This window comes from Shewanella sp. MF08487, assembly GCF_050848685.1.
Classification (GTDB): Bacteria; Pseudomonadota; Gammaproteobacteria; order Enterobacterales; family Shewanellaceae; genus Shewanella; species Shewanella glacialipiscicola.
Genome location: NZ_JBOZPB010000002.1, coordinates 173,014 through 230,684, shown reverse-complemented (window position 1 = coordinate 230,684; position 57,671 = coordinate 173,014). Strand labels below are relative to the sequence as shown.

At 41.7% G+C, this 57,671-nt stretch carries 46 protein-coding genes, 1 pseudogene and 1 riboswitch (2 of these 48 only partly in view); of the genes and pseudogenes, 16 read left to right on the top strand and 31 right to left on the bottom strand.

Going from position 1 to position 57,671, the window contains the following annotated elements; translation table 11 throughout:
- Both ACRN9H_RS02400 and ACRN9H_RS02395 read right to left on the bottom strand, forming a co-directional pair.
- On the bottom strand, nucleotides 1-1,079 hold the beginning of the coding sequence (locus ACRN9H_RS02400) for a transglycosylase domain-containing protein (RefSeq protein ID WP_432312304.1). It extends 1,999 nt beyond the left edge of the window; only the first 1,079 of its 3,078 coding nucleotides appear in the window; its start codon is at nucleotides 1,077-1,079; the stop codon falls past the left edge of the window.
- A gap of 255 nt (nucleotides 1,080-1,334) precedes the next feature.
- Nucleotides 1,335-1,913, bottom strand: coding sequence for a thymidine kinase (locus tag ACRN9H_RS02395; protein ID WP_220774437.1), 579 nt, complete (start codon nucleotides 1,911-1,913; stop codon nucleotides 1,335-1,337).
- Between the two features lie 540 nt (nucleotides 1,914-2,453).
- Between ACRN9H_RS02395 and ACRN9H_RS02390 the strand changes: the two genes are divergently transcribed.
- Nucleotides 2,454-4,535, top strand: coding sequence for a multiheme c-type cytochrome (locus ACRN9H_RS02390; protein ID WP_432312303.1), 2,082 nt, complete (start codon nucleotides 2,454-2,456; stop codon nucleotides 4,533-4,535).
- A gap of 206 nt (nucleotides 4,536-4,741) precedes the next feature.
- Nucleotides 4,742-6,895, top strand: a complete 2,154-nt coding sequence (locus tag ACRN9H_RS02385; RefSeq protein WP_432312302.1) for a M3 family metallopeptidase — start codon at nucleotides 4,742-4,744, stop codon at nucleotides 6,893-6,895.
- A 115-nt stretch (nucleotides 6,896-7,010) separates the two neighbouring features.
- Here the strand turns inward: ACRN9H_RS02385 and ACRN9H_RS02380 are convergent, their stop codons facing one another.
- The 3 genes from ACRN9H_RS02380 to ACRN9H_RS02370 all read right to left on the bottom strand — a co-directional run bounded on the left by ACRN9H_RS02380 (nucleotide 7,011) and on the right by ACRN9H_RS02370 (nucleotide 10,626).
- Nucleotides 7,011-8,579, bottom strand: coding sequence for a Na+/H+ antiporter NhaC family protein (locus ACRN9H_RS02380; RefSeq protein ID WP_432312301.1), 1,569 nt, complete (start codon nucleotides 8,577-8,579; stop codon nucleotides 7,011-7,013).
- Nucleotides 8,580-8,657: 78 nt separating this feature from the next.
- A riboswitch (Lysine riboswitch) is annotated at nucleotides 8,658-8,854 on the bottom strand.
- Between the two features lie 95 nt (nucleotides 8,855-8,949).
- The gene (locus tag ACRN9H_RS02375) at nucleotides 8,950-9,876 is read right to left on the bottom strand and encodes an electron transfer flavoprotein subunit alpha/FixB family protein (RefSeq protein WP_432312300.1); all 927 of its coding nucleotides are present in this window, start codon (nucleotides 9,874-9,876) and stop codon (nucleotides 8,950-8,952) included.
- Complete coding sequence (locus tag ACRN9H_RS02370) at nucleotides 9,877-10,626, bottom strand: electron transfer flavoprotein subunit beta/FixA family protein (protein WP_432312299.1); 750 nt, start codon at nucleotides 10,624-10,626, stop codon at nucleotides 9,877-9,879.
- 308 nt (nucleotides 10,627-10,934) lie between these two features.
- On the opposite strand from ACRN9H_RS02370, the gene ACRN9H_RS02365 reads away from it, so the two are divergent.
- The 12 genes from ACRN9H_RS02365 to ACRN9H_RS02310 all read left to right on the top strand — a co-directional run bounded on the left by ACRN9H_RS02365 (nucleotide 10,935) and on the right by ACRN9H_RS02310 (nucleotide 25,706).
- Nucleotides 10,935-11,327 (top strand): H-NS family nucleoid-associated regulatory protein, encoded by a 393-nt coding sequence (locus ACRN9H_RS02365; protein ID WP_432312298.1) that lies wholly within the window; start codon nucleotides 10,935-10,937, stop codon nucleotides 11,325-11,327.
- A gap of 202 nt (nucleotides 11,328-11,529) precedes the next feature.
- Entirely contained in the window at nucleotides 11,530-14,637 is a 3,108-nt protein-coding gene (locus tag ACRN9H_RS02360; protein ID WP_432312297.1) for an amidohydrolase family protein, read from the top strand.
- A complete protein-coding gene (locus ACRN9H_RS02355; protein ID WP_432312296.1) occupies nucleotides 14,637-15,977 on the top strand; it encodes an amidohydrolase family protein in 1,341 nt (446 codons plus the stop codon). Before ACRN9H_RS02360 ends, ACRN9H_RS02355 begins: the two co-directional genes overlap by 1 nt.
- A 78-nt stretch (nucleotides 15,978-16,055) precedes the next feature.
- Nucleotides 16,056-16,436, top strand: a complete 381-nt coding sequence (gene rcsF / locus ACRN9H_RS02350; RefSeq protein WP_263188526.1) for an Rcs stress response system protein RcsF — start codon at nucleotides 16,056-16,058, stop codon at nucleotides 16,434-16,436.
- A 123-nt stretch (nucleotides 16,437-16,559) separates the two neighbouring features.
- A complete protein-coding gene (tsaA, locus tag ACRN9H_RS02345; RefSeq protein ID WP_432312295.1) occupies nucleotides 16,560-17,294 on the top strand; it encodes a tRNA (N6-threonylcarbamoyladenosine(37)-N6)-methyltransferase TrmO in 735 nt (244 codons plus the stop codon).
- On the top strand, nucleotides 17,295-17,936 hold the full coding sequence (locus ACRN9H_RS02340) for an acyltransferase (protein WP_432312294.1): 642 nt from the start codon (nucleotides 17,295-17,297) through the stop codon (nucleotides 17,934-17,936).
- Between the two features lie 272 nt (nucleotides 17,937-18,208).
- Nucleotides 18,209-19,924, top strand: a complete 1,716-nt coding sequence (locus ACRN9H_RS02335; RefSeq protein ID WP_432312293.1) for a proline--tRNA ligase — start codon at nucleotides 18,209-18,211, stop codon at nucleotides 19,922-19,924.
- A 239-nt stretch (nucleotides 19,925-20,163) separates the two neighbouring features.
- Complete coding sequence (locus ACRN9H_RS02330) at nucleotides 20,164-21,303, top strand: patatin-like phospholipase family protein (protein ID WP_432312292.1); 1,140 nt, start codon at nucleotides 20,164-20,166, stop codon at nucleotides 21,301-21,303.
- Between the two features lie 146 nt (nucleotides 21,304-21,449).
- Nucleotides 21,450-21,692 carry a hypothetical protein gene (locus ACRN9H_RS02325; RefSeq protein WP_220775145.1) on the top strand — a complete coding sequence of 81 codons (243 nt, stop codon included), beginning with the start codon at nucleotides 21,450-21,452 and terminating at the stop codon, nucleotides 21,690-21,692.
- Between the two features lie 141 nt (nucleotides 21,693-21,833).
- On the top strand, nucleotides 21,834-22,541 hold the full coding sequence (locus tag ACRN9H_RS02320; RefSeq protein ID WP_432312291.1) for a YjbF family lipoprotein: 708 nt from the start codon (nucleotides 21,834-21,836) through the stop codon (nucleotides 22,539-22,541).
- Nucleotides 22,542-22,551: 10 nt separating this feature from the next.
- Entirely contained in the window at nucleotides 22,552-23,328 is a 777-nt protein-coding gene (locus ACRN9H_RS02315) for a capsule biosynthesis GfcC family protein (protein WP_432312290.1), read from the top strand.
- Complete coding sequence (locus ACRN9H_RS02310) at nucleotides 23,328-25,706, top strand: YjbH domain-containing protein (protein WP_432312289.1); 2,379 nt, start codon at nucleotides 23,328-23,330, stop codon at nucleotides 25,704-25,706. Before ACRN9H_RS02315 ends, ACRN9H_RS02310 begins: the two co-directional genes overlap by 1 nt.
- A 109-nt stretch (nucleotides 25,707-25,815) precedes the next feature.
- Here ACRN9H_RS02310 and ACRN9H_RS02305 read toward each other — a convergent pair whose 3' ends face one another.
- The 24 genes and pseudogenes from ACRN9H_RS02305 to rfaH all read right to left on the bottom strand — a co-directional run bounded on the left by ACRN9H_RS02305 (nucleotide 25,816) and on the right by rfaH (nucleotide 52,436).
- Nucleotides 25,816-26,910 (bottom strand): NADH:flavin oxidoreductase/NADH oxidase, encoded by a 1,095-nt coding sequence (locus tag ACRN9H_RS02305; protein WP_432312288.1) that lies wholly within the window; start codon nucleotides 26,908-26,910, stop codon nucleotides 25,816-25,818.
- 33 nt (nucleotides 26,911-26,943) lie between these two features.
- Nucleotides 26,944-27,483 carry a dTDP-4-dehydrorhamnose 3,5-epimerase gene (gene rfbC / locus ACRN9H_RS02300; protein WP_432312287.1) on the bottom strand — a complete coding sequence of 180 codons (540 nt, stop codon included), beginning with the start codon at nucleotides 27,481-27,483 and terminating at the stop codon, nucleotides 26,944-26,946.
- Nucleotides 27,484-27,839: 356 nt separating this feature from the next.
- Nucleotides 27,840-29,780, bottom strand: a complete 1,941-nt coding sequence (locus ACRN9H_RS02295; protein WP_432312286.1) for a polysaccharide biosynthesis protein — start codon at nucleotides 29,778-29,780, stop codon at nucleotides 27,840-27,842.
- Between the two features lie 360 nt (nucleotides 29,781-30,140).
- On the bottom strand, nucleotides 30,141-30,689 hold the full coding sequence (locus tag ACRN9H_RS02290) for a sugar transferase (protein WP_432312285.1): 549 nt from the start codon (nucleotides 30,687-30,689) through the stop codon (nucleotides 30,141-30,143).
- A complete protein-coding gene (locus ACRN9H_RS02285; protein ID WP_432312284.1) occupies nucleotides 30,686-31,612 on the bottom strand; it encodes an NAD-dependent epimerase/dehydratase family protein in 927 nt (308 codons plus the stop codon). Before ACRN9H_RS02285 ends, ACRN9H_RS02290 begins: the two co-directional genes overlap by 4 nt.
- 3 nt (nucleotides 31,613-31,615) lie before the next feature.
- Nucleotides 31,616-32,404, bottom strand: a complete 789-nt coding sequence (locus tag ACRN9H_RS02280) for a glycosyltransferase (protein WP_432312350.1) — start codon at nucleotides 32,402-32,404, stop codon at nucleotides 31,616-31,618.
- Nucleotides 32,405-32,486: 82 nt separating this feature from the next.
- Nucleotides 32,487-33,323, bottom strand: coding sequence for a glycosyltransferase family 2 protein (locus ACRN9H_RS02275; RefSeq protein WP_432312283.1), 837 nt, complete (start codon nucleotides 33,321-33,323; stop codon nucleotides 32,487-32,489).
- A gap of 422 nt (nucleotides 33,324-33,745) precedes the next feature.
- The gene (locus ACRN9H_RS02270; protein ID WP_432312282.1) at nucleotides 33,746-34,969 is read right to left on the bottom strand and encodes an O-antigen polymerase; all 1,224 of its coding nucleotides are present in this window, start codon (nucleotides 34,967-34,969) and stop codon (nucleotides 33,746-33,748) included.
- 614 nt (nucleotides 34,970-35,583) lie between these two features.
- A pseudogene (locus tag ACRN9H_RS02265) lies at nucleotides 35,584-35,961 on the bottom strand (transposase); the annotation flags it as partial.
- Between the two features lie 854 nt (nucleotides 35,962-36,815).
- Entirely contained in the window at nucleotides 36,816-37,682 is an 867-nt protein-coding gene (locus ACRN9H_RS02260) for a glycosyltransferase (RefSeq protein WP_432312281.1), read from the bottom strand.
- Nucleotides 37,679-38,929: an O-antigen translocase gene (locus ACRN9H_RS02255; RefSeq protein ID WP_432312280.1), complete on the bottom strand. Its 1,251-nt coding sequence runs from the start codon at nucleotides 38,927-38,929 to the stop codon at nucleotides 37,679-37,681. The genes ACRN9H_RS02260 and ACRN9H_RS02255 overlap by 4 nt, the downstream gene beginning before the upstream one ends.
- A complete protein-coding gene (locus tag ACRN9H_RS02250; RefSeq protein WP_432312279.1) occupies nucleotides 38,926-40,092 on the bottom strand; it encodes a DegT/DnrJ/EryC1/StrS family aminotransferase in 1,167 nt (388 codons plus the stop codon). The genes ACRN9H_RS02255 and ACRN9H_RS02250 overlap by 4 nt, the downstream gene beginning before the upstream one ends.
- 1 nt (nucleotide 40,093) lies before the next feature.
- A complete protein-coding gene (locus ACRN9H_RS02245; protein WP_432312278.1) occupies nucleotides 40,094-40,852 on the bottom strand; it encodes an acyltransferase in 759 nt (252 codons plus the stop codon).
- Nucleotides 40,849-41,568 carry an SDR family NAD(P)-dependent oxidoreductase gene (locus ACRN9H_RS02240; protein WP_432312277.1) on the bottom strand — a complete coding sequence of 240 codons (720 nt, stop codon included), beginning with the start codon at nucleotides 41,566-41,568 and terminating at the stop codon, nucleotides 40,849-40,851. Before ACRN9H_RS02240 ends, ACRN9H_RS02245 begins: the two co-directional genes overlap by 4 nt.
- Complete coding sequence (locus tag ACRN9H_RS02235) at nucleotides 41,565-42,920, bottom strand: AMP-binding enzyme (protein WP_432312276.1); 1,356 nt, start codon at nucleotides 42,918-42,920, stop codon at nucleotides 41,565-41,567. Before ACRN9H_RS02235 ends, ACRN9H_RS02240 begins: the two co-directional genes overlap by 4 nt.
- Complete coding sequence (locus ACRN9H_RS02230; RefSeq protein ID WP_432312275.1) at nucleotides 42,901-43,149, bottom strand: acyl carrier protein; 249 nt, start codon at nucleotides 43,147-43,149, stop codon at nucleotides 42,901-42,903. The genes ACRN9H_RS02235 and ACRN9H_RS02230 overlap by 20 nt, the downstream gene beginning before the upstream one ends.
- Nucleotides 43,150-43,151: 2 nt before the next feature.
- Nucleotides 43,152-43,544: a sugar 3,4-ketoisomerase gene (locus ACRN9H_RS02225; protein WP_432312274.1), complete on the bottom strand. Its 393-nt coding sequence runs from the start codon at nucleotides 43,542-43,544 to the stop codon at nucleotides 43,152-43,154.
- On the bottom strand, nucleotides 43,534-44,091 hold the full coding sequence (gene rfbC / locus ACRN9H_RS02220) for a dTDP-4-dehydrorhamnose 3,5-epimerase (protein ID WP_432312273.1): 558 nt from the start codon (nucleotides 44,089-44,091) through the stop codon (nucleotides 43,534-43,536). Before rfbC (ACRN9H_RS02220) ends, ACRN9H_RS02225 begins: the two co-directional genes overlap by 11 nt.
- Nucleotides 44,092-44,119: 28 nt before the next feature.
- Complete coding sequence (gene rfbD, locus ACRN9H_RS02215; RefSeq protein WP_432312272.1) at nucleotides 44,120-44,995, bottom strand: dTDP-4-dehydrorhamnose reductase; 876 nt, start codon at nucleotides 44,993-44,995, stop codon at nucleotides 44,120-44,122.
- A 114-nt stretch (nucleotides 44,996-45,109) separates the two neighbouring features.
- Nucleotides 45,110-45,976 carry a glucose-1-phosphate thymidylyltransferase RfbA gene (gene rfbA, locus ACRN9H_RS02210; RefSeq protein WP_432312271.1) on the bottom strand — a complete coding sequence of 289 codons (867 nt, stop codon included), beginning with the start codon at nucleotides 45,974-45,976 and terminating at the stop codon, nucleotides 45,110-45,112.
- 68 nt (nucleotides 45,977-46,044) lie between these two features.
- On the bottom strand, nucleotides 46,045-47,109 hold the full coding sequence (rfbB, locus tag ACRN9H_RS02205) for a dTDP-glucose 4,6-dehydratase (RefSeq protein ID WP_432312270.1): 1,065 nt from the start codon (nucleotides 47,107-47,109) through the stop codon (nucleotides 46,045-46,047).
- 211 nt (nucleotides 47,110-47,320) lie between these two features.
- Complete coding sequence (locus ACRN9H_RS02200; protein ID WP_432312269.1) at nucleotides 47,321-48,286, bottom strand: Wzz/FepE/Etk N-terminal domain-containing protein; 966 nt, start codon at nucleotides 48,284-48,286, stop codon at nucleotides 47,321-47,323.
- A gap of 191 nt (nucleotides 48,287-48,477) precedes the next feature.
- Nucleotides 48,478-51,237: an SLBB domain-containing protein gene (locus tag ACRN9H_RS02195; RefSeq protein ID WP_432312268.1), complete on the bottom strand. Its 2,760-nt coding sequence runs from the start codon at nucleotides 51,235-51,237 to the stop codon at nucleotides 48,478-48,480.
- Between the two features lie 692 nt (nucleotides 51,238-51,929).
- Entirely contained in the window at nucleotides 51,930-52,436 is a 507-nt protein-coding gene (gene rfaH / locus ACRN9H_RS02190) for a transcription/translation regulatory transformer protein RfaH (protein WP_432312267.1), read from the bottom strand.
- A gap of 483 nt (nucleotides 52,437-52,919) precedes the next feature.
- Between rfaH and ACRN9H_RS02185 the strand changes: the two genes are divergently transcribed.
- Nucleotides 52,920-54,428 (top strand): peptide MFS transporter, encoded by a 1,509-nt coding sequence (locus ACRN9H_RS02185; protein ID WP_432312266.1) that lies wholly within the window; start codon nucleotides 52,920-52,922, stop codon nucleotides 54,426-54,428.
- 116 nt (nucleotides 54,429-54,544) lie between these two features.
- Here ACRN9H_RS02185 and ACRN9H_RS02180 read toward each other — a convergent pair whose 3' ends face one another.
- Nucleotides 54,545-55,648 (bottom strand): response regulator, encoded by a 1,104-nt coding sequence (locus ACRN9H_RS02180; RefSeq protein WP_432312265.1) that lies wholly within the window; start codon nucleotides 55,646-55,648, stop codon nucleotides 54,545-54,547.
- A gap of 124 nt (nucleotides 55,649-55,772) precedes the next feature.
- Nucleotides 55,773-56,555 carry an MlaA family lipoprotein gene (locus ACRN9H_RS02175; protein ID WP_432312264.1) on the bottom strand — a complete coding sequence of 261 codons (783 nt, stop codon included), beginning with the start codon at nucleotides 56,553-56,555 and terminating at the stop codon, nucleotides 55,773-55,775.
- A 216-nt stretch (nucleotides 56,556-56,771) separates the two neighbouring features.
- Here ACRN9H_RS02175 and ACRN9H_RS02170 point away from each other — a divergent pair, with 216 nt between their 5' ends.
- A protein-coding gene (locus ACRN9H_RS02170; protein ID WP_432312263.1) for a hypothetical protein crosses the window boundary here: on the top strand, nucleotides 56,772-57,671 show its 5' portion. The gene runs 795 nt beyond the window's last position; the window shows 900 of its 1,695 coding nt (coding positions 1-900); the start codon lies at nucleotides 56,772-56,774; the stop codon falls past the right edge of the window.

The window sequence follows — 57,671 nt, the reverse complement described above, 5'->3', positions numbered from 1 at the left end:
ACTAAATTCTCAAGATCTTCATGGCCTTGCAATAAATAATACGACGGACGACGCTGGGCGATCATCAAAGCAACCACTTGACGAAATACCTGACCACGTTTAGCCGCATTGCCCTTGATCTGTGGTGAGGATAACAATTGGTTGGCTGTATCGAAATCGGTGCCAAACCAAGCCCATAAGCCATCGCCAATACCATGAACTTCACCATGATTGGGCGCCGAAGAGAGCGGCACTGTATTTAGATAATCTTGCACAATGCGCTTACGTGCAGGCTCAGTATTTTCACTGTGCTGGTAAACGCGCACACTGGCTGAGCCAATTTGCAGTAACTTATCCTTAATACTTAAGGTTAAACCTTGGGAAGAATGACGGAATTTCTCAATCTGCGTTGCTAGCGTACTACCACCAGCAGTAGAAACATTCATACCAACCATTTCAGCAATTTGGCTCATCCCTGCTACTACAAAACGTGGCCAATCAATCACAGGGTTAAGTTTAGCTTCCGTAGTCCACAGCTCACGGTTTTCAATAAACAATAAGGTATTGACGATTTCATTGGGGATTTTATCACTGTCCTGATAAACCCGTTTGGGATAAGCAAACTCGTACAAATCAGTATTACGACAATCGAGTAGCGTGAGCCCTGATTGCGCTTTTTCATGATATGGAGGGAAAAAACCTAATTTGGCATATTGCTGCAACGCAGGCGAAAACGCCACCTGTTGCGTTACCTGAAAATTACGCTGCAATAACCTGTCGATATAAAACGGTAATTTACTATAACCATGGCGTTCATCAAAAGGCCCATAACTAGGATAAATAACCGCTTGGCTTGGCGCATTATCTAAATCGTAGGTGAGCGTTTTGGCATATTGATTAATGTATTTTGCTTGATAATAGGAGGTTTTAACTTCAAGCCCAATCAGCAGCGCAGCGCAGCAAATAAGAATAAAAAATAAGAACCACACTCGCCCCTTTGATCTGGCTTTACGCGCTGGTTTTTCTTTAACCTTGGGCTCTGGTTCGGGTGGACGAGGACGATAATTTTCGAACTTCATCTCTGACGTGGAATTAGGCAAAACAGCTCCAAAAAAATACTAAAATAAACATCTTTCATGCAACTCAGCAAATCCGTTGCCACTCAATAAGGCAATATATCAAACTCATTTAGCCTTATATCAAACTCATTTAGCCTTCATGATCCATTTTGTATCGACGGTTTTGTATTCACGACATCTATTGAGCGGTAAAAAGCGATGTCTATTGCTTAAAACAACCAATAACGCATGCCCATATTAAGCTAACAGCACATTCGTAAAAATAACTGATGAATACTAATCCCAAATAAACTCGCGAAAGTGTTTACGACACACTGACTCATAACTTTCATTGCCGCCAATAGCGACTTGCTCACCTTCGCGCATCACTTTACCTTCACCATCAAGACGCACCACCATGTTAGCCTTACGGCCACAATGGCATATGGTTTTTAATTCAACCAATTTATCAGCCCAAGCTAATAAATAATGACTGCCGGTAAAAAGCTCGCCTTGGAAATCTGTTCTTAAACCATAACAGAGCACAGGAATGTCAATATTATCGACTACATGTGTGAGTTGTTTAACTTGTTCTTTACTCAGAAATTGGCACTCGTCAACCAACACACAGCTTAAAGGCGTGGCTTGATGCACATCGGTAATCATCTGCGTTAAATCATCTTTACTACTAAAAACCTGTGCTTCGGTTTCAATGCCGATACGCGACGCGACTTTACCTTTACCGTATCGGTCGTCTATCGAGGCTGTCATCACCAAAGTATTCATGCCGCGTTCGCGGTAATTATAGGACGACTGCAATAAAGAAGTGGATTTTCCCGCGTTCATTGCCGAATAATAAAAATACAATTGAGCCAAGACTTATACCCTTTTTAAAACGTTACCCATAGGCCTCTGTTACCAGAGCGAAATTGGTTGCTAGTCTAACATTGCGTTTCACATCAGAACACTAGCTAACACTAAGCATTTTTAATGAATTTGAGCAACTACGCCAAGTTATTCAGCATTTTATTCCACAATCATCTATGAGAGCACTTCCAATCAAGCTGGCTCAATCTTCATATTAACAAATGTAACCAAAAAACTCAGTTACCAAGTAGTTGTTACAACAACCTTAACTGAAACTTAATTGTTGTTTTATAGATAAAAAAGTGATGAAGACTAAATCACAAAACTGAGACCTACCCCCAAAGTAATAGATGAAAATGGGCTTTCGCTCAAAAAACAAACATGCCATTAACACTATTATCCTATTCGAGACAAATCGTGCTCAATAAAAAAAAGAAAGTATTCGATAACGAGCGAATGAAAATCAACGGTTAATGTACTGATCTCCCCTGCAGACTTTAGTGCCTCTCTCCGTCCCTTATTCGCATATTGGATCATATGGAGATAATAATGAAAATTTTCACTTCAAAAAAACTGGCATATTTAGTTGCCTTAGCGCTAACCGGAGCCCTTGTTGGTTGCGGTAGCGATGGTGACGATGGAGCCCCTGGTGCTCCTGGAATACCAGGCACCCCCGGAATTCCAGGCACTCCCGGAGTTCCAGGCACACCGCCACCTGTTACTAACTCAACGATGACTAACGTCAAAGTGATCAACTACAGCTTTGAAGAAGGCAGTATTAGTTACGAGTTTGAAGTTACAGATGAAAACAACAATCCAATCAAAGGATTGCTTAACGCTCAGGCTAAAGTTGCAGCATTAACAGATAAAGGCTTTATTACTAACCGTACCGAAGCAGATAAAAACGGTATTGTTGATAACGTTTACATTGGCGGTGAAGGAACTCAAGCAACAACCGGCGCAGAATTAACAGCATTAGCCGATGGGCATTATCAATTTAAAGTCCCCATGAAAGGCGTAAATCCAAGCACCGAAGGTATCGTTTGGTTACGTGTCGGTGGTAACGATGGTATTGCCACATCTAAACCGTTAGTCGTTAACAAACCTGAAGGCACCCATTCAACGACAACAGACAGTTGTTACTCATGTCACGTCGATTACGCTACCAGCCCGCGTCGTCATGCAAGCTACGTTGCAACAGGCATGGACAGTGAAGTCACCTTCGTAGAGGGTTGTTTAGTGTGTCACGGCTCAGTCAGCCGCGCTGTAGTGAACGCTGAAGGCTTCTCTACTGGTAGTTATGCGACCAACACCCTATCTAAAATTGGTCATATCAATCACCAAGATTTTACTAAAGACTTCTCAGTACAAAACTGTACATCTTGCCACGTTGAAGCGCCTAAAAACATCAACGTAGCTGGACCCGGTTGTATTGATTGCCATGATAGTGGTGGCGTACCAGGGGCAATTATCCCAAGTAATGGTGCGGATCTGCGCATTATGCACGAAAGCAAAGCGGGTATAACCGAACGCCAAGCCATTCGCGCTAAGTACAAACTTGAATTATCTACACCGGTAAAAGTAGCTGATATTTCAGTTAAAACTGACCACTTTATCGATGGCACTGCAGCAGCGAAAACCGAACCAGGTTGGTGTACTACGCTGACGGTCAAAGATGTTGATGGTAATATTTTCAGCATCAAAGACAACTTCAACTACACCACAGTATTTAATCCCGCTAAACCCATTGTTTATGCGGGTGCCTATTTGCACGCCTATGACAATGGTAGCTTAGTCGGTCGTCCTGGCGAACGTGCTAAGTACTACTATGGTTACAACACAGACGGCACTAAGAATATCTGTCATTTGTTGACTGATATCAGCGCAGTGAATGCTAACTATGCTTATTCAGCCCGCGTCACATTTAGTACCGCAGGTTGGATGGAATATGATGGCAATCAACGTTATCAAAGCAATGGTAGCCTAAGAGCTAACGGATATGACGGCTCCATGGGCGTATCCTTTACTGCCTACTCAGATGTTGTTAACCCAACAACAGAACTCAAAGTGTCAGGCTTTGAACGCCGTGAAATAGTTAGCGCGACCAGCTGTACAACGTGCCATAACGATGCCACTGCGTTCCACAAGAATGGTGCCTTTGATGACGGCGGTAATAGCTGTATTGCTTGCCATGATAACGGCATGGCGCGTACTTCAGCAGCTTTAGGTGCAGGTTTTGGCCCTATGGTCCACAGCTGGCACTGGGGCAACGGTGCTAACGTGGGTGAAATGAAAGCGGATGGAACCCAAGCAAAAACTGCTAATGGTGCAGGAGCCATCAACCCGGTGACCAGTTGTGTTGCTTGCCATGCTAAAGCAATTGATTTAGATAACATTCCAAATCAATACATTTTAGAACCCGGCAATAAAATGACCAGCCCAGTCACCGCTAACTGTTATGCCTGCCACACAAGCGATTCAGCTAAGGCACATATGGCAAGCAATGGTGGTGAAATCAGCGTACCAAGTGTGGCTGATTGGTTTAAACAACCCACCTCTGAATCTTGTGCTGTATGCCATGACACAGGTAAAAGCTCTGGTATTGATAAATATCACAACTTCACTCGTTAATTCATCATCACCTGATTTAGATGCGAGCAAATAGTTAGTAAAAAGTGATATCAATTTTCCCTGCAAGGAAATAGCCAAAGGAGTCCCACCAACATGGGGCTCCTTTTTTATTTAGATACATTTCCACAACAAGCCATTTTCAGTCCCATTTAAGTTAATAACGTTACAGTCCTAAAAAACAACAATTAAAAGGAAGTCACTTAATTATGCGTAAACATTTTATTGCCATCGCCATCGGCGCCACGCTCACCGCCGGATTTATGGCAGGTTGTAGCAACACAGAAACTAAAGCCCCTAACGCCATGTCAGTACAAACCCAGAACCCCTTGCTCCAAGTCAGTAGTCTGCAATATCAAGCGCCCGACTTTAGCATCATTAAAGATGAGCACTTTACGCCAGCCCTAGAACAAGGCATGGCCGAGCACTATCAAGAAATTCTCGCAATAGCCAATAATCCCGCAGCCGCCAGCTTCGATAACACCATTGTGGCTATGGAAAAAAGTGGTGCCCTGCTCAACCGAGCATCGAGTGTGTTTTATAATTTAGCGGGCTCGAACAGCAATCCTGAGCTGCGTAAAATTCAAGGTGACATGGCGCCTAAAATGGCGGCACATTCTGACAACATCAATTTAAATCCTGCACTATTTGCCCGTATCGAAGCCATCTATGACAATCGCACCAACTTAGGGTTAACCCCAGAAGCCGTGCGTTTGGTTGAGGTATATCACCAACGCTTTATCATGGCTGGCGCTAAACTGACCGATGAACAAAAAGTTAAAATCCGCGCGTTAAATGAAGAACAATCAACACTAACGAATGAGTTCTCTCAGCGTTTATTGCGCTTAACTAAAGAAATTGCGGTGGTAGTGGATTCGAAAAATGAGCTTGCAGGATTAACCGAAAGCGAAATCACGTCGGCCGCAAACGATGCCAAAGTAGCGGGTCACGATGGCAAGTATCTGATTAACATCACCAACACCACTCGCCAACCTGTGTTGGCATCACTGGAAAACCGTGAGCTACGCCAGCGTATTTGGGAAGCCTCCGCAAACCGTGGCTTGAGCGGTGAAAACGAAACTGCGTCGCTGGTATCTCGTTTAGCGAAACTCAGAGCCGAGCGCGCAACACTATTAGGCTATGAAAACTGGGCAAGTTATCGATTAGCACCGCAAATGGCAAAAACACCCGAAGCGGTTTACAGCATGTTTGGCTCAATGGTGCCTGCGGTCGTTGCTAACACAGAGAAAGAAGCCGCCGACATTCAAGCCATGATCACTAAAACCGGTGGAAAATTTGAACTCGCGCCATGGGACTGGGAGTTCTACGCCGAAAAAGTCCGCCAAGAAAAATATGCACTGGATGGTGATAGTGTTCGCCCATACTTTGAGTTTAACCGCGTCCTCGAAGATGGCGTGTTCTACACACTCAAAGAACTCTATGGCGTCACTCTAAAACCACGCCCAGATTTACCGGTTTACCATCCCGATGTGAAAGCCTACGAAATGTTTGATGCCGATGGCTCAAGCATGGCCATTTTCTACGCCGACTATTTTGCCCGTGAAGGTAAACGTGGTGGCGCATGGATGAGTTCGTTCGTCGGTCAATCCTTCCTCGAAGGCACTAAACCTGTGGTCGTCAACGTGATGAACATAAAGAAAGCGCCCGAAGGTCAACCCACATTCGTCAGCTATAACGAAGTCACCACTATGTTCCATGAAATGGGTCACGGCACCCACGGCATGTTCTCCAAAGTGACTTATCCAAGTCTGGCGGGCACCTCGGTTTCACGCGACTTTGTCGAATTTCCATCGACGTTTGAAGAAGATTGGGCCGCCCATCCAAAAGTGTTAGCGAACTACGCTAAGCACTATGAAACAGGCAAACCCATTCCCGATGAACTGCTGCAAAAACTGCTGAAATCTGGCGGCTTCAACCAGGGGTTCGACACACTAGAATATATGGCTGCGGCATTAGTAGATATGGAGTGGCATTCATTAAGCCCTGATGCGCCGCTGCAAGATGTGCCAACCTTTGAAGCCAATGCGTTGAAAAAGCACGGCTTAAACATCAGCGCAGTACCGCCACGCTATAAATCGACCTACTTTGCTCACGCCTTCCCCGGTGGTTACTCGGCAAGTTATTACGCGTATATGTGGAGTGAAATTTTAGCGGCGGATGCCTTTGCCTATGTGCAAACACAAGGTGGATTAAACCGTGAAATCGGCATGAAATACCGTAAAACAATCCGAGAAGTAGGTAATAGTGTCGCCCCTATGGAAGCCTACAAAAACTTCCGCGGACAAGAGCCAACGACAGAGGGTTTACTTAACCGCCGTGGTTTAAATACTGCAAATAAGTAAAGCAGACGTATTAATACTATCCATAACAAATCAGCCAGCATAATGCTGGCTGATTTTTTTATCTTTTATTATTTTTGCGCAATAACGTTTTACAGTAACAGGCTCAATTAACGGTTTAGTTAATCGCCCCTTTAGATTTGATTTTGAGCACAATAATACTGAGCACAAATACCACACTACAAGCCACTAAACCAGCGGTCACTGACTCGGTAAAACCAAGCACCACATAACCCGCCAAGCTAATAAATGCCGCGATAAGCGCATAGGGAAGCTGAGTGACCACATGGTCGATATGGTGGCAACTGGCCCCTGTTGACGACAAAATAGTGGTATCTGAAATGGGCGAGCAATGATCGCCAAATACCGCGCCCGCCAGCACAGAAGCAAGCATAGGTAACATCATGCTAGTGTGACTTCCCATCGCCATATCGGCCGCAATCGGCAACATGATCCCGAACGTTCCCCAGCTAGTTCCGGTAGAAAACGCAGTAATACCCGCTAACACGAACATTAACGCAGGCAAAAAAGCGAACGGAATATTGCCTGTCGCTAAGCTCGCCATAAACTTACCGGTTTCGAGTTGACCAATTACACCTGCAATCGTCCAAGCAAACAACAGAATATAAATCGCCGGCAGCATAGAGCGAGCGCCCTGCACAACACCTTTGACTATCATCGACTTTTCAACGCCCTGTATTAAATTCAACAGTAACGAAATAGCTAAGCCAATTAACGCACCAAAGAACAGTGATGAACTAACATCGGTTTTCTCAAAAGCGGAAATGATATTAAATTCAATTCCTTCAGCGGCTAATACTTGAGCCCCGCTGCTGACCATAAAATATAAGGTGGCAAACACTAACGCGATAATAGGCAGAAATAATCCTAAGATCTTACCGGTTTCCGCTTCGGGTAAATCGGCATTCGCCCCAGGCGGTAATCCTTTTGACTCATCGTATAAATGACCCCGTTGGGCATTAAGCTCATGCTCGCGCATTGGCCCAACATCTAATCCCATAAAAACTACAAAAAGTAATAATAATAAGGAGAAGATGGCATAAAAATTCATGGGGATCATTTGAATAAAAATACTCAAATGGCCTGTATCGGCAAAACCATGGGCGGTTAATATTCCGCCGATGAGGGCAATAATATAAGCGCCCCAGCTCGAAACTGGAGAAATAACGCACACAGGCGCCGCAGTAGAATCTAATAAATAAGCTAACTTAGCGCGGGAAATATAATAACGGTCAGTAACAGGTCTTGCGACCGACCCAACAACTAAGCTATTGAAATAATCATCAATAAACACTACGCAACCTAGAAACATGGTTAATAGTTTAGCGTCACGCTTATTACGAATATGTAAACGAGCCCAATCGGCAAAAGCCCGAGCGCTGCCACTTACCGTAATTAACGCGGTGATCATTCCCAGTACAATTAAGAAACCGAGAATATATAAGTTCCACGAATTAAGGCCTTCCCCCGTCCAAAAAAGTCCTTTAACGCCATTAAATACAAATTCACCTGTGGCTAAGGGTGAAAATTGATTGAGCAATAAAGCACCAATCAAGATACCTAGCCCCAAGGAGAGTAGTACGCGGCGAGTTAAAATCGCCAATACAATCGCCACCGCAGGCGGCAATAAGGAAAGTGCCGAATCGGCATAATTCATAACAGTCATTGATTATTATCTTCGTTAAATACGAATGGAGGGCGACTGAACTGGTGGGGAAGGCAATAGATACCCAAGGTCACCTGTCCTATCAGTAGCGCTCCATAGTAACTATTTCCAATATCCGTATCGGAAAATACTATGGCAGTGTTGTACCTATTAGGCACAACCCCAGCAGTTGATTGTGATAAATCGAACTACTTCGGCACCAAATCCTTTCGTAATCGATCAACGGAATCACCCTACTGATCACTACTGATATTTGGCGCACCTCTACTTCTAAGAACGCTCGTACTCGAGCGCGTGGCACATAAAAACATAAGCGGCTGAGCAGATGCTAGCGCAAAGCCACTTAATGTGATCTAGATCACAGATAAAATCAACCGAGACTGGAAATAAGCTCAGGAACTGCCTCAAATAGGTCAGCAACTAATCCATAGTCCGCCACTTGAAAAATCGGTGCTTCAGGATCTTTGTTGATAGCAACGATGACTTTAGCATCTTTCATGCCGGCTAAATGTTGAATCGCTCCCGAGATACCTACGGCAATATACAAGTTAGGCGCAACGATTTTACCGGTTTGACCCACTTGTAAATCGTTAGGCACAAAGCCAGCATCAACAGCAGCACGCGATGCACCCACTGCTGCACCAAGCTTGTCAGCTAGCTGCTCTAACATGCCAAAGTTTTCGCCACTGCCCATACCACGGCCGCCAGAAACGATAATGCCCGCATTACCGAGTTCTGGTCGTTCAGAAACCGTCAGTGATTGAGATACAAACTGTGTTTTCGCTTCAAACACTTTATCGAGTGTCGTCACAGCTGCGTTGTTGCCTTCTGATGCTGCATCAAAGGCACTGGCGCGCACTGTCATCACTTTAATGGCATCAAGGCTTTGCAGTGTTTCTAAGGCATTACCCGCGTAGATTGGACGCACAAAGGTGTCAGCACTCACTACCGCTATCACTTCCGAGATTTGCGCCACGTCGAGCAATGCCGCCACGCGTGGCAGTGTATCTTTGCCTAGACTCGAAGCCGAGGCCAAAATATGGCCATAACTTGGCGCTAAATCCACCAGCAACTTAGCAAAATTTTCGGCTAAGTGCGCTTGGTACGCGCTGGCATCGGCCACGAGCACTTGGCTAACGCCTTGTAGCGCCTGCGCGGCTTTGACAACAGCGCCACACTGATGACCAGCAACTAAGACGTGCACTTCATCACCAATAGCGCGAGCAGCGGTAACTATTTTCGCGGTATCAAGTTTCAGCGCGCTATTATCATGTTCAGCTAATACTAAAATGGCCATTTAGATCACCTTCGCTTCATTTTTTAACTTTTCAACTAGCTCAGTTACCGACGCTACCATGATGCCCGCTTTACGTTCAGCTGGCGGAGTGACCTTAACAATCGTTTGGTGACTCTTTAACGTCACCCCTAAATCCGCCACAGTGAATACGTCTAATGGCTTACGCTTAGCTTTCATGATGTTAGGCAGTGAGGCATAACGCGGTTCGTTTAAGCGTAAATCCGCCGTGACAACCGCAGGTAAAGATAATTGTAGCGTTTGCATACCACCGTCAATTTCACGGGTGACTTGCAATCCATTCGCTTCTAATTTGATTTCTGAGGCAAAAGTCGCCTGCGGCATATCCATCAGTGCAGCAAACATTTGGCCGGTTTGGTTGTTGTCACCGTCAATCGACTGCTTACCAAAAATCACCAGATCAGCCTGCTCTTTGTCTTGTACTGCTTTAAGCAATTTAGCGATAGATAATGGCACTAGACTTTCGTCAGTCTCAATATGGATCGCGCGATCTGCGCCTAATGCCAGCGCGGTACGCAGTTGTTCTTGCACCGCTTTACCGCCAATACTCACCACCACCACTTCAGTAGCGCTACCCGCTTCTTTTAAACGAACCGCTTCTTCAACTGCGATTTCACAAAAAGGGTTTAACGCCATTTTTAGGTTTGCAGTGTCGACACTGGTATTGTCAGCTTTGACCCTGACCTTTACATTGGCATCAACAACGCGCTTAACGGGCACCAATACTTTCATAGGGTTTCCTTTCTACACTTTCATGTACATGGACAAAACATTGGTTAATACCAATGCAAGATACGGCAACTTTACGTCCTGTTGACGTTAACGTCAATCAAAGTAAAACGCTTGTTTGCATTTTTAATAAGCTTGAACGACCATTTTTAACGCACTTAATTAGCTCAATTTAAAAAGTTCAAAAATTAAATAATATTTAATTTTGATTAAATGCATAATTTTATTTGATTCGAGCTATATTAGTTTCTATCATTCAGGGGTTGTTCACCATTATCCTGTATTAAAAATTGAGTGGGACTAAAATAGATATGAACGAATTTTTAGAAATATTAACTCACGGTCGTCGTTTTAAAGCGGCAGTAAAAGAACTTAGCGTTGAAGAGCTACGTGATTTAGCCGAAAAATTGAATAAGATTTTAGTAGAACGCGAGTCTATGGCCGAGGAAGAAGAACAAGCCATGGCAGCTCGTAATGCTAAAATTGAAGAAATCCGTCAGCAAATGGAAGCCGTGGGTTTATCCATTGATGATTTAGGTGGCACAGCTGTTAAAGCAACAGCAAAGAAACGTGCTCCTCGCCCAGCGAAATACCAAATTGAAGTTAATGGTGAAATGGTTCAGTGGACTGGTCAAGGCCGTATGCCAACAGTCTTTAAGAACGAGATCAATAAAGGTCGTTCTATGGACGACTTTTTAATCTAATCGAGTAATAGATTAGGCCCAGCACCCACCATATGTTGCATAAAAACCCGCATTATTGCGGGTTTTTTTATATCTACACTTTATTTTAATCTTAAGCTACAGCCAGTAAATTTTATGCTTTAAATTACGTTACAATTCAATCTTAGTATTTACATCCGCTTTAAGTTAACCTTTATTCACTCTAACTAAATTGAATAAAATAATGCAGATAAACAATAAGATAATTATAAGCTGCAGCATAATAGCGAGCTTAGTATCACAGGCAACATTTGCTAAAAACAATACTGAAACACCCCCAAATAAACTGACTGCACTTACCCATGCTGAATTAATTATTGCTCCAGGTAAACACTTAACTAATGCGACTTTATTAGTTGAAAATAATCGTATTAAGGCGATTATTGAACACGGTGAAATTCCCGCCGGCGCATTTGAAATCGACTTAAGTGGTTATACTATTTATCCGGGGTTTATCGATCCCTTCACCGACTATGCCATTGAGTTCGAATATCCGAAGCTTGGGCTCACGCGTCCTGTCTATGATATTAAACGTATTGGCGGCAATGCAGAAAATGGTGCAATTCATTTTGAAAAAGAATGGTTTAATTACGTTTACCCCAATAAAGAACGAGCAAAAGAGTGGATTCATAATGGTTTTACCAGTGTGCAAAGTAGCAAACTCGACGGTATCTTCCGCGGCACAGGTGTTAGTCTTTCACTCGCCGACAAAACGGCCAATGAAGTGATTTATCGCGCCCGCAGTCAACCTTTTATGGCATTCGATAAAGGCTCGTCTGAACAAGATTATCCAGAATCATTAATGGGCAGCATTGCACTTATTAGGCAAACCTTTGCCGATGCGAGTTGGTATAACCAAAATAAAAGTAAACTCGCCAATGGGGCAATAAATAATCAAATAGAATTTAATATTGCCTTTGAACGTTTAGATAATTTGGCTAGTAAACAAATCATCTTTGAAACCAAAAATCTCAACGACCAATTACGCGCGGCCCATTTACTCAAAGAACATAAACTGCCAGCAAACCTGCTTGGTAATGGTCAAGAATACTCGCGTATCAATGAGTTAAAGGCGTTGAACTATCCGTTAATTTTGCCGCTCAATTATCCACAGGCACCCGATGTTGGCACAGATGATACTGAGCGCGAAGTGTCACTAGCAGATTTAAGACAATGGGAGCGTGCACCAACCAACCCCGCAGTAGTTGCCAAAGCAGGTATCCCCTTCGCGCTGACACAATTTGGCATTAAGACTGAAGATTTTTGGCCGCGCCTGCGCCAAGCGATTGCTCAAGGTTTAAGTGAAGATCAAGCTTTAGCGGCACTCACTACCCAAGCCGCGAAGATGACAGGTACTGATGATTTTACCGGCAAACTCGCGCCTGGTTATATGGCTGACTTTGTTATCACTAAAGGCAATATCTTTAAAGATGGGCAAATTTATAGCGTCTGGCTTCAGGGGCAAGCACAAACGGTTCGGTCCCTCGCGCAGGCTAAATTACTGGGCGATTATCAATTAAGCCTCGACAACCTCACGCTGGATTTATCGCTGCAAAATGCCAGTAAAGGCAATAAGCCTAAAATCGAAGGTAACTTAAGCAGTGGCGATCACAGTATTACTCTTAGCCAACTTCAGTTAGATGACGATGGCAGAGTGAGCTTTACGGCTGATTTAAGCTCTGCAGGTATCAATGGCCTGAGCCGCTTTACGCTGTGGATGGCAAAGGACGGCATCCAAGGCCGCATGACTGATGCCAATAGTCGCACCATAAATGTTGCGGGTATCGCAATAGCTAAAACGACAACAGTGACTAAAACAGCAACGATTGATAGTGCTGACCAAGCAAGCAACCAGCTACCCAAAAATGAAGTTAATACAAATCTAGTGAGTCACCTCACCTTCCCTAATGTCGCTTACGGACTGAGTGAAACACCTAAGGTTGAAAAACTGCACATAAAGAATGCCACCTTGTGGACATCGGATAAGCAAGGCATTCTCGAACATGCTGATCTCTTGATGGCCAATGGCCGCATCGAAAAAATTGGCCAGCAATTAAATACGCCATCAGGTTATCAAGTCCTCGATGCAACAGGTAAACACCTCACTGCGGGCATAGTCGATGAACACTCGCATATCGCCATTAATGGCGGTACTAACGAAGGAACAGACGCAGTAACCTCTGAAGTACGCATTGGCGATGTGATTAATCCCGATGACATTTCACTCTATCGTGCTTTAGCAGGCGGTGTCACCAGTGCACAATTGCTCCACGGCAGCGCCAATCCTATTGGCGGCCAATCGCAACTGATCAAAATGAAATGGGGCGAATCAGCCGAGCAACTTAAATTTGCTAACGCGCCCGCCAGTATCAAATTTGCTTTAGGTGAAAACGTCAAACAGAGTAATTGGGGCGAGAAATTTGTTCAGCGCTTCCCCCAGACTCGCATGGGAGTCAAAGCGTTATTTGAAGAGACCTTCGACGCTGCCATCGCCTATGAGAATGCGTTAAAAGCCTATGATGAACTGCGCTCCAGCGATAAAAAGAAAACCGTCGCCCCGCGCCCAAGTTATCGCCTTCAGGCGGTGGCCGAAGTATTAAATCAGCAACGTGATGTGCACATTCATTCTTACGTGCAGTCAGAAATTCTGATGTTTATCCGCCTAGCCGAGGCCTATCACTTTAAAGTGCAGACCTTTACCCATGTGCTCGAAGGTTACAAAGTAGCAAGTGAACTGGCCGCCCATGGCGCTGGCGCATCGACCTTTGCCGATTGGTGGGCCTATAAGTTTGAGGTGTATGATGCGATTCCGCAAAATGCTTGTCTGATGCAAAACAAAGGCGTGACCACCAGCATTAACTCAGACGATTATGAAATGCAGCGCAGACTCAACCAAGAAGCAGCTAAGTCTATGATGTATTGCAATATGTCGAAGGAAGATGCTTGGAACATGGTCACCATCAATCCAGCCAAGCAATTAAGAGTCGATGAATTTGTGGGTTCACTCACTACAGGGAAAATGGCCGATATTGTGCTGTGGAACGCAGAGCCATTGTCGATTTACGCCAAAGTGACGCAGGCATGGGTTGAAGGGAAACGCTATTTTGACCGCGACCAAGACCAAGTCGCCCAGCAAGCCGTAGTCAACGAGCGCGCCGCACTTATCCAAAAAATTCTTAGTAGTGATGAGCAAGCCAAAGCGGGTGAAAAAGTCACGCCACTTAACGAGCCACAGTGGCACTGCGACACCCACTATCAGGCATGGGGCCACACTCATGAGGGAGCCAAATAATGCATTATTCAGCTAAAACCTTTTTATTTACGCTGCTACTGGCCACTCTTTGTACCGCGCCGGTAATGGCTAATAATATCGTGCCTACACCTAAACAAAGCCGCAGCGTACTGATTAAAAATGCTACGGTGCACACAGTCAGTCAAGGCGTACTTAACAACACAGACGTCCTGATTGAAAATGGCAAGATCACGGCCGTTGGATCTCAACTCTCCAGCCAAATCAACAATGCAACCGCAGAAACCAGTGACACTCAAATCATCGATGCCAGCGGTAAACACTTGTATCCGGGCTTAATTGCCCTAGATACCAGCTTAGGCTTAGTCGAAATTGAAATGAGCCGCCCCACGGTTGATAACGCCGAAGTGGGTTATATCAATCCGCAGATCAGCACAGCCACAGCTTACAATCCAGATTCTGAGCTCATTCCGACCATACGTTTCAACGGTATTACCCATGCACAAATCGTCCCAAGCGGCGATGGTTTAGCAGGACAATCGGTATTGGTCAATCTCGATGCTTGGACGATTGAAGATGCACTGACGCCCAGTGCTGGGCAGTTCCATGTCTATTGGCCGCAAATCAAACGCATACCAGAAGATAAAAAAGAGAAAGCCAAGGCCATCGAGAAAAATCAGCAGGCAATCGACAAACTTAATATCGCCTTTGAAGATGGCTATCGCTATTTCTTAAGTAATAAAGCCAAAAACAAAGATACAAACAAGCATGAAACGCCACTGTCGGCGGCAAATAACCTGCGCTGGCAGGCCATGTTGCCGCTATACCAAGGCAAAGCGACACTGTTTGCCCATGCCGACAGTGTTGGCCAAATTGAGCAAGTGATCGCCTTGACGAAAAAATACCAATTCAAATTGGTGATTGTCGGCGGATACGATGCATGGCGTTTAACTTCAAGCCTGAAGGACGTTAACGCTGGGGTCATTTATCCACATACCTTGAGTCTGCCAAGGCGTAAAGATGAGCCAGTGGATTTACCCTTTAAAATCCCCTCCTTGCTCGCTAATGCGGGCATCCCCTTCGCCCTTGGGTTTTCATCGGACTGGAATAGCCGTAACCTCCCCTACGCCGCAGGCTACAGCGCCGCCTATGATTTAACGCCTGAACAAGCACTTAAGTCCATCACCTTAGATGCCGCAAAACTGTTAGGTGTGGAGGATTTAGGTGCGATAGCGGTGGGGTATCAAGGCAGTGTTGTGCTGTCCGAGGGTGACATTCTCGACCCTATGACCAATAGAATTGACGCTATCTGGATTGAAGGCCGGCAGATAGATCTGAATAATCGCCATCGGCAGCTTTATCAAAAGTACCTTAAGCGGTAGAATTTACTCAGATAATAATATCGCATCGGCGCAGCCTACTTATGCTGCGCAGTTTCCACATAAACCTCAGGTCAAACCATGAAAATTATCCTCTCAAGTGCGTTAGTGCTCCTGCTCAGTGCCTGTGCAAGCGACTACAGTTTTAACAGTAATTTGGATGGTGAGGCGATCAATGACTATTTCAAGGCATCCGATGTCGTCCTCTACGAAGGCGATGCCTTGCCTAAAGGTCATTATGAGTTAAAAGGGTTAGTCCAAGGTGAATCCTGTCAGGCCGATCTCAACGGTGCTCCGGCATCCTTAGCTGATGCGAGAACCGAAGCCCGTCGTAACGCCGCAGATAAAGGTGCTAACGGTATTGTCATTAAACAGTGCGTCATATTTGAAGAAGCTGCCCAAGGTTGTATCAGCCGCGCCTTATGCGTTGGCCAAGCAATCAAAACAGCGACAATTAAATAAGCTTCACGTATATCAAGCGTACTGTAAGCCACTTGATGCAATAATTTGCTGATAGTGACCATAGTCATCACTTAATAATGAGCTTAGGTGATGACACACTTGCCCTTTTAGGTAATTTTTTGCATGACATTTACCAACCAAATTGTTGCAGTAGCGACATGCCGCACGCCCTATAAACAAAAATTTGGCATTCCAAGACAACCCGGACTCGTTGAAGCGCGCGGTTATGTTGAACTTGAACCCCATGTGAATCATATCGACGCAGTGCGTGGCATAGAGCAGTATTCCCATCTTTGGTTGCTGTTTTGCTTCCATGAAAATCTTGCCCAAGGTTGGAAAACCACAGTGCGGCCGCCGCGATTAGGCGGCAATGAAAAACTCGGCGTGTTCGCCACTCGCTCCACTTTTCGCCCCAATGGCATAGGCCAGTCTGTGGTGAAACTGCACGGCGTAGTACAACGCAAGGGCAAAGTGTGTCTCGAAATTTCCGGTATGGATCTGCTCGATGGCACGCCGATTATCGATATTAAGCCTTACATCCCTTTCTCAGATTCGATTATGGGTGCCATAGGCGGTATTGCTCAAGACGCCCCTAAACTGATTTCAGTGGTGTATTCCGATAATGCCAAGGCACAGATTGAACGTTACGCCGAGCAGGAAACTTACACAGATTTAGCCGTACTTATCCGCGGAGTCTTGGGGCAAGATCCGCGCCCCGCCTACAAGAAAGCCAAGGACGATCCTAAGTTATATCAAGTCGCCCTCTATGATTTAGATGTGTTTTGGCACATGGCAGTCGATGATCATGACCAAGAATACATCTTGGTACTGGAACTCAAACCGGGGAAATGTGGCTAAATGTCTGCGCCAACGCCTAGATCAGAGCCGGCATCTTTGCCTGATTATCAAAGCCAGCATAAAAAGCGTCTCTCTTGGATGCCGTGGCTGTATTTTTCTTTAAAAGAGAAACATTTAGTCTGGGCAAAACCTTGGCAGGATGAGATCCAAGCAAGACTTTGCGCCCTCGAAACAGTCAACATCGGCGAGCACTGTTTTATCGCCCCCGAAGCGCAGTTATTTGCCGAACCCAATCGCGATATCAGCATAGGTAATCGCTGCATGATCGCCGCCGACTGTTTTTTACACGGGCCTATCACGCTAGGGGACGAAGTCGCAATTAATCATGGTTGCTCCTTCGATGGCGGCAGGGTCGGTATTCAAATTGGCAGCCAGACCCGCATTGCCAATAATGTCACCCTTTACGCCTTCAACCATGGCATGGCGCCAGATACCCCCATATATCAACAAGCTGCTAACTCCAAAGGCATTGTTATAGGCAAAGATGTGTGGATTGGCGCTCAGGCTGGCATAGTCGATGGTGTGACAATTGGCGATCACGCTGTGGTTGGCATGGGCAGTATAGTGACAAAAGATGTACCCGACTGGGCGATAGTGGCAGGTAACCCTGCCAAAGTGATTGGTGATAGACGAGATAAGTAAGCTGAATCTAGATTCTAGAGCGCTACGCTGCTATAGAGCAAATGCCTGATATCTGTCACCCTTAAAACCAATCAGAAAATCAAATCGTTTTTTTATAGATACTAGCAGTGACGAAGTCACGCTCTAGTAGCACAGCGCTCTTCCTTGCGTTATCCAGCATCAAAAAATGCCATTTATCTCCCAGCTAGTTGAATTTAACCTAAATCCCTAGGTGACATCACCAAAGCAGGTGATAAAATGGCTACCATTCAACTCAAATTTGGACATCGGTAATGCGCGTCAGCAAGTACCTGCTATCAACACAGAAAGAAACTCCTGCCAACGCAGAGGTCATTAGTCATCAATTAATGTTACGTGCGGGCATGATCCGTCGTAATGCGTCGGGCCTTTATAGCTACCTCCCCACGGGCTTACGCGTACTGCGTAAAGTCGAAGCCATTGTTCGTGAAGAAATGAACAAAGCCGGTGCAATTGAAATTCTAATGCCTATGGTGCAACCGGCAGACTTGTGGGTAGAAACAGGTCGTTGGGAAAAGTTTGGTCCCGAGCTGCTGCGCTTTAAAGATCGTCACAATCGCGACTTCGTACTGGGGCCAACCCATGAAGAAGTGATCACCGATCTCATTCGTAAAGAAGTCAGTTCATACAAGCAATTACCGCTGAATCTTTACCAAATTCAAACCAAATTCCGTGACGAAGTTCGCCCACGTTTTGGCATGATGCGCTCACGCGAATTCTTGATGAAAGACGCCTACTCTTTCCACCTTGACGTCGATACCATGAATGAAACCTATGAGGCTATGTACACAGCCTATAGCAACATTCTATCGCGCATGGGCTTAGCTTTCCGCCCAGTTTTAGCTGACACAGGTTCAATCGGTGGCAGCATGTCACACGAATTCCACGTTCTGGCGCAAAGCGGTGAAGATTTAATTGCTTACTCAACGGGTAGCGATTACGCGGCTAACATTGAGAAAGCTGAATCACCAGTGCCCACTGAGCCTCGCGGCGCAGCCACTGAAGAATTGCGTTTAGTCGATACCCCAAATGCGAAGACCATTGCTGAATTGGTTGAGCAGTTTGATCTGGATATCACTAAAACCGTCAAAACCTTGATCGTCGTCGGCGCATCAGAAGCGACGCCGTTAGTGGCACTGATTGTTCGTGGTGACCATGAACTCAATGAAGTCAAAGCCGACAAGTTAGACTTAGTGGCATCACCAGTAGAAATGGCGCCAGAAGCGCTGATCCGTGACGCCATTGGCGCAGGTCCTGGTTCACTTGGCCCTATCGGTCTTAACATCCCTATCGTTATCGACCACAGCGTTAGCGTAATGAGCGATTTTGCTGCTGGTGCGAATGTGGATGACAAACATTATTTTGGTATCAACTGGGAACGCGATCTGCCGACAGCACAAGTTGCCGATATCCGTAACGTAGTCGAAGGCGAGCCAACACCAGATGGTTCAGGCACTTATGCTATGGCACGCGGTATCGAAGTGGGTCATATTTTCCAACTGGGTACTAACTACTCTAAATCGATGAACGCGACTGTACTTGACGAAAACGGCAAGTCACAGGTGCTATTGATGGGTTGTTACGGCGTCGGCGTAAGCCGTATTGTGGCCGCAGCCATCGAGCAAAACTTCGATGACCGTGGCATCATTTGGCCAGAAGCGATTGCACCATTTAGCGTGGGCATTCTGCCAATGAACATGCACAAGTCGCACCGCGTAACCGATATCGCCGAGCAGTTATACAAAGACTTAAACGAAGCGGGTATCGAAGTGTTATTGGATGATCGTAAAGAGCGTCCAGGCGTGATGTTCGCCGATATGGAACTGATTGGTATCCCACATACAGTGGTGATTGGCGATCGCAACATCGATGCGGGCGTTTTTGAATACAAAAACCGCCGCACCGGTGAAAAACAAGATATTCCATTCGATCAACTGCTCGATTTCCTGAAAAATGCCGTTAAAGGCTAAGCCTAAACGCTAGGTTTGATTTAGCGCAATATCGACATACAAACGCACTTAGGCTCAGCTTAAGTGCGTTTTTTATCAATTGCTGACAATTGAGATTTAAAGGTGCTTGAAGTTATCTGGTTATCACACATCAATAAATCATTTAAATAAAAAATACACTTATCTAGAATACAAACTTGCTTTTTATACCACGGCATTGCTTTAATCAGGTGATTACAATAATACATTGAGTCTGAATATTGCCAACATCAACTGCATTAGTTTTAGGTGGCGGCGGCGCCAGAGCTGCCTATCAAGTCGGCGTGCTCAAAGCACTGGTTCAACTTTATCCACGCAATCACGGCATTCCCTTTAAAATTATTTGTGGAACGTCGGCAGGCGCCATCAATGGTACGTCCATTGCTACCCATGCCTCTTGTTTTCATCTTGGCGTTAAAAAACTCGAATGGGTATGGCGTCATTTTGAAACCCGCAAAGTCTACCGCGCATCGATTACTGGTGTAGTTAGCCATCTTAGTAAAATGGCGCTCAAAGGCATGCAGGATGATAAAGTTAATACCGATGCTGGCAGCCTGCTGGATAACGAACCTCTCAGAAAATTACTCAATAAATTAATCGATTTTAAACGCATTGATCGAAATATTCGCAGTGGTGCACTTAACGCTCTGAGTGTCGATACCTCTTGTTATAACAATTCTCGCTCGGTGACTTTTTTCCAAGCCACACGCGATCTTGAGAACTGGACTCGTGCAAGGCGCAGCGGCGAACGTATGATGCTCAACACTGAGCACCTACTCGCCAGCTCAGCAATACCGATGGTTTTCCCCTCCATTAAACTTAACCAAGGCTATTATGGCGATGGTTCAGTCCACCAACTCGCGCCGCTTTCAAGCCCTATCCATTTGGGTGCCAACAAACTCTTTGTGATAAATTTAGACAATCCACATAAATACTCTGCGATGAAAGCAGAATACCATCCTAAAACAGCGACGATTGCAGGCCACCTGCTGGATACTATATTTTCCGATACCTTGAATAGCGATCTTGAGCGACTTGAAAGGATTAATCACACCTTAAGCCAGATCCCTGAATCTGGTCGTGTTAAAATTGCCCTGCAACCGATTAAAACGTTAGTGATAAAGCCCAGTGAAGATCTCAGTAAAATTGCAGCCCGCTTTTACGATGACATGCCATGGGCAGTAAAAACCTTACTCAGATTTATTGGTATAGATAGACAATCGGATTCGAGTATCGTTTCCTATTTATTATTTGAAAAAAACTATACCAGTGCACTTATAGACTTAGGTTATAAAGATGCCATGGAACAGATAGATTCAATTAAAGCGTTTTTTGGTTTAGAGAACATTAGAGACATATGAGACACAGTTTGAATTTTAACGCTAATAATTCAAACTTTAGTATGAGCCTGCTAATCGATTTAACATTGATAATTTTATTTACATCACTTATTATGTTTTACTAGATTATCTTAGCATTACGTAATTTTTTCAAAAAGGGAATCACCATGAAAAAAACTTCACTAGCACTTATCGTTGCAATGACTGCATTTGGTTCAATGACTGCAACTGCAGCTGAAGGCGAAGCCGCAGGTACAAGTGCTGGCGCAAGCACTGGCGCTATCGCTGCTGGTAGCATTGCTGCTGCTGCTGCCATTGCTGGCGCAGTTGTTGCATCTAATAGCTCAGATGGCAACCCAATTACCAACACAGGTACTGGCACTGGTACAACTACTGGTACTGGCAACTAAGCCATTATTAGCAAACTCCTAAACAGCCGCCTTATTGGCGGTTGTTTTTTTTAAAGCATTTACACAGCTAAACTCATCACTTAAAACTGTCAGTTTCCTTTTAAATTCGATATTTAATCCTATTGAGAATAAGCAACTCGGATGCGTATACATAAAAAAATACTATCATTCCTTACAATCTCGATTGTATTAATTAATACAACAGCTTGTAGCCAAAGGTTTAGTGCCCTTAATGATACCTTAAAACTGGCATTTATAGGTGACAATGATACTGTACTGTCAACACAGCAAGTTAATGACATTCCCTATGCCAGTATTTATGCCAAAATTGACGATGTACCACAGGCTTTCATTGTACTTGCCCTCGCAGAAGCTCCATTTACCTTAAATCAGCAACCGACACATGCAGTTAAAGAGCTAAAATGGCTCTCAGCCGATAAAGCCATGCTAGTCACAGTCGATGGCCGTTTGGTGAAGACGCATAATCTGTTAACGGGTAATTTAGTCGCTGTAGAAAGTCAACAAGACGACCCACTACTGTTAGGGCTACATTTAGACACTACGCCTAAAACGTGGACTCGCACCATTGATTGGCAGCCTGGTTACCACTTTGGCTATAAGGTCAGCTCACATTTCGATTTTATTGCTACAGAAACCATTCTTATCAATGAGACTCCGACTCAAGCGCTGCATTACCTTGAATCCGTTGTCGTCGATAATCTGAATATTCAGTATCAAAATGAATTTTGGCTCGCGCCAGAGACAGGACATGTGATTAAGAGCCGTCAAAAGATTGCTCCAAATCAGCCCTTTATTGAAATGACCTTACTCAAATCGTTTGCGTCTTAGTGGAGATATGATGAGATCTTATTTATTACTCTCAGTACTACTTGGCTGTGTTTTTAGTACCATCACTCAGGCTGAAACTCAGGTTTTAGTGACAACGTCATCAAGCCAAGATGCCCCCGTTCGGCTCCATTACCCTGCTGCGGTTCGGCTTGAACAAATAATACAAGACAGCTTACAACAGCTTCCAACACATAATAGTGACGATAAAGTCGTCCCCATTTATTGGTTAGGCGCGGCGCTGCTCGATGTTCAAAATACTGCAGTTTTAGAAGCAAAACGTAAAGAAGCCCTATCTCAGCTTGCGCAAATGGGTAAAGCTGCAGATGACAGCCTCTATATCGCCAAACTTGCGCAATTAGCGCAGTTTTTAAGACAAATAAAACTTGGCCAGCGTGTTATGCAACCATTAGATTTCGATCTCATTCGCATAACTGACTCATACAATCCACTCATTACAGGTCGCTTCGAACTGGTTTTACCTCCTCGTCCAACCACAATATCAGTTGTTGGTGCCGTCGCTAAAACAGGCAGTGTGGATTGGCAGTTCAATACCAGTAGCCAAGAATATCTAGCGAAGGTCCAACCATTAGAAAACGCTGACGATAGTTTTGTATGGATAATTCAGCCTGATGGTAAAGCACTAAAACAACCGATAGCGTATTGGAATGCTCAAACGCAAAATATTGCGCCTGGTGCCGTACTTTATGTTGGGTTTTCAGATTTAATAGAAGACTACAGCACATTGAACAACAATATTATTGAATTACTAAGGAATCGGGCTCTGTAATGAATCACCCTACCCACTCTAATCTTACCTTGTGTAAGCTTTCAGCCATTGCTCTTGCCCTGTTTCCTTTATTTCATGCCCAAGCCGATGAGTTGAGTTATCCGCCATTATTAGCATCACAGTCGGACTTTGGCGGGGTTGGCTTAATGCAAATGCCAACGGGGCGAATGGCCCCCGAGGGTGAATTTAATTTTGCAACTACCTATAACTCTGAGTACCAGCATTTTTCTGCCTCTGTACAACTCTTCCCTTGGTTTGAAACCACAGTCCGTTATACCCAAGTACAAGATCTACTCTACAGTGATGATCCTAGCTTCAGTGGTAATACCAAATACACAGATAAAGGCATCGATTTTAAAATCCGTTTATTAGAAGAAAGTTATTGGCTACCTGAAACGTCTTTTGGCGTACGCGATTTTGGTGGCACAGGGTTATTTGATGGCGAATTTATTGCCGCGACGAAACGCTTTGGGCCAGTAGATTTCACGCTAGGCGTCGGTTGGGGCTATATCGGTAATAGCGGTAATTTGACCTCTGATAAAAAAGATCTCAATAACAATTGCGACCGAGACACTTCTGTCGGTGGCAAAGGCGGAGAAGTCGATTATCAACGCTGGTTTAAGGGCTGCGCAGCTTTATATGGCGGTATTGAATATCAAACACCCTGGGAGCCACTGCGCGTTAAAGTAGAATACGATGGCAACGATTATCAATCTGACTTCCCAGTAGTACGCGGTGGCATAGATATGCCACAAGACAGTAAGTTCAACTATGGCTTACTTTACCGCGCAACAAGTTGGAGCGATTTCCACCTAAGTTATGAGCGAGGTAATACTTGGACATTAGGCGTTAGCTTACAAACAAATTTCAATGATTTGCGACAAATTAAACGTGATACTCCTGCAGATAAATATCAGCCGATCGCAGCAGTACCTATGTCGAGTAAAATACCTGGTAAACCATCTGACACAAAACAAAGACAAGATGAACCGCTAATAACCTCAGTCGAAAATGTTGAGCTTGCGATAACAGCGTCAGCGCAGCCTTCAACGAAGACGGATACACCAGCACTCGCAACTAATGCCATCAACGCACAAATGCTCAATCAAACGGATTGGAAAAAAGTGGCGGCAGATCTAAGTCGAATAGCGGGCTACGATAACCCTAAAATTTATCTTGATACCCATAGCGTCACCATAGTCGCCAATCAGCTTAAGTACATGGACCGTAAAGAGGCCCATCATAGAGCGGCGACGATACTGGCAAATAACACAGACAAGCAGATGATCACCGAGTATCGTCTGATTGAAACTCGTTATAACCAACCGATCACAGAGACACGTATCGACGCCGACAAATTTGCGCAAGTGGCCACTTACGGTTATATCAACGCCGATATGGCCGATAGCACAGAAGTCAGTATACCAAGGTCACCACAGGGCACATTAGTCACTCAAACCGATGTGGACTGGCTAGATAAACTCAGTTTTGATGTATCACCGACTATGGTGCAATCCTTCGGCGGTTCTGAAGGTTTCTACATGTTCAACATAGGCGCGACGGGGAGCTCGGCCTATCGCTTTAATGACAATTTAGAACTTTCAGGCTCGCTTTATCTTAACCTCTTGGATAACTATGATAAGTTTTTATACGATGTCCCGCCTGATGGTACCGACTTAAAACGAGTCAGAACACTCATCCGCCAATATGTCCAAGACTCCCCAGTTAGAGCGACTAACTTGCAACTCACTTGGATGGACAACCTGAGCGATAACATTTATTACCAAGCCTATGGCGGCTATTTGGAAATGATGTATGGCGGTATAGGCAGTGAATTCCTCTATCGACCGCTCAATAGTCAATGGGCCTTCGGTCTTGATGTTAATTATGCTAAGCAGCGCGATCCTGACAGCATGTTCGGTTTCTTCGAAGATGAACAGCAATTTGATCCTATAACTGGGAGTCATTATCGAGTACAAACGGGCGTAGTGACAGGACATGCTACGGCGTATTATCAGCCAACGTGGTTCCCAAATACGTTGCTAAAAGTCAGCGCAGGCCAATACCTTAGCGACGATAAAGGCGTGACTGTCGATTTCTCTAAACAGTTTGACAGTGGCGTGATTGTCGGTGCCTTTGCGACTAAAACAAATCTCTCGGCGGAAGAATATGGCGAGGGTAGCTTTACTAAAGGCTTCTATATCTCGATTCCGTTCGATTTAATGACAATTAAACCGACGCAAAGTCGTGGTTTCCTTTCTTGGATGCCATTAACTCGAGACGGTGGCCAAATGCTCGGTCGTAAGTACAATTTGTTTGATGTAACAGATGCTCGCGCACCTTGGTATACCAAACCAATAGCTGAATCCGCGAAATAGTTTATAAATCATTTAAATAAAAAAACGGGCAAGAGATTTTATTCTCTTGCCCGTTTTTTTAACAAACAACCTATTGAAACATTTAACTTATAAATACCTAGCAAGATTCTTACACTATGGGTGATTTGACGGCGTGGGGAGCTGAGCGTAAATATTGTGGCGGCGCTTTAACCGTCGCGCCCAGTGTCGCTGCCGCATGCCAAGGCCAATGTGGGTTATAAAGCATGGTACGCGCTAACGCGATAGCATCAGCCTGCCCTTGAGCCAAAATCGCTTCGGCTTTATTCGCATCGGTTATCAATCCAACGGCAATCACCGGCATATTCACCTCAGCTTTAATCGCTTTGGCAAAAGGCACTTGAAAGTGCTCCGCTACAGGGATTTGTTGCAGTGGACTCAAACCGCCGGTGCTTACATGAATAAAATCACACCCTCGGGCATCTAATTCCTTTGCCAACACGATACTTTGTACTAAATCCCAACCCCCCTCGACCCAATCCGTTGCTGAAATGCGTACGCCAAGCGCCATTTTAGGTGATATCACGGCTTTCACCGCATCAAATACCGTCAACAATAAACGCAATCGATTCTCTAAGCTGCCACCATATTCATCTAGGCGTTGGTTTGATAAGGGAGATAGAAATTGATGCAATAAATAACCATGGGCAGCATGTAACTCAATCGCATCAAGCCCTAAGCGCTCAGCTCGTTGCGCTGAACTCACAAAAGCCGCAATAAGCTCATCGATGTCATCAGATGTCATCGCACTAGGTAACGCTGTACCATCATTAAAAGCCTGAGCGGAAGGCGCTATTGTCTGCCAACCACTAGTTTCATCAGGTGCAATGCTGCCACCGCCCTCCCAAGGCTTTCGAGTTGATGCTTTACGACCCGCATGGGCAAGTTGTATCGCCATCGGCATAGATGAGTATTGACGAACGGACTTAAGGACATTCGCTAGCGCAGCTTCTGTTTTATCATCCCATAATCCCAAATCAGCATAAGAAATTCGGCCATTGGGCAAAACAGCGGTGGCCTCTAAAATAAGCATTCCCGCACCCGATAACGCCATACTGCCTAAATGAATCATATGCCAATCAGTTGCCTGTCCGTTTATAGCCGAATACTGGCACATAGGGGCAATAATAATACGGTTAGCTAACTCAAGCTGACCTAACATTAAAGGCGAAAATAATAAGCTCATCGTCATTCCTTTTTATACACATAGTGAGTGATTTTATAGTGGTGTGCAGGCGGCGCTATCTCTCTCCGATAAAATTGGCATGGCACTTAATGGCCAATCAATAGCAAAGTCGCTGCTATTCCAAGCTAAAATACATTCATCTTCAGGATCATAATATTGAGTACATTGATAGATAACATCGGCATAATCACTGAGCACATAAAACCCGTGAGCAAAGCCTGGAGGGATCCACATTTGTAAATGGTTCTCTGCCGACAACACGCGCCCCACCCATTGACCATAGGTTGCTGAGCAGATACGTATATCTACGGCAACATCAAAAATGCTACCAGCACAGACTCGTACCAATTTACCCTGTGGTTTTCGTTGCTGGAAATGTAAACCACGCAGGACATTACGTTGCGAGCGACTATGATTTTGCTGCACGAATATAGGCAGCTCAAATCCTTTAGCCGTAAAACAAGCATCAAAATAAGATTGCCTGAACGTCTCCATAAAGAACACTCGTTCGTCCCCAAACACTTTAGGTTCAAACACCAGCACTTCGGCCAACTCAGTTTCACTACATTTCATCAAATACCTGCTTATCAAGCCTCACCGGCTAAAAAAGATTCCGCAATCATCAGTGCTTGCGCCAATCCTTTGGGCGACGCTTACTCAGCATATTATAATTTAAGCCCCCAATGACTACCATCGCCAAGTCATGCTTGAAATAGCGATAAATAATGAGGTGTGCAAATAATCAAAACATCGCGAATATTAGCCAGCATCAAGGTGACATATGGATAATAAATATCGGTTTATCGTATATTGGAAGGAGTTGCTTACATACAACTTGCATGATGGAATGCTTTCTAGACGTAAAATACAAAAAATATTCAAAAAAAAGCCAAATCAATCCTGATTTGGCTTTTGAAATAAAAACAAAACTAAGAAAACAAAGTAACCACTTTCTTTTTAGCTTCAACTAGCGGTAACGATTTCTTTTGTAACCATACAAGATCACAAATACCATCTGTCGGATTAAAACCTGTTGGCGCGGTTAGCAGAATATCGCGGATCCACTCATGGTTGAACTCATGACAAGCTTTATCTAAGCCATTTAGAATAATATCGAGCTCATTCCAAGGCAGGCACAATTCATTGGCCGTCATAATACGCTCATGCTCAGTACCAGTAACATCATCACCAATCAGTAATTCTTCATATAGCTTTTCGCCAGGACGTAGGCCACTAAATTCAATTGCGATATCGCCATCAGGATTTTTTTCATCTTTAACTTCAAATCCACTTAGGCGGATCATCTTCGCCGCTAAATCAACTATTTTGACTGATTTCCCCATATCCAGCACAAACACATCACCGCCCTTTCCCATAGCACCCGCCTGAATGACTAACTGAGAAGCCTCTGGAATGGTCATAAAGAAACGAGTGATCTCAGGATGTGTTACCGTCACAGGCCCACCGTTAGCGATTTGACTCCTGAATAAAGGCACAACTGAACCAGAAGATCCTAGTACGTTACCAAAACGCACCATACAAAAACGCGTGTTATGATCTAACTTCGATAACGCTTGCAGAACCAACTCAGCCATACGCTTAGTGGTCCCCATAATATTGGTCGGTCTTACCGCTTTATCGGTTGAAATGAGGACAAAGGTCTCAACATTAGCAGCTATTGCCGCTCGAGCGGTATATAAGGTGCCAAACACATTATTGCGAACACCTTCAACCACATTGTGCTCAACTAACGGAACATGTTTGTACGCGGCGGCATGATAAAGCGTCTGCACACTGAAAGCCTTCATCACGGCTTCGATACGATTTGCGCGTTGAACAGAGCCCATCATGGGAAAAATTTCAACATCCAAACCTAAATCATGCGCCGTAGCGCGTAATTCGCGTTCTATGGCATATAAACCATATTCCGATAGCTCAAATAGGATTAATTTTTTAGGACGTTGCTTGAGGATTTGCCGACAAAGTTCAGAACCAATTGAGCCGCCAGCACCGGTTACCATCACCACTTTATTACGAATATTCGCACTTAGAAGGTCGCTTCGCGGATTAACCGCATCTCGACCTAATAAATCATCAATTTCGACTTCTTTAATGTCACTATATAATTTTGTGCCATTAACCAAATCAGCCATCGAGGGTAAGGTTAATACTTGAACGGCTAAGGGCTCAAGTTGTAATAAAATCTCTTGTCGACGAGATCGCGATGCACTAGGCATTGCCAACAACACCTTAGTAGCCGTTTTTTGTGAGATAAGCTTTTTTATAATAGAAGGCGAATGAACATGCACCCCTTGAATAACCGTGCCATGTAAGGTCATATCATCATCAACAAATGCGAAGGGATAATATTCATGACTCTGAGCTAACGAAGTAACTAATTGGCGCCCACTTACACCGGCGCCATAAATAATCACAGGTTCACCAATACGCTTCATACCTGAGCCCGCAAATGAGCGAACCATGGCACGTGTCCCCCCCACAAAAACTAACGAAAACGCAGCGTAGATAATCGGTACTGTGCGGGGTAATTGCGCCTCAGAATAATAGGCAACGATAACTAACGCAATTGTTGAAGCAACCACACCAAGCAGAATAGCGGTAAGCGCTTGTAGACCCATATAACGTAACACTGCACGATATAAGCCCAACTTAGCAAATCCCACAATACTCAACGGAACAACAGCGATGAGCAATGCCCAATAGGCACCATTAGTGAGCACATTGATATCATCAACGCGTACGAATAATGCCGCCCAAAAAGCAAAGCAAAGGAACACCGAATCAACAACAACGCTGACCACACGTTTGTGGGAACGCTTTAAACGAAATAAACACTGCAAAAACTCCATTTTTCGCTCCAAATAAACAACATTCATAATTTAGCCAAAAAGTTTAGCAATCCGATACTGAATAGTCTCAACATGCAAGGTTGGGGATTATAGCACCATGGTTGACTTGAGTAGCAATCCTATCGAGCGATTTGCAGTGAAAGGGGGACTTTAAGCAACAAACAGAATAAATTAAAGCTTTTAGTGGCCGCGTTACCGTAAGCTAAAGAGAGCTCATTGGTATTGGGAAACGCCGATGGCAATGAGCAACAAGCAGCACTGAGACCTTGCTTTTCGAATACCCGATATCAATGAGACATATCCATTTCTAATGATGTAAAGCAAATGAATACACACGCGCTACATTCACAATAGAATAGACTATTTTACCGCATCACCCGAGCCACTGCCTGTTACCGTCATTAAGATATACTTGAAATAGTTTTTAATATTCAACGTATCTATCATCTGCTTATCTGTCTCGGCTAAGAGCTTAGGCGTAGACATATCAATATTCTGAACTTGTGCTAACCCAGTTACTCCAGGAAGAACATCATAAACACCCAAAGCATCACGCTCTTTAATTAACTCTTCTTGGTTAAACAGATTTGGGCGAGGACCAACCAAGCTCATATCACCTTTGACGACATTAATTAGTTGAGGAAGTTCATCAATTTTAGTTTTACGTAAAAAATTACCCAATTTTGTAATTGAAGCATTACTCGCTAAATGACTTGCTACAGACTTAGTCTCTACTGACATAGTTCGAAACTTAATCAGTTTAAAAGGTTTTTTATATTTCCCAACACGTGTTTGAATGAAAATAGGTGAGCCTGTATCGAACATACCAATAATAGTGACAATAAGTAAAATAGGCCAAAGTAACAACAAGCCAAAGAGCGCAGCTAAAAAATCTAATACACGAATCATTTTTTATTCTCTAGAAGTAAAGCCATTGCTTGCTCCATGGTATAAGGAGGAGTCCACCCTAATACTTCATGAGCATTAGAGGAATCAACCTGTAAGTTACCTAATAACTGTTCCGCCATTACCGATTTTCCTGCTAATCGAGCGACCAATCTCATAAGACTAACAGGAACAGGTAGTTGAATTAACTTTTTATTTAGGCCTTTAGCTATCGCATTAGTGAACTCATTAATAGAAACAGTTTCACCATCAGAAGCTAAAAAAGTATGACCTGCAGCAGAAGGATGATTAGCACAAGTGATTAGTAAGTCTGCCAAATTCTGAACCGCGATAAAATCACGTTTATTATCCGTTAAGCCAAAAGGGAAAAATGATAACTTGTTAACTAGCTTGGTTAGCATTCCAAAGTTACCTGGTGCATTAGCGCCATAAACTAACGTTGGCCGAACAATAACCAACTCAAGCCCTGTGTCAGCAGCAATTTTTTTAAGTCCTACTTCGGCATCATACTTAGATTTCGAATAAGCATTTTGCGGATTCGCTTTATCGAATGCAGAGAAAGAATTATTTAATGTTGCGGTACCATTTACGCCAATAGAACTAACATAGACGAACCGCTTGACACCAGCTTTTGCAGCTTCGTTAGCTAGATGGAATGCCCCATGAGTATTGACATTAAGATAATCAGAAGCAGAAACATCTTTAACATGAGCTATGCCAGCCAAGTGAATAACTGTTTTAACATTGTCGAATGCACCTTTCCAATTGGTCTTCCCATCAAGTTGACTAATTGGAAATATATTAGAACATGAATAAGTCACAGGAACTACAGTTCTAACTACATAGCGAAATGAAAAACCTTTTGCACTTAAATGTTCTTTAAGGTGATGGCCAATGTAACCACTGGTTCCTGTTAGCAATATCATATACTATCTTCTTGAAAATTTATAAATAAGAGACAAAGCAAATTTAGGTAATACTCTAGGAATAGAACGTTTAAAAAAAACAAGGATACATATTGGCACACTAAATAACTTAGAATTCATCTTATGCTTAGTCATAATCCATTCACTTTTAATGTAACTAAAACCAGACCTTCGAGTAATCATAGCAGAACCCGTTCTAGCCAGAACTAATGAAGCATCTATATTAGCAACCTTATAATCTAAAGAAAGTAACCTAAGCCATAAATACCAATCTTCCATCCAAGGCAAATCAATATAACTTCCGACCGCAATAATTGAACTTCGCTTATACATGACAGTCATATGGTTGAAAGGATTGCGCCAAACTAAATCAGATAAGATTGCAGAATGTGAAGAGTAAACTTTTCGCTCACAAATCACTTGCATTGTAACGGGGTCTATTTCAATAATATTACTGCCACAAACGTCCAAAAAAGGATCATTTTTGAATGCTGATATTTGTTGTTCAAAACGAAAAGGCAAACATATATCGTCCGTATCCATTCTAGCCACTAGCTCATACTTACATTTTAGCAACCCGTAATTCAATGCATTTCCTAGTCCGACATTAAACTCGATCGGATACTCTAAAATAGGCAGCTTACTTTTCCAAAACATAACAACATCAAACAATTCGTTAGAAATTGGACCATCAAAAACAATTACTATTTCACTCGCCATTAATGTCTGATTAAAAACACTTTCTAGACACTTATCCAAATAAGCAGGATTTTCGTTATTATAGAGTGACATTAACACTGAGAAACACATAAATCACCAAAGGTAATGAAAGAAAATATTACAAGAAAACACTAACTAATAATTATAATATTTTTCAACTGCTTCTATATTTACCCACTTTTTTACTTATACCATGCTTTAAACCTTTTAGCATATACTGACGCCTTTCTTCACTATCTTTAACCAAAAAACCAAAAACTATAAACTTTATTCCGTAACCGACGAAATTCCTTAACTTCCAATAAAAAGGGACATATTGACGAGGAGATAAAGAGAAGTAATTTCTAAATTGATAATACATCCTTATAGGACTTGATACGCGTAAAGTTAAAGGTCCTATTTTTTTCCTAGCATCGCCTACAGTATGAACCATTGAACTATTTTTTGAAACGTAAATTTTGTACCCTTTAGATATAGCTCTCCAACACCACTCATGGTCTACTCCATCTATAAAAAGTTCCTCTTCCATTAAACCAACTTCGAGTAGCGCAATCTTATTAATTACTTTGCCAGAAGCGATAATTTCTCTTTTAACTTCATAACAAGAATGATAGTTTATATTTTTCATATAACCAGCTAAAGAAAAGTTCACCTTACCGCTAAATGAGTCAATAATAGTCGGCCCCATAGCGGCTAATTCACTACCAGCTAAGTCAATAAGAACACTAAAATCTCTGTATAATGACTCAAGTAATAGAGAATCCAATATAGAGTCCTGATCGAATAAAACAACTGCGTTACTATTATCATTTAAAATTGAAACTTCAAGCCCTACATTTTGCGCTGTAGCGATGCCTAAGTTTTCGTTCAGATTTATATATTTAACTTTCGAACATTCCTCTATGAAAAAGTTCTGATTAGAATCAGAGTTATCTACATAAATAATTTTATCAACAACCGAGCAAGAAATAATCTTATCTAAGTTAGACAAAATTAGGGGCTCGCAGGGATTGTAAAGAACAATAACTACATCTAACAAGACTCACCTCTAGTATATTTATAAGTAAATAGGAAAATTAGTAGCAGAACAATAAATATTTTACTGACTGTACTGTTTGTATTGAATAATTACGCATGAGAAAAATAGTCAAACAAGAAAAGTTATTACCTTACTTGAATTTTTAATAAAATAAAAACCTAGCAATGCAAACATTAAAAACATACTGATTAGTGATTACCTATAAACTACAAACACCCCAAACCATTATTACATGAATATTTTCACTAAACCATTTGTTGTAAGAGCGTGAAATTTTTAAAAGACAAAGTTTAGCCATACAAAAACGAGTATTGAAGCTAAAAAATAGCTCAGTAAATCATTGGTTAGTTTTTTACTACGCCTGAAACTTGAAATTAAACACTCACACTATCCATACCGGAATTGCTGTAAACTGAACGCCGTCTATTTGTCAATCTGAAAATAACAAAAAACGAAATTGCATAATAAATCCAATTGGACCATGAAAAAGTATATGCAAAAAAACTTAAAAATAATGAACAAGAAAAAAAAGAAAAGAAGCCAAGCAGACATCCATTAAGCTTATATCTTGCCTCATAAATTATGGAAAACAAAAAACCAAGCAGAGTATTAAATAACACAACGAACTCTACCCCACCAAACAAATGTAAATTTTTTAAATAAGAATAAGTGTTAAAACTTCCATCTACCGCAACTTCAGATAGTCCTACATTATCTGTAAAAAACTTTGCAAAAGGACCTAATATAAGTGACAAGTCATAAGTTGGAGTTAAATCAATCACATACCTATTAAATGTATCTAAATTCTTAGCGAAATAATCAAGAAAAACAAAAAGCAAATCAAAAATAGAACTTGATGTGTAAAACTGAGCAGATACAAATATAAAAATTGAAAAAACAATAGAAAATGAATAAAACACAACCTTAATTGGCACGCCATCATAAGTCAATTGATCTTTTAAAATCAACAAAGTTATAATAAAACATATAATAGCAGAGCGTTCCAACTTCGAAAGTGCACACAAGAAGGTTAATAAAACTAAGTATGTTATCGATGATACAACTTTGTGCTTATGGATAATGCTATATACGAACCAAGATTGTAAAAAAATAGCCATATGTGGAAAAAAATAGAATTTGCCAGGATTTGCTATATGTTCCATTCTTACATTTATAAGAAAAGAATCATAAACACCATTAAGTCCGTTATTAACTCCAATGTATAAATGAGCAAAAATAACAAAGACAGTAAAAAATCTAACTTTACCATCTAAAATATCAAAGCATGGCTTACTTCTATAATCAAAATTAGGAACTACTTTTACCTTATAGTGACGCCTAAATAAAAAACATAAGAGAGATACAGTTATAAAACCAAAAAGAAAAGCCCACAAACCTAAAAAAATCTCTAATCTTGAATAATCGGACAACTCAGAGTAATAAGTATCTTGAAAAAAAACATAGACTAGATACTGGAATGATAAAACACCAATAAACAACACAATAGGATGCGTTAATTTTTTGTACAAAAAGTAGTAAGCAAATGGGAAGAGAAATATTGAACATGATAAAGCATAAAAAACTGAACTAGTATCCATAGTAAGTCAATTTAATCCTTTCCAAACTTTGAGAAACACTAAAAATTCTGATAGCTATTAGCATAAATGAAGCGTCTGCTACCGACAGTATATTTAATTCTTAAAATAGAAATTGAACCATATACTCTCCCCCCCACATTAATCCTTATCAATTCCAGAAACTTTAAGATAGGTTCGTGAATCACGATTAGACAGTCGCGGGGGGAGTTATTCGATTCTAGGCTTACAGTATAAACATTTACTTCTAACTTATAGCATGAGTCATACTCTAAAATACTGGGATGAAATACCAACTATCTGATAACTTATAACTAGTGCCAAAAGCATTTGGCCGTAAAAACATTTAACGCTTCAACATAAATGCAGTATCATTTTGGTATTGATATATTACTTAGGATTATTTTCATATAATTTTCGATATCGAATATTTCTTTATCAAATGGACCACCAGAAAAGATTACTTATTTTTATGTCCTTGTTGGACATTGTTGATTAAATCATTTCATAAAACGTAATTATTCCAAGGCTTCTGGCCGATTAAGCAACTTGCTGGCGAACAAGCATACCCAGTCTAATGACTTTGTTCATCGCCTTGACACCGGCCAATGCCTTTGCAACTTGCGCCATGTGCGGCGTTTTTCGCTGTCGTGCTTACGTGTTTTCCATTCGCCTTCACAAAACACTTTCAGGCCCGTGGCATCGACAACAACATGTGTTATCGGTCCGCGAATGGGGTTGCGGTACTGAACATTGACTGTCTTAGCGCGTTTACTGATAGAGGTGTAATCAGGTGATGTTAGTGGAACATTCATCAATGTAAATAATGAGTTGAGAAAGCCTTCTAGCGCACACAACGATAAATTAAATATGCCTTTGACCATCAACGCGGTTTCAATCGCCACATCACTATAGCTAAACCCGCGACCACGCCCGCCATGATGCTCATGGCAGTACCACGTTTTTACTGCAACTTCATCCACCCAGAAGATGAGTCAGGAGATCTGATCACGGCAACGCCAATTAGTTCACGGATTTATTCAACAACGCCAGTCAAAGGCAATCTAAGTGCTTTACATCAGCGAGTAAAGCTCAGTCTGAGGAAGTAGAAAACGTTACTCAAATCGAGGCGCTGTGTGGTTAAACAGAATATAGTGAGTACCAAACCATAGCGGCGCCAAAGGAGCTGATTCATGCTAAATGGCCGACAATACAAACATTTGGCAAAGTCATTAGCTATCGGGTACACAAAGGTTAAGGAAAGCTTCTGACACGTTACTAGATCAGTTCCGCCATATTCTCGTCAGAGGAATTAGCTGACGTTGCTCGTGGTCATTGACCGGTTGAAAATCAGCTTCACTTGGACTGGATCAGACGATAAATGAGGATGCTTGCCAGATATCTCGAGGTGATGGTGCAGATAATCTAGCAAGAATGCGGCAGGCTACAGTCAATATACTGAAAAAAGAACCAAGCAAATTAAGTCTGCGCCGCAAGAGCTGCCTAGCCGCAATGAATTCATCGTTTTAAGATAAGATAATAAATCCTCAAGCTCTTGCTATGGCCCGTTCATCAACAAAAAAAATGAACCTCTTTTGGTTAAAGCTCAAATATATTCTGACAATTAGTAATGTGATACTTGGATTTACCCGTCTTGTACCAACTCCTACAAGCTATTCACCAGGGGTGATACATCAAAGCAGAAAGTTTCAAACTTAGGCAAAACGCCTATAAAGTCCAATTATTTTAGAAGGCCACTGCCATAGGCTTTTATTACAAGGAGCAATTCTAGTATAAAAATAATTTTTATCCGAAATTAATGAATTTAGTCCTCTCAATAAAAACGAGTTTACTGATGAAAGACCTTATTAAATACAGCCCTCAAAAATAGATCCGGATACTTCCATGAATTAATAAACCTTTGCTTTTTGCTCATCACTTTAAAATATAAAACTAACCGCCTCTCATAGTAATTAATCTTTGATCGCGTAAGCAATTCATTGTAAAAAATTAAAAAATCATTCCTTAATACCGGATTCATTGAACCAGCGGCACTAATGCCAGACATACCATACTTTATAACTTTTCGCTTAAGGAGCACGATATTTATCCCTGTAGAAAGTAATTTAACATAAAATGGGTAATCTTCAAGGAGCCTGTAAGTCTCATCGAAATATCCCACATTATCAAACAGCTCTCGCCTATAATACGTTGACGCACCCGAAATGATGTTTCCAACCAGCATTTCCCTCAGTAATAATTTTGAATTATTAAACAGAGCATAATCTCTATTACTAGGGAGTGACTGACATTCGATTGAGTTTAAAATAGGCACCCTCAACCCTGTAATAATATAGGCATCTACTCTATCAAACTCCGCTGCAATATCATTGAGAACATTATAATCATAAAACTCATCATCTGCAGACAATGGAATAATAATGTCTCCGCTTGACTTTTTGATGGCGTTGTTAAATGACGCTACAGTTCCAATATTGTGCTGATTAACGATTATTTGGTAATCTAAACCTGTATCCTTCAAAAGAGAACTAACATAATCAAAATCAAAGTCATCAGTTCCATCATCAATAATCAAATATTCAATTTTATATTTTTGGTCAACAACTTGATTAACAACCGATGCAATCGCTTTATTTAACAGTCGCCAATTTTTATAAGTGAGAGTGATAATTGTAATCTTAGAAACATTCATCATTTAGCAAACCGCTTAACCGCTTGAAAAACAACCAAAAAATAGATTAGATAATTTATTGCATAGGCCATATTGGCTCCGACCACACCATGAATATTGACTAGCCCATATGTCAAGACTACAAAGCTAAAGGTAAACACTATCTCTGTAACAATAAACCATTTAGTGGCGCCACGAGAAAGCATTGGGTATGCATAAAGCCAAGCGGCAATTTTAATCACATCACCGGTTAATTGTATGGCAAACAATTCACGGGCACTGCGAAATGCTTCGGTAAATAATAGCGAAATTGCCACATCACGCAATAAATAGACACCAAATGCCATAGCCGTAACAATGGGGATGATAATACGTGCGGTTTTATGAATTTCACCAACAATGGCATCAACACCAACTAACGACGCTAAGCGAGGTAAATAATAAGTGCCCAATGCCATAGTGATGACACTCAAATAAACTTCAGATATTTTCCATACCGCCTGCCACTGACCAGTAGCATCCCAACCCACTTGAGCAATTAAAATATTACGCACAAAAATTAGCGATATAGGCACGGTTAAGGCGCTGGTAATCGCCATTAGCATATAGCCGCCAATTTGTTTGCGTGCTTTTGGCTCTACCGCTCCCCACCAATAACAAAGCTTAAACCAAGGTTGGCGCAGATTAGCGATTAACATCACCGCACCGATTAAGGCCGATTGCACTGCCGCAGCTAAGAGTGCGCCCTGAATATTGTGCAACACGATCATAGCTAACATTACGCCGCCAGAAACTAACGCTGACACCGTACCAAGAGCTACATAACGACGATATAACTGTTGACCATTGATGACTGAATTACAAAGTGTGCCTATTGCTGAAAGTGGTAGAACGCATACGGTTGCCATTACTACCCAAGTTAATTCTGCATCTTCGAATAGCCAAGTGGCGATATGTGGAGCTAATAACAAACCACTCGGAATGGTTATCGCTGATATAATTAACACCCATTGCAATGAAGCACGCCACCAAGGCACACAAGCCTCAAAACCTTGTGCTTTATTTTCAGCGGTAAACCTGACGATACCACTGCCTACTGGAGCGTTAATAATCCCATTAAGGCTACCAACCATACTTTGAACTTGACCCAGCATGGCCAAACCGGTTGGGCCAGTGTAAATAGCCACCACCTTGGCAATGACAAACCCCATTGCCATTTTGAGTAAAGTTAATACCCCTGTCATGGCGGTGACTTTTAACAAACGTTTCATGCATTAAAACCATTTAGCGCTGTTATCACTTGCTTAATAGCTTCATCACTCATAGTTGGATCTAACGGGATAGATAGAACCTGTTGATGAATTAGTTCCGTCAGTGGCAGTTGCATCTCCGAGTAGTTTATATAAGCCTGCTGTTTATGTGGAGGAATGGGATAATGAATTAAGGTTTGGATTCCTTTGCCAGCTAAATGCTGTTGCAATGCCTCACGCTGCTCACAACGTACCACAAATAAGTGCCAAACGTGGGCCTTGTAATGGTTAATAGTTAATGGTGAGTCATTAGTTATTAGTTGTGAATTGTTAGTGGTGAATGTAGCGGCATCAAGTGGTAATACGATACGCGGGTTGTTAATACCTTCGCAATACATAGCTGCAATGTGTTGACGACGGGCAGTTTCAGCCTCTAAATGGCGCAATTTAACCCGCAGCATAGCGGCTTGTATTTCATCTAAACGGCTATTTACGCCTTGGTATAAGTTTTCATACTTTTTGTGCGAGCCATAATTACGTAGGGCTTTCAATGTTTGGGCCAATTCATCGTCATTAGTGGTAATAGCACCAGCATCCCCCAACGCCCCTAGATTTTTGCCTGGATAAAAGCTAAATCCTGCAGCATGCCCCCAATTACCTGCACGCTTACCATTAATTTCAGCACCATGTGATTGGGCACAATCTTCCAGTACTAATAAGTCAAACTCTGCTGCAAGCGCCATAATTTCAGGCATAGGAGAAATTTGACCATATAAATGCACAGGTAAAATGGCTTTAGTTTTAGATGTAATCGCTGCACGTACGATAGAAGGTTCTAAATTAAATGTTGCTGGGTTGGGCTCAACCAATACAGGCACCAGATCATTTTCTGTAATAGCGAGTACTGAAGCGATGTAAGTATTGGCTTGGACGATGACTTCATCACCAGCTTTGAGTTTGCCTAATTCTTTCCATGCACGCAAAGTCAGAATTAACGCATCTAACCCATTGGCAACACCTATTGCATGTTTAGTACCGCAATACACTGCAAATTCGGTTTCAAATTGGGTGAGCTCGTTGCCCATAATATACCAGCCGGAGTCTATGACGCGCGCGCAGGCATCTTTTAGTTCTTGCTGATATTGGTTGTTAATAGCTTTTAAATCTAAAAAATTAACTGTCATTTTATTTCTCATGAAATTCATTTAGCCAAGCTGAAACAACATCTGCCGGATAACCACGATGAAAGCGATATCGCCAAGGATAACCCTTCAGTTTTGGATTATTATGCATTCTTAGAATATTAGCATCACAAATTATTTTTGATGGATTACCATTAGCTAATTTACCTTCTGGTATATTTTCCTTAACAACTGAACCAGCTCCAACTACGCTATCTTTGCCAATAACAACACCAGGTAAAACGAGTACTTTTGCAGCTAAAACTGCAAAATCGTTTATAGTGACACCTATTAAGTTTGTACTTGGAGGTATGGGATCGTTCGTAAGTAATACTTCAGGAAAGAGCCAAACATAATTGCCTACTTTTGACATTTTACCTATATGCACATCAGCATGACATTTTGTGAAATTACCAATAACACAATCACCTTGAATATCTGAACGATTACCAAACTGACATCCATTGCCTACTATCGAGTTTTCTCTAACACAGACATAGTGGCCAGTATTTAGCGAGTCGCCAATTTGTGAGCCCGCATAGAAAACATTATGACTTCTAATGGTGCAATTTTTACCAAATCTTAATTCTTTTTTCTCCGCCAATGTAGAAGGTAAACCCAACTCACAGTAAGCTCCCACACTACAACCAGAACTCAAATAAACATTATCATGAACTATTGTATAAGGTCCAATTTCCACATTATTTTCAATTATGGCAAGAGGAGAAATAATTGCTGAATCATGAATTAACGAAGTTATCATGCTGTACTACCTGCATCAACAGTAAGTGTTGTACCTGTAATAGAACTAGCACTTTCTGAAAGAAGAAATATTGCAGCAGAGGCAGCATCTTCAACTCTTGCTAACCTTCCTAATGGACTACGTCTTTTAATTGACTGTAATTTTTCACCTTGCAAACCAGAAGTCATTGCAGTTTCCATATAACCAGGCGCAAGGGTATTAACCGTAATATTTGCTTTACCAACTTCTCTTGCTAGTGATTTTGTAAAACCAGAAAGAGCTGATTTTGATGCGCCATAAACACTCAACCCATTAAAACCTGTACTACCTATAATTGAACCGACATTGATAATGCGACCACATTGATTTAATAACATAGAACGAGTAACATATTTTGTTAAAAAAATTGGAGAGGTTATATTTGTAGTAATAAGTTGATTAATATCATTTTCGTGCATTGTTGCTAAAACGCCGTCATGTCCAACAGCTGCATTATTTACTAATCCATATGGACGCCCGTGTTCTTTAACTAATCTTTTAACTAAATCAGAAATACCTTTAGTATTAGAAAAATCATAATCATAAAAAAAGGCCTGCTCAGGATAATCTACCTTCAACTGACTAAATTCTCCAACACTACGACTAATACCAACAACTTTATAACTATTCGCAATCAACTTTTTTGAGATAGCCAATCCCAACCCTTTACTTGCACCTGTAACTATAACCAGTTTCATGAAACTTTACCCCTCATGATTTTTCCAGCAGAGTTTTTTTCTACTTCATCAACAAATTGGATAAATGCAGGCACTTTAAAAGGCTCTAGTTGCATATAGCAAAAAGACTGTAGTTCTTTTTTGATAGAAGCTTTATCTACACTTGTATCTTTAAGAACAATATCACAAGCAACCAACATACCCATCATCGAATTCTTTTTACCAAATACATGACATTCAGATATCGCATCATGCTTTAAAATTACACGTTCTATCTCTTCTGGTATAACTTTGTTTCCTCCAACATTGATCGTGCCACTTTCACGGCCCATAAATAAAACTCGGTCATTTACAATAGTGACCAAATCGCCCGTATTCATGTACCCTTCTACATCTAACTCTAATGACCCGCTAATCATTATATCCGATGTATTTTTAGATTTAATCCAAAGCGTACCATCATTGATTTTTAGGTTTGTTCCTAATAAAAATTTTTCATTTAAAAATGTTACAGGAAAACCCTCTTTAATATCTTTTACGCTAAATCCAATGCCAGCTTCAGTTGAGGCATATATATGAGTTATTTTTGCTTGTGGATACATATTATTTAGACTATTTAGAATAGTTTGGTCAGCAATCTCACCACCTAAAGTTATCCTAGAAAAATTTATTAATGAACTTTTATGATTCATTAATAACTTTCGAAAAAAAGAAGGTGTAGAAGATAGACAGTTCACACTACTATTTATTAATAACTCTATGATTTCAGCAATAGTATTGCCCGACTCTAAAACAGATAATTTCGAACCAGATAAAACTGATTGAAAATACACTTGCAATCCAGCAAAACGATTAACATCATAAACTAAAGCCCAATTATAATTTTGACCCTTAACGATATCTCTTTTAGCAGTTCCAATAAGTTTTCCAAGCTCGTAAGATACCAACTTGGGCGTTCCCGTTGTGCCCGATGTAGCGAGTATCCATTTACGTTTAGTATTATCTGAAACTTGCTCTGATATTTTAGTTACTTCAACACCAGTTTCACTGAAATTAAAATAAAAATTTGACTGGGTTTTAATAAAAAAATCTTGCTCTACTGCTTCTTGCAAACCATCAGGTAAAATTAATAAACTTTTGGCCAAAAACGAAACAGCAGGTAAAAATTTTGCAGCCAACTCACGACTTTCAAACTTGACAGCGATATTGTTACCCATATAGCTACAGTATTCGTCTAGAAAACGGTTAGAAATCTCTACTATTTCTGAATAAGTAATTATAGTTGATGAATTAACTAAAAAATGTCTATCGCCAGGCACGATTCTTAAAAAGTCTAAAATAGTTTCTTGTTTTTTATTTAGAATACTTTCCATAAATACCTACAAAGTCGCCAAAAGTTTGAGGGTAAACAGCATCTTCCATTAATTGAAATGGGTCATAATCAAGCTCTTCCTCTAATAAAGCGACTAAAATTGCAAAACCTAATGAATTTAACTCAGTTTCCAATAAAACTGTATCATCACTTAATATATCATAAGACTTTGCTACGCTCGTTTGAGCCAGAGCTTCATTAAACTTTTCTAAAATTACTTTTCTTAGCATTTTTAAATCTCCTTTAGGAATTGCTGATAATCTCGAATATAATCTGATTCATCATATAGTTGGTCTGCTAATACCATTAGCACACAATCATCTGAAAAATCGTACATTTCTCGCCACATAAATGACTCGATCAATAAACCTTTTGCAGGATTATCGAGTAGCACCTCTACCTTCTCTTTACCATCATCCAATACAAAACGACAGGAACCCCGCACTACAATAGCGACTTGCTTAAGTGTCTTGTGAGCATGATAACCACGGCGTACCGCCTCTTTAGTATTAAACAGGTAATACACCCGCTTAACTGAAAAGGGAATATTGATACCTTCTTCTAAGGCAATTAGCGAACCACGATCATCACCATGAGCTTGGAGAGGGATAAGCTTAATTTGCATCTACAAGTTCCTGCTTAAACATTGAGAAAGTTTGTGCTAACACATCTTTTTCCGATAATAAAACGTCCTGAATAGGCCATTGAATAGACAAATCAACATCATCCCAAACAAGGGCACCTTCACTTTGTTTATGATAATAATTAGTCGTTTTATATAAAAACTCTGCTGTCTCGCTTAAAGTGACAAAACCATGGGCAAAACCTTCGGGGATCCACAATTGACGCTTATTCTCAGCAGAGAGATGCACACCTACCCACTGACCAAACGTTGGCGAACTTTTACGAATATCCACGGCCACATCGAATACCTCCCCCTCCACACAGCGGACTAATTTAGCTTGAGCATGGGGGGCAAGTTGGTAATGCAGGCCACGCAACACCCCTTTGCTCGATTTAGAATGATTGTCTTGGACAAAATTTACTGGGTAACCGACTGCAGCTTCAAATTGTTGTTGATTAAAACTTTCAAAAAAGAAACCGCGTTCGTCGCCAAAGACTTTTGGCTCGATAATTTTTACGGCGGGGATGTTAGTATCGATGATTAACATAATGTTGAATGCTTAATATTGAATTAATTTACTGATATCTGGCCAGTTGGTTTAATGCTGCTTGCCAATCACAGGGCTGAATGCCAAAGGTTTGTTCGATTTTACGGCAATCCAATGTAGAGTTAGCAGGACGTTTAGCCAGTGTGGGGTATTGGTCGCTTGTAATGGCGTTAACACACATTTCTTTATCAAGTAAAGCTTGTGACTTGGCTTGCTTAAAAATATCACAAGCAAATTGGTGCCAGCTTACATAGGGTAAACCTGAGTAGTGATAAATACCAAATGATTGATTGCCTTCGCTAATGCCTTTAGCCATAACGATTAATGCATTGGCAATATCACCTGCATACGTTGGGCCACCGAACTGGTCTGCTACCACAGCTAACTCGTCACGAGATTGCGCAAGACGAAGCATGGTTTTTACAAAGTTATTGCCGGTTTCGCAAAATACCCAGGCGGTGCGCAATATAATATGCCTCGGGCAAGCGGCTGCAACGGCTAACTCACCAGCCAGTTTGCTTTTACCGTACACACCTTGCGGCTCAGTAACATCCGTTTCTAAGTATTCGCCTTCTTTATTACCCGCAAAAACATAATCGGTAGAGATATGCAGCATTACTGCGCCAACTGCATGAGCTGCTTGGGCTAAAAATAACGGGCCATCGCTGTTGATGATATAAGAAAGCTCGAGTTCTTGTTCAGCTTTATCTACTGCGGTATAAGCAGCCGCATTGATAATTGCATAAGGTTTAAATTCATTAACCAACTTAGCTACAGCTGAACCCTCGGTAATATCTAATTGAGCACGATCAACAGCCAGAAATTCAATCTCTGGCATCTGGCTCAACTGTTTAACAAGACATCTACCCACTTGGCCATTACTACCGGTGACTAATATTTTCATAGTGTTAAATGCTTAATGGTGAGAGTTTAATGTTAAGAGGCATAATGCACAATTAGAAAACCGAGGCCTCATTTTGTAGCACCTGAGTCACAAATTCCGCTTTACGATTTACGGCTATTGAACAGCCAATTGTGCCAAATACTGACCATAGTCATTTTTAAGCATCGGCTTGGCTAATTCGTGCAATTGTTCGCGGGTTAGCCAACCATTGCGATAGGCTATTTCTTCTAAACACGCCACTTTTAAGCCTTGTACATGCTCAATGGTCTGCACAAATGATGACGCCTCGTGCAGACTCTCGTGAGTACCAGTATCTAACCAAGCAAAGCCACGACCAAGTAGTTCGACATTTAGCTCACCGGCATTAAGATACATCTCGTTTAATGTGGTAATTTCTAACTCGCCACGATGGGACGGTTTAACAAGTTTCGCCAGTTCTACCACTTTGTTGTCATAGAAATAAAGACCCGTCACCGCATAATTGGATTTAGGCTTGGCTGGCTTTTCTTCAATAGAAATGGCCTTCATATCAGCATCAAATTCCACAACGCCAAAACGCTCAGGGTCTTTCACCTGATAACCAAAGACTGTAGCTCCTGATTCGCGCGAAGCAGCATTTTTGAGTGTTTTGGAAAAAGACTGACCGTAGAAAATGTTATCCCCCAAGACTAAACATACTTTATCTTTACCGATAAACTCTTCACCGATCAAAAATGCTTGTGCTAGACCATCTGGTGAAGGTTGAACTGCATACGTTAGATTGATCCCAAAATCAGAACCATCACCTAATAAACGCCTAAAACCTTCATTGTCTTCTGGGGTGGTAATAATTAATATCTCTCTAATACCCGCTAACATAAGCGTTGATAAGGGATAATAAATCATCGGCTTATCATAAATTGGTAATAACTGTTTTGATACTCCACGAGTTAATGGATATAGACGAGTACCAGAGCCCCCAGCTAAAATAATTCCTTTCATAGTAAAATCAGTTCCTACATAAATAGACCCTAGGTTTATGGGACTCTAGGGCATTAAAAAAAGATAGATTAAATGCCTAAACGCTCGCGTTGGTAAGTGCCATCTTGTACATGTTGGCACCACTCTTGATTCGCTAAATACCATTCAATGGTTTTACGAAGGCCTGTTTCAAAGGTTTCTTGTGGTTGCCAGTTAAGCTCATCACTCATCTTAGTTGCATCAATTGCATAGCGGCGGTCATGGCCTGGTCTATCTGTCACATAGGTAATTTGCTTTGAGTAAGGCGTCTCTTTAGGCACGAGCACATCTAAAATAGTGCAAATCATCTGTACCACTTCAAGGTTCTGCTTTTCGTTATGTCCACCGATATTGTATGTCTCTCCAACATTCCCTGAGGTGACTACTTTATAGAGGGCACGAGCATGATCTTCAACGAAAAGCCAATCGCGAATTTGATCACCTTTACCGTAAATGGGTAATGGCTTGCCTTCTAGTGCATTAAGAATCACTAGCGGGATTAACTTTTCAGGGAAGTGATTCGGGCCGTAGTTATTCGAGCAGTTAGTCACCACAGTAGGCAAACCATAAGTGCGTAACCATGCTCTGACTAAATGATCGCTTGCTGCTTTTGATGCTGAATAAGGGCTGCTTGGTGCATAAGACGTATTTTCAGTAAATAATGGCAGCTCACCGTCTTGCTCATCAGGATGCGGCAAATCACCATACACTTCATCAGTAGAGATATGATGGAAACGAAACGCTTTCTTTGCTTGCTCAGATAAACCATTCCAATACTCGCGAGTCGATTCAAGTAACGTATAAGTGCCAACAATATTGGTTTGAATAAAATCACTTGGACCTGTAATAGAACGGTCAACATGAGACTCTGCCGCCAAATGCATGACTGCATCAGGTTGGTAATGTGCAAATACTCTATCGAGTTCTGTTCTGTCACAAATATCAACTTGCTCGAAAACGTATCGTTCATTTTTTTCTACGTTTACAAGTGATTCAAGGTTGCCTGCATAAGTTAATTTATCAACATTAATAACAGAATCTTGAGTGTTTTTTATGATGTGACGAACAACTGCAGAGCCAATAAAGCCTGCACCACCTGTGACAAGTATTTTCATTATTTACTACCAAAATCGTTGAGTTTAGCCATAGTCAATGGCAAATATAGAATGACAAACGCAGAATTTTTAACTTTTGTATCTCAGTCTTACAAATCAAACTGAAACACATTTCATCCATTTTGATACAGTCGACTTCTCACTATCCCCTATAGAGCCTAGGTTTTACTTTTTTATTAAAACTGTCCCAATAGGCTTTTTTAGAGATATTTCAATCTCCTTTCCTAACAAAATGTCTTACTAATACAAACATTATGCCGAGCATCCCGCCGAGCATAGTGCCTAATACGCAAATTAATGCGCGTTTCGGTTTAGCTTTTTCTTCAGGTACAAATGCTGGATCAATAGTTTTAAATACGTATTCATCACGCACTTCGGCAAACATAATGGTTTTAGCCTGCTCTTCAATCAGCTTGTAAAGGATTGTTTTTATATCCGCGACATTTGTTAAAGCGATTTGTTGACTTAAAAACTCACGACTACGATTAGCCTCGGCAACATCGCGATCTTTCATCGTTTTATTGATATCTTGTACTAGCCAAATAATCCACTGCTGTGCGACTGTTGGTGATAAATGTTCAACAGCAATAGTCACCATGCCAGTCTCTTTAGCAGTATTAACCACTACAACTTTGCTAAACACTTTAAAAGCTTCTTGCATTGAAGGCTCAGGCTTAAACGGCGCTTTTACTTCACGGACCCATGTGTTGGCTTGTGCGTCGTAAAGTTCAGGGTCATAAATAAGTTTGTCCTGGGCAATATCCCACGCTTTTGTAGCCATTAAATCGGGTAAAATTTTATGCTTTTGAATAAAATCTGCAGCAAATTGGCGTGATTTTATGACTTCTATTGCCATTTGAGTTTTATCGACTCCGCCTTTGGCACCCAAATTAACGCCAGCTAAACTTGCTAACCCACCAAACTGCGATGCGAGTCCGCTCAAGCCGCCACCTTGTTCTTCAGATGCTGGCGCGAGTAATGCTTCAGATTTGTAAATATTAGGTTGCTTAATTGCAAAAATAATCGCGCCAATAGCAAATACAGCTGTAACAGCGATAATTAGCCATTTACCTTGCCAAATAACTGAGAAAAGCTCGCGCAGATCGATTTCGTCATCTTTCATTGTGGTTTGTGGAAACTGAGCGTCGTTATGGTAGTTAGAAACTTCAGTGGGCATTGGACAATTGTCTCTTAATATATGTTATCAATAGAGATTGATACGGTATTACAAAATGATTCGCTTAAATCGCTATACGTTGTAAGAATAAAAATACTACGAAAACATAACGTATTCCGTAGTATTTTTAATTAATACATCAACAATATAAAAAATTAAGCCTCTTCAATAAACAGATAATATCAGCCAATTTATAGACCTGAGATGACTGAAATAGCTACGGCGGTATTGTAGATAATACCCGTAATCTGTGTCCATAAACTTAAATTATCTTTATATTCAGTATCTAAAGGTACAATGATAGTATCGCCGGGTTGTAACTGATCTTCGCTACTAAACCAACTTGAACGTCCTGGCATTAGTACTGAACCATTAGCTTGAATAACATAAGTGCGGTCTTCATCGGCGCGCTTACGTGCACCGCCAGACATTGCTAAATACTGGTCTAGAGTCAGGCCATCTTTAAATCTATGCGTTGCAGGATGTTGAACTTCCCCCATTACGGCAATCGTTTGCTTAGTTGATGGTATATAGAGAATATCAGCATCTTCGAGCTGAATATTAGCCTGTTCAATCCCTAATGAAATCGCCGCTAAATCAACAACGAGACGTCCAACCGCTTTAATATTTTCCAGATCGGCTAGCATCAATTGTGCATCAGTATAATTAACCATAGTGCCATCTTGCGACACACCACGCGTCGCGATATCTCGGCGTAATTGATCGGCTAGCTTTTTAATCTCAATTTGTTCTTGTTGACGGACTGAATCACGCACAAAGACTGCTGAGGGTAAATAGGCGTAATCAGTAAAGCCTCCCACCCGGGTAATTAAATCACTTAATGTTTCACCACGGTGAATATTATAACGACCAGGAAATTTGACTTCACCTCGGATTTCAACCACTTTAGTTTCTTGCCAATCAGGAGTCGTCATGACAGTTAACATGTCACGCCCTGTTAAACGAATATTGGCACTATCAAATCCCTGCAGAGCTTGTGTTAAATCAATATTATTATGTCTAATACTTGAGCCATTAATATCGGTTGAGGTAGTGGTTAATTCTGCTTTGGCAGTATAAGCACCTTCCTTTAAACCGCCAGCGGCAATCACTAAATCATTAACACGGGCACCTACAGTGAGAGGATACACGCCAGGTTGGCGGACTTGACCATCAATGGCGACAATTTGAATCCCTGAACCCGCGCGACCTTGACTATTTAATTTAACCATTACGGGATACAGTAGCTCTTGCCGTCCCATTTGATTACTTAGCTTAAGTAGCTCTGTGTCGTCAAAAAGATTAGCTAGCATTTTACTGACGACACCTTTAACGACTTCAGCCTCTTCAGCTTCTTTTTTATCTGTTAATACCACACCCGCAAGATCTGAACGTTCTTTTAATTTGCTTTTGTCCAGTTGTACAAATCCCGCTTTAAATAGATCCGAGCCTAAAAGGTTATTAGTATTTAAAGACGTCACCTTTTCAACGCGTTCTTTCACTAATTTGTTTAACTCATAACGATTCTGAATATCATCAGAGAAGTTAAAAACAATAATTTTATCGCGAGCATTTAAACTTAAATCTTGACTGATATCTTTAGCGCCGATGGCTTTTCCTGGAGAAAATTGATGTACTTCGATATCGCCATATTGATTGACTTCGCGGATCACAATCGCGTAATCAAGATCAGCCGAGGCCGCTAAATCGCCCCACAACGAAGGCAGTACATCACTAATTTTTTGGCCCGCAAACCATTGATATTTACCAGGGCGAACCACAGCACCTGCGATAGAGATGGCACTTTCGTATTGCTCAGAAGCACTTTTCACTTTAACAACATCGCCTGCTTTAGCTGGTGTACCTTTGCCTTGATCGGTGGTTAAATCGACATTCACAACGGTTTTAAGCGAGTTATTATTATAACGTTCAATAGAGCTACTTTTTGGATAGGCTCCTGCGTTTAAACCCGCGGCCATTGCAATAACGTCAGCCATATTTTCATTATGTTTTAACTCGTAAATAGCTGGACGCCTAACTTCGCCCGTCACGGTAACCAGCCCACCAATCGAGGGAATAAACACGACATCCCCAGAACGGAGCATTAAATCACCTGAAGCATCACCACGCATAAGGAGGTCATAAAGGTCTAAAGTGCCTACAAGCTTGCCATTGCGCTTAAGTTGCACATTACGTAGCGAACCGATTTCATTCACGCCGCCAGCAACAAATAAGGCTTGAGTAATAGTTGAAAGGCTTGAAACGGTATAAGAACCGGGTTTATAAGCGTCGCCAGCCACAAAAATACGGATTGAGCGTAGCTCACCCATAGTGATATTTGACTCGATACCAATCATCTGTTGCTTAATTCGCTCAGATAAAGAATCGCGTAATTCAGAGAAGCTAAGACCCATAACCGGTATTGGCCCGAGTTCAGGGAACTGTATAACACCTTCACGGTTAATAACTAAGTCATACTCTTTGTTATCTTTACCATAAAGTTGGACTTTAATATTATCCCCAGGACCGACAAGATACTCGCTAGGCACAGGCACATCTGACACCGGTGCAAAGGTACTCGGCTCACCCGCGAACATTTCGTAGCCGAAACGGCGCAATTTCATTTTGCTGCTATCTTCAGAAAAATCGAACTCTGATTTAGTCGTTTTTTTACGATTATCACGACTTCGTTCATCAGTCTCGCTATCGTTGTCATTTATATCTCTAGCCCCTACCACTTCTGGGTTTGAAAGCTGAGTTTGTGCCTGAGATCCAGAAAGCATCGCTGGATCGATTCCATATTGTTTCGCAAGCCTTGTTTGTTCCGATTTAGGTAGCTGCTTGAACTGCTCAATCATTTGCGGAGATGGCGTGACGGCCAGAGCCTGAGCGCCCATCAATATGGTCGTACTAAGGCCAACTATGATGATTTTTTTGATTTGTTGTAACACCAGTTATCTCCGTTAATATAATTCAATCAAAACGTTAAGTTAAGCCTTCAGCTAAATACTCAAAGCAATTAAAGGCGGATATTCTTTTATTTGAAGCTTGTGTGCATATATGCAAACTATACGTTCGAGATTTTTGGTTCTTGTATATAGAGCCAAGCTATAATTCTAATGCTTTCAAACACGCTAGCTATCCACGTAGTGGCTTTTGACGTCGGCTTAACGAATGATACTATTTAGTCATGTATCCATGCCTTTTAGACACGCTACCGCCCATAGATTACGGCTTCTAAATTGCCCTTCGCGATGCGAAAAATCTTATTTTTCATGAACAAAGCAATAATTGCATACCGTTATAGTAGCAAAATGTAGAGTTTAATATCCAACTGCTAGCGCGTGATATCCCATCAGCTTATAAAAACACGCTTAGCAATTAACACTGCATCAATAAAACTGCATGTTACTCTAAAAATACACTTCACTTTGTACGCTTATTGCTCTACTGAACACCTAGCCGTTCACATTTCAACCTATTAACTTATCGGCGAGTCAAATTCTGCGCGCCAAGGCTGCAAGCGACTGTTTAATAAGAGATTAAGAATCATCTACCTTCCATAAAACAAGTCAAGAGCAGCTTAAGAATGGCTAATGTCTTACAAAAAAACTAGCAAATCTCTTGGCGCGATATCTATAAATTAAATACAGACTCGTTCTACACTTTGCTGCGGCACAGCAACGAGTTTGACTTGGCCCATAATGTTAAAAAGGATATGACAACGTTTATTAGGGCATTTTTCTTGAAAAATACCTTCTAAATCAATGAAAGGCCCATCTTTAAAACGAATTTTCTCCCCCGTTCTTAGCTCTGCTTCTTCGGCTAATACGGTTTGGGAAGGCGTTAATTCTTTCATGCGAATGGCATGAATAACTCTATCGTCAATAGGCGTCATTTGTTCACGACAATTAACGATACGATTCACACCACGAGTAGAATGGACCTGCCTAACACTTGTCTGGCTTGGGTCAAAATTGATGAATAGGTAATTAGGGAACAAGGGGACGCGGCAAATTTGTTTACGCCCACGTTGAGGTTTCTCTTCAGAGATCATAGGTAAGTAGGTCTCTAAATTTTGAAGTGCTAAGTTTTGTTGTGCTCTCGTTTCACTACGAGGCTTACAATACAAGAGGTACCATGCCTTCATACACTAATCTCACTGCCCTATTTTAAGTGACGTCCATTCACGGGGCGCAATCATAGCAAAGATGTTTAAGCTCATGGAAGTAGTTTTTAGTCAATTAACATCTCTCGTTCAGTATCCATACAATCACTTTTACATTAGCAAAAATGCGTTAACTTTCCCGCGTAACTCAATTGCCGATAATGTCACCACTTATGCTTACCAAAATTGACTTTTGTTGCTTTTAAGGGGTATATAAGGTGGGATTTTAGCGAAACAACACATTTAAAAACTAAAAACATTACTTTTACTATAAAAGAGTAACAATAACCCATACGCAACTAGCGGTTATTCAACAATTGATGAGGCACGCTATCGTTTATCGTGCTAAATGCTTGCTGATTAAGCCCATAGACGATTTGGGACGAGTAATCATTATTTTTCTGTGGTGACATCATCCTGTTTCAGGGGCCCACAGGCAATCACGAGCTTAAGGTGGAAGACTTCATGAGCGTAGCAAAACCACAAGGAACGATGCTTGGACATCCAAAAGGATTGTTCTTGCTGTTTACAACAGAACTCTGGGAACGTTTTAGTTATTATGCAATGCGTGCCATTTTGGTGCTATACCTCGTAGATAAAGTGCAGAGTGATGGCGGGCATGGTTTAGGCTGGACTCAAGCAGAAGCTTTATCACTTTATGGTACATTCACAGGCTTAGTCTATTTAACGCCGCTTATTGGTGGTTGGTTAGCAGATAATGTACTGGGTCAACGTAAAGCGATTTATTTTGGTGGTGCTTTGATGGCTGCAGGTCAGTTTTTACTGGCTGCGCCACATAGTTGGATCCCCGGTTTAGAAACTACCGTATTCTATATTGGTCTAGGTACTCTCATTCTTGGTAACGGTCTATTCAAACCCAATATTTCAACTATGGTGGGTGATTTATACGAAGAAGGCGATCACCGTCGTGACGGTGCATTCACTATTTTCTATATGGGTATCAACCTAGGCGCGGCTCTGTCAGGCTTTATCGTGGCTTGGGCTTATACGTCTTTTGGGCATACTACTGTTGTTAATGGTGAGGAAGTTTTTGTCAATAACTGGCAAGCAGGTTTCTTTTGTGCTGGTGTTGGAATGATTTTCTCGTTAATTATTCAATTTTTGTTCGCGCAAAAATACTTAGGTGACATAGGTACCGTACCTGCCGCTAAGCTTGAAAAGCAAAAAGCACTGGAAAAAGGTGAAGAACGTAAGGAACCACTCACTAAAGTAGAGCGTGACCGTATTAAGGTCATCATGGTGATGGGTTTATTCACGATTATTTTCTGGGCTGGCTTTGAGCAAGCCGGCGGTTTAATGAATTTGTTCACGAATGAATTCACCGACCGCATGGTTGGCTCCTTTGAAGTTCCGACGACTTGGTTCCAATCTTTAAACGCTATCTTTATTGTGCTATTCGCGCCAGTAATTGCTTCTATTTGGATCCGCTTAGGTAAGAACGAACCTAATTCCCCCGTTAAGTTTGCACTAGGTTTATTTTTACTCGCCATCGGTTTCCTCTTTATGATTGGTGCTGTAATGCAAATGGGCGGCGATGCATCCGTTAAATCAAGCATGTGGTGGTTAGTAGGCGCTTATTTCTTCCACACTATGGGTGAACTATGTTTATCTCCCATCGGCTTGTCTATGGTCACTAAGCTTGCCCCATTGCGCATTGCTTCTTTGATGATGGGAGCTTGGTTCCTCTTTGTTGCAGCCGCTAACAAAATTGGCGGTGTTGTTGGTTCGTTTATCGGCCATGGCGGCGAAAAAGAAGAGCAACTTGCGAATGCAATGGCAATCTTCTCTGGCATTGCAATCACTGCCGCACTTTCAGGCGTAGTCTTGTATTTTATGGCTGATAAGTTAGTCGATTGGATGCACGGGGCCGAAAGCAAACATCAAACTGAAGCCGAAGCATTAGAAAGTGAAATAGCGGTAACAGCTGAGCATGAAGCGATAATTAAACGCTAGTACTTTACTCAACTGCAAAAACAAAAACGCCTTACTTGTAATAGTAAGGCGTTTTTTTTACGCGATGCAAATATCAAAGTATTACTCAATATAAAACAGTCACAGACTTGTAAACGTTACAGGCTCAACTGCAAAAAACCGCCAGCGGGTAATGTTTTATCGTAAATTAGCCCCTTAAACTGGTTATCAAGCAACAACTGTTTATGCTCTGGTTCACTTGTCGCGATGCATAATTGTTCTTGTGGCAACATACTACGGAACTGAATACTCGGTTTAACCCAATCTAATACACCCAACTGTGAACTCTCGGAGAGTGCAAGCGGACTCAAGCCTTCGCTATTACGTAAGTAACAACGTAGTCCCTTCCCCGCATGAGCAATAGCAGTTCGATACTTTGTCAGTTCAATAGAGATATAAATGATATCCGCTTTGATATCGAGACCCGATTTCACTAAACGTTCATTCAGGTAACTCAGCATATTAAATGGCTCAATAATAGTCTGACTCTGTCCACTACGAAAATCTTTAAGTTTCTGATTAACAAAACTTCTAAGCAGCACAGAGGCAAACGCGGCTCGGTTATCTTCCGGATATAAATGGGCCATATACATGATGAGATGATGACTACCCACCATGGTTGAGTCGATAAAGTAGCTACTTATGTCACTGTTTTTATATAAACTGTAATCGACTTTAGCTGCGGGGTAACTGATATTTGAAGCAGGAAAAAGCTGTTGTTGGACCTGTTTTGCTGCAGCAACACTTTGCTCTAGCATTGCAAGATTATCGCTCAACTCTTGAAAAGAAAGCGCATCAAAGTCAGCTGCATGAACATCATCAGTGTGATAACGATGAAGGCTTTGCTTAATAGCTTGTTCAATAATAAATAAATCAGCTACGGGTTTGACTAAATAATCACTTGCACCGAGCCGTAATGCTTCAACAACGTCGGCCATAACATTATTACCCGAGATCACGATATAAGAAACTAAAGGCGCTAACGTTATCATTTCCTTTAACATATCGAGCCCGCCAAGCTTGGGCATACTCAGGTCAGCAAGGACTACATCAAAATGCTGCGATTTAAAAAATGACAGGCCTTGCTCACCATCACAGGCTTGCATGACTTGCGCACCTTGGTTTTCAAGGAAATGTGCAACTATTTGCCTAAACACAGGGTCATCTTCAACTAAAAGAACAGCAACGCTATTTAACGCCATAAAGGTTTCCGAATAAAATTCAGCATTAACCGTTAATCAAGTGATGCTGCCGTTAGAGCCCTTTAAAAAATAAGGCAAATACTTTGTTACTATCAACAAATACAATCAAGTACGGCAAATAATGTTACTCAAGCTCCTGCATATATTGCTCGAGTAACTCATCATCTTGTTTTTGAGGAACATTACCATCATAGACTTTATAGTCCATGTGTTGTAAATAGGCATCTTTAACGAAGGCATAGGGGTCGAGTGCATTATCGACTAACCGTTCTTGATCAATCGCCGAGGCTCTAGAATGAAGGTTTTTCAGCCCCCATTTCACGACCGTTTGCCACATGGTTAACTCCGATAACGGAAAGTATAGACCATCGACCCAATCTGACGCGAGTTCTCGCACTACATAGGGTCCGGCAAACGGCGCCATAAAATATGGACCATTGGGCACACCATAATAGCCAAGCACTTCGTTAAATTCGTCTTGTTTACGGTTCATACCCATCATATCCGCAACATCAATAATACCGAGTAGTCCAACGGTCGAGTTAACGGTAAAACGCCCACCGGCATTTGCTGCCCAGCCCAATTTTCCTTGCAACAAGTTATTCACTAAGCTGCTAGGTTCTTCAAGGTTCTGAACAAAGTTATTGATACCCGTTTTAGCCGGCATTGGAATGTAATCGTTATAACCGTGAGCAATTGGGCGATAAATATATCTATCTAGATAAAGATAGTTAAAATCCCACATTGCGCGGTTGAAGCCTTCGAATGGGTCGCGGGGATCATCATAGGTAATTTGTACCGTCGGAGTTGCTTGTGCCACAGCATCTTGCGCGAGTTCATCTGCTGCATATACCTGCTGAGGCAACAGTATTAATCCCAAAGATAACCCCATCCATTTCAACGTCATATCACTCTCTTAATATAAATGTACAGCTTAGACACCCAGTTTTCGCTAAAGTGACGGGATAAAAATGACGATATAAAGATAATTCGTCTTAATAGCGTACTATCAGTATGGCAGTTGTTTATCACAAAGCGCATAAGCATACTGAGCAAAAAAAATTGGTCAATTGTTAATTTTATCAAACGAATATATCGCAGTGTAACTATGAAAGGTCATTAAATGGAGTCAATACCACCTACTAACAATCTAAATACACAGCCGCAAACGGCTGTGGCTCAAACTGAGGCACAAAATACCGCTTCACGCCCTATTCCTGTTCAAGTGCAAACCTCACCCGAGGGCGATAGTATTATTCTAAACGGTACAGAATATAATTTAAAGCTTGTTAATGCTCAACAGCGTCAAACATTGTTGACTACAACTCATTTTTTATTAATGCAAAATATCACCACCAGCCAAACATCAGCTCTTGCGGTACCAAGTCCAACAAGTCAACTACTGGCCTTAGCATCACCGATTATACTTAAAGTACCTGATGCTATCATCAATTTGGCACAACAAAATGGCATTACCTCAGCACAGCTTGAAGCTCTTGCTACCCGTGTCCAAGGCTATCCATTGCCCAACGTCGCCATAGTTAACAAAGAACTTCACTTTGCAAACGGCACTGTTGTAGCACAAGATCCTGGAGCAAAACTCACACAAGGAGAATTTTTAGCGAAAATAAGCTTACAGCAAGGGCGCCCCATTTTATTACTCACCCCAATACAGGGCAAACTTGAAATAGCTATTGGGGCGCCAATAAATGAAACTCAAGTTCCCATAAATAAATTATCGTCTGATATTGTTATCGCAAAAATAGAACCGGTCCAGATCATCTCTGCCTTTTTTAAAAAACTAGAAACAATGACACCGTCATCTGACTCAGCAAAAAACACCATCATAACTAATTTAGCGACCGCTCAAAATACGTCCAAGACAGAAACTAGCATTACTGACCTCGCTAAATTAGTTAATAATACAAGCTCAAGTGATAAAGGGACTGGAACACTAGGGGGCGAGATTAAAACAGATGTTTCAACAAAAATTGTGGACGTTTTACAAAAAGCGTTCAATAAA

What these genes read in the sequence shown, in the direction of transcription:
- ACRN9H_RS02320 (WP_432312291.1), top strand. Translation starts at nt 21,834, where the DNA reads ATGCGTATACATAAAAAAATACTATCATTCCTTACAATCTCGATTGTA.
- rfbD (WP_432312272.1), bottom strand. Translation starts at nt 44,995, where the DNA reads ATGAAAATATTAGTCACCGGTAGTAATGGCCAAGTGGGTAGATGTCTT.
- ACRN9H_RS02235 (WP_432312276.1), bottom strand. Translation starts at nt 42,920, where the DNA reads ATGGAAAGTATTCTAAATAAAAAACAAGAAACTATTTTAGACTTTTTA.
- ACRN9H_RS02260 (WP_432312281.1), bottom strand. Translation starts at nt 37,682, where the DNA reads ATGATGAATGTTTCTAAGATTACAATTATCACTCTCACTTATAAAAAT.
- rcsF (WP_263188526.1), top strand. Translation starts at nt 16,056, where the DNA reads ATGAAAATTATCCTCTCAAGTGCGTTAGTGCTCCTGCTCAGTGCCTGT.
- ACRN9H_RS02255 (WP_432312280.1), bottom strand. Translation starts at nt 38,929, where the DNA reads ATGAAACGTTTGTTAAAAGTCACCGCCATGACAGGGGTATTAACTTTA.
- rfbB (WP_432312270.1), bottom strand. Translation starts at nt 47,109, where the DNA reads ATGAAAATACTTGTCACAGGTGGTGCAGGCTTTATTGGCTCTGCAGTT.
- ACRN9H_RS02355 (WP_432312296.1), top strand. Translation starts at nt 14,637, where the DNA reads ATGCATTATTCAGCTAAAACCTTTTTATTTACGCTGCTACTGGCCACT.
- rfbA (WP_432312271.1), bottom strand. Translation starts at nt 45,976, where the DNA reads ATGAAAGGAATTATTTTAGCTGGGGGCTCTGGTACTCGTCTATATCCA.
- ACRN9H_RS02240 (WP_432312277.1), bottom strand. Translation starts at nt 41,568, where the DNA reads ATGAAACTGGTTATAGTTACAGGTGCAAGTAAAGGGTTGGGATTGGCT.
- ACRN9H_RS02295 (WP_432312286.1), bottom strand. Translation starts at nt 29,780, where the DNA reads ATGGAGTTTTTGCAGTGTTTATTTCGTTTAAAGCGTTCCCACAAACGT.
- ACRN9H_RS02360 (WP_432312297.1), top strand. Translation starts at nt 11,530, where the DNA reads ATGCAGATAAACAATAAGATAATTATAAGCTGCAGCATAATAGCGAGC.
- tsaA (WP_432312295.1), top strand. Translation starts at nt 16,560, where the DNA reads ATGACATTTACCAACCAAATTGTTGCAGTAGCGACATGCCGCACGCCC.
- ACRN9H_RS02230 (WP_432312275.1), bottom strand. Translation starts at nt 43,149, where the DNA reads ATGCTAAGAAAAGTAATTTTAGAAAAGTTTAATGAAGCTCTGGCTCAA.
- ACRN9H_RS02375 (WP_432312300.1), bottom strand. Translation starts at nt 9,876, where the DNA reads ATGGCCATTTTAGTATTAGCTGAACATGATAATAGCGCGCTGAAACTT.
- ACRN9H_RS02340 (WP_432312294.1), top strand. Translation starts at nt 17,295, where the DNA reads ATGTCTGCGCCAACGCCTAGATCAGAGCCGGCATCTTTGCCTGATTAT.
- ACRN9H_RS02270 (WP_432312282.1), bottom strand. Translation starts at nt 34,969, where the DNA reads ATGGATACTAGTTCAGTTTTTTATGCTTTATCATGTTCAATATTTCTC.
- rfaH (WP_432312267.1), bottom strand. Translation starts at nt 52,436, where the DNA reads ATGAAGGCATGGTACCTCTTGTATTGTAAGCCTCGTAGTGAAACGAGA.
- ACRN9H_RS02335 (WP_432312293.1), top strand. Translation starts at nt 18,209, where the DNA reads ATGCGCGTCAGCAAGTACCTGCTATCAACACAGAAAGAAACTCCTGCC.
- ACRN9H_RS02285 (WP_432312284.1), bottom strand. Translation starts at nt 31,612, where the DNA reads ATGATATTGCTAACAGGAACCAGTGGTTACATTGGCCATCACCTTAAA.
- ACRN9H_RS02290 (WP_432312285.1), bottom strand. Translation starts at nt 30,689, where the DNA reads ATGATTCGTGTATTAGATTTTTTAGCTGCGCTCTTTGGCTTGTTGTTA.
- ACRN9H_RS02365 (WP_432312298.1), top strand. Translation starts at nt 10,935, where the DNA reads ATGAACGAATTTTTAGAAATATTAACTCACGGTCGTCGTTTTAAAGCG.
- ACRN9H_RS02380 (WP_432312301.1), bottom strand. Translation starts at nt 8,579, where the DNA reads ATGACTGTTATGAATTATGCCGATTCGGCACTTTCCTTATTGCCGCCT.
- ACRN9H_RS02225 (WP_432312274.1), bottom strand. Translation starts at nt 43,544, where the DNA reads ATGCAAATTAAGCTTATCCCTCTCCAAGCTCATGGTGATGATCGTGGT.
- ACRN9H_RS02185 (WP_432312266.1), top strand. Translation starts at nt 52,920, where the DNA reads ATGAGCGTAGCAAAACCACAAGGAACGATGCTTGGACATCCAAAAGGA.
- ACRN9H_RS02280 (WP_432312350.1), bottom strand. Translation starts at nt 32,404, where the DNA reads ATGTCACTCTATAATAACGAAAATCCTGCTTATTTGGATAAGTGTCTA.
- rfbC (WP_432312287.1), bottom strand. Translation starts at nt 27,483, where the DNA reads ATGAAATGTAGTGAAACTGAGTTGGCCGAAGTGCTGGTGTTTGAACCT.
- ACRN9H_RS02325 (WP_220775145.1), top strand. Translation starts at nt 21,450, where the DNA reads ATGAAAAAAACTTCACTAGCACTTATCGTTGCAATGACTGCATTTGGT.
- ACRN9H_RS02370 (WP_432312299.1), bottom strand. Translation starts at nt 10,626, where the DNA reads ATGAAAGTATTGGTGCCCGTTAAGCGCGTTGTTGATGCCAATGTAAAG.
- ACRN9H_RS02245 (WP_432312278.1), bottom strand. Translation starts at nt 40,852, where the DNA reads ATGATAACTTCGTTAATTCATGATTCAGCAATTATTTCTCCTCTTGCC.
- ACRN9H_RS02390 (WP_432312303.1), top strand. Translation starts at nt 2,454, where the DNA reads ATGAAAATTTTCACTTCAAAAAAACTGGCATATTTAGTTGCCTTAGCG.
- ACRN9H_RS02385 (WP_432312302.1), top strand. Translation starts at nt 4,742, where the DNA reads ATGCGTAAACATTTTATTGCCATCGCCATCGGCGCCACGCTCACCGCC.
- rfbC (WP_432312273.1), bottom strand. Translation starts at nt 44,091, where the DNA reads ATGTTAATCATCGATACTAACATCCCCGCCGTAAAAATTATCGAGCCA.
- ACRN9H_RS02305 (WP_432312288.1), bottom strand. Translation starts at nt 26,910, where the DNA reads ATGAGCTTATTATTTTCGCCTTTAATGTTAGGTCAGCTTGAGTTAGCT.
- ACRN9H_RS02180 (WP_432312265.1), bottom strand. Translation starts at nt 55,648, where the DNA reads ATGGCGTTAAATAGCGTTGCTGTTCTTTTAGTTGAAGATGACCCTGTG.
- ACRN9H_RS02250 (WP_432312279.1), bottom strand. Translation starts at nt 40,092, where the DNA reads ATGACAGTTAATTTTTTAGATTTAAAAGCTATTAACAACCAATATCAG.
- ACRN9H_RS02175 (WP_432312264.1), bottom strand. Translation starts at nt 56,555, where the DNA reads ATGACGTTGAAATGGATGGGGTTATCTTTGGGATTAATACTGTTGCCT.
- ACRN9H_RS02200 (WP_432312269.1), bottom strand. Translation starts at nt 48,286, where the DNA reads ATGCCCACTGAAGTTTCTAACTACCATAACGACGCTCAGTTTCCACAA.
- ACRN9H_RS02310 (WP_432312289.1), top strand. Translation starts at nt 23,328, where the DNA reads ATGAATCACCCTACCCACTCTAATCTTACCTTGTGTAAGCTTTCAGCC.
- ACRN9H_RS02315 (WP_432312290.1), top strand. Translation starts at nt 22,552, where the DNA reads ATGAGATCTTATTTATTACTCTCAGTACTACTTGGCTGTGTTTTTAGT.